49 protein-coding genes and 1 pseudogene (1 of these 50 cut by a window edge) are annotated in these 57,262 nt (G+C 68.1%); 23 read left to right on the top strand and 27 right to left on the bottom strand.

Features of this window, described 5'->3' with window-relative positions; all coding sequences use genetic code 11:
- The 4 genes from DER72_RS12890 to DER72_RS16205 form a co-directional block, all read right to left on the bottom strand.
- The coding region annotated (locus DER72_RS12890) for a transposase (RefSeq protein WP_146209062.1) crosses the window boundary (this coding region is incomplete at its 3' end): on the bottom strand, positions 1-165 show 165 of its 872 nt. 707 nt of the annotated region lie to the left of the window's left edge.
- 45 nt (positions 166-210) lie between these two features.
- A complete protein-coding gene (tnpB, locus tag DER72_RS12885) occupies positions 211-561 on the bottom strand; it encodes an IS66 family insertion sequence element accessory protein TnpB (protein WP_169958680.1) in 351 nt (116 codons plus the stop codon).
- Positions 561-869: a transposase gene (locus DER72_RS12880; RefSeq protein WP_110070390.1), complete on the bottom strand. Its 309-nt coding sequence runs from the start codon at positions 867-869 to the stop codon at positions 561-563. Before DER72_RS12880 ends, tnpB begins: the two co-directional genes overlap by 1 nt.
- 83 nt (positions 870-952) lie before the next feature.
- Positions 953-1,162 (bottom strand): hypothetical protein, encoded by a 210-nt coding sequence (locus DER72_RS16205; RefSeq protein WP_181395672.1) that lies wholly within the window; start codon positions 1,160-1,162, stop codon positions 953-955.
- A gap of 181 nt (positions 1,163-1,343) precedes the next feature.
- On the opposite strand from DER72_RS16205, the gene DER72_RS12870 reads away from it, so the two are divergent.
- On the top strand, positions 1,344-6,326 hold the full coding sequence (locus tag DER72_RS12870) for a retention module-containing protein (protein ID WP_110070389.1): 4,983 nt from the start codon (positions 1,344-1,346) through the stop codon (positions 6,324-6,326).
- 85 nt (positions 6,327-6,411) lie between these two features.
- The gene (locus DER72_RS12865) at positions 6,412-6,750 is read left to right on the top strand and encodes a tryptophan synthase subunit beta like protein (protein WP_110070388.1); all 339 of its coding nucleotides are present in this window, start codon (positions 6,412-6,414) and stop codon (positions 6,748-6,750) included.
- Between the two features lie 118 nt (positions 6,751-6,868).
- Here DER72_RS12865 and DER72_RS12860 read toward each other — a convergent pair whose 3' ends face one another.
- The 5 genes and pseudogenes from DER72_RS12860 to DER72_RS12845 form a co-directional block, all read right to left on the bottom strand.
- A complete protein-coding gene (locus DER72_RS12860; protein ID WP_219983287.1) occupies positions 6,869-8,785 on the bottom strand; it encodes an EAL domain-containing protein in 1,917 nt (638 codons plus the stop codon).
- Between the two features lie 32 nt (positions 8,786-8,817).
- Positions 8,818-9,508 (bottom strand): annotated as a pseudogene (locus tag DER72_RS16290) (transglutaminase-like cysteine peptidase).
- A gap of 100 nt (positions 9,509-9,608) precedes the next feature.
- Complete coding sequence (locus DER72_RS12855; RefSeq protein ID WP_110070386.1) at positions 9,609-10,805, bottom strand: cation diffusion facilitator family transporter; 1,197 nt, start codon at positions 10,803-10,805, stop codon at positions 9,609-9,611.
- 24 nt (positions 10,806-10,829) lie between these two features.
- Positions 10,830-12,002: a 1-acyl-sn-glycerol-3-phosphate acyltransferase gene (locus tag DER72_RS12850; protein ID WP_110070385.1), complete on the bottom strand. Its 1,173-nt coding sequence runs from the start codon at positions 12,000-12,002 to the stop codon at positions 10,830-10,832.
- 4 nt (positions 12,003-12,006) lie between these two features.
- Positions 12,007-12,933 (bottom strand): recombination-associated protein RdgC, encoded by a 927-nt coding sequence (locus DER72_RS12845; protein ID WP_110070384.1) that lies wholly within the window; start codon positions 12,931-12,933, stop codon positions 12,007-12,009.
- Between the two features lie 166 nt (positions 12,934-13,099).
- Here DER72_RS12845 and DER72_RS12840 point away from each other — a divergent pair, with 166 nt between their 5' ends.
- From DER72_RS12840 to DER72_RS12805, 8 genes are all read left to right on the top strand, one after another.
- A complete protein-coding gene (locus DER72_RS12840) occupies positions 13,100-13,519 on the top strand; it encodes a thioesterase family protein (protein WP_110070383.1) in 420 nt (139 codons plus the stop codon).
- Positions 13,520-13,641: 122 nt separating this feature from the next.
- Positions 13,642-16,326, top strand: coding sequence for a DNA gyrase subunit A (gene gyrA, locus DER72_RS12835; protein ID WP_110070382.1), 2,685 nt, complete (start codon positions 13,642-13,644; stop codon positions 16,324-16,326).
- Positions 16,327-16,348: 22 nt separating this feature from the next.
- Positions 16,349-17,434, top strand: coding sequence for a 3-phosphoserine/phosphohydroxythreonine transaminase (gene serC / locus DER72_RS12830; RefSeq protein ID WP_110070396.1), 1,086 nt, complete (start codon positions 16,349-16,351; stop codon positions 17,432-17,434).
- Between the two features lie 5 nt (positions 17,435-17,439).
- Positions 17,440-18,531 (top strand): prephenate dehydratase, encoded by a 1,092-nt coding sequence (gene pheA, locus DER72_RS12825; RefSeq protein WP_110070381.1) that lies wholly within the window; start codon positions 17,440-17,442, stop codon positions 18,529-18,531.
- Positions 18,532-18,546: 15 nt separating this feature from the next.
- On the top strand, positions 18,547-20,814 hold the full coding sequence (locus tag DER72_RS12820; RefSeq protein WP_258306300.1) for a bifunctional prephenate dehydrogenase/3-phosphoshikimate 1-carboxyvinyltransferase: 2,268 nt from the start codon (positions 18,547-18,549) through the stop codon (positions 20,812-20,814).
- Positions 20,811-21,509: a (d)CMP kinase gene (gene cmk / locus DER72_RS12815; protein ID WP_110070379.1), complete on the top strand. Its 699-nt coding sequence runs from the start codon at positions 20,811-20,813 to the stop codon at positions 21,507-21,509. Before DER72_RS12820 ends, cmk begins: the two co-directional genes overlap by 4 nt.
- A gap of 179 nt (positions 21,510-21,688) precedes the next feature.
- Complete coding sequence (rpsA, locus tag DER72_RS12810) at positions 21,689-23,365, top strand: 30S ribosomal protein S1 (RefSeq protein WP_110070378.1); 1,677 nt, start codon at positions 21,689-21,691, stop codon at positions 23,363-23,365.
- A gap of 370 nt (positions 23,366-23,735) precedes the next feature.
- The gene (locus DER72_RS12805; protein ID WP_110070377.1) at positions 23,736-24,113 is read left to right on the top strand and encodes a histone-like nucleoid-structuring protein, MvaT/MvaU family; all 378 of its coding nucleotides are present in this window, start codon (positions 23,736-23,738) and stop codon (positions 24,111-24,113) included.
- Positions 24,114-24,156: 43 nt separating this feature from the next.
- Here DER72_RS12805 and DER72_RS12800 read toward each other — a convergent pair whose 3' ends face one another.
- Positions 24,157-24,969: an AraC family transcriptional regulator gene (locus DER72_RS12800; RefSeq protein ID WP_181395671.1), complete on the bottom strand. Its 813-nt coding sequence runs from the start codon at positions 24,967-24,969 to the stop codon at positions 24,157-24,159.
- Between the two features lie 351 nt (positions 24,970-25,320).
- Between DER72_RS12800 and DER72_RS12795 the strand changes: the two genes are divergently transcribed.
- Positions 25,321-25,656 (top strand): hypothetical protein, encoded by a 336-nt coding sequence (locus DER72_RS12795; RefSeq protein ID WP_258306299.1) that lies wholly within the window; start codon positions 25,321-25,323, stop codon positions 25,654-25,656.
- A gap of 76 nt (positions 25,657-25,732) precedes the next feature.
- Here the strand turns inward: DER72_RS12795 and DER72_RS12790 are convergent, their stop codons facing one another.
- The 4 genes from DER72_RS12790 to queC are packed head-to-tail and all read right to left on the bottom strand — an operon-like array spanning position 25,733 to position 28,294.
- Positions 25,733-26,029, bottom strand: a complete 297-nt coding sequence (locus DER72_RS12790) for a YkgJ family cysteine cluster protein (protein WP_110070375.1) — start codon at positions 26,027-26,029, stop codon at positions 25,733-25,735.
- Entirely contained in the window at positions 26,026-26,871 is an 846-nt protein-coding gene (locus DER72_RS12785; RefSeq protein ID WP_110070374.1) for a 6-carboxytetrahydropterin synthase, read from the bottom strand. The genes DER72_RS12790 and DER72_RS12785 overlap by 4 nt, the downstream gene beginning before the upstream one ends.
- Complete coding sequence (gene queE, locus DER72_RS12780; RefSeq protein ID WP_110070373.1) at positions 26,871-27,563, bottom strand: 7-carboxy-7-deazaguanine synthase; 693 nt, start codon at positions 27,561-27,563, stop codon at positions 26,871-26,873. The genes DER72_RS12785 and queE overlap by 1 nt, the downstream gene beginning before the upstream one ends.
- Positions 27,563-28,294, bottom strand: coding sequence for a 7-cyano-7-deazaguanine synthase QueC (gene queC / locus DER72_RS12775; protein ID WP_110070372.1), 732 nt, complete (start codon positions 28,292-28,294; stop codon positions 27,563-27,565). The genes queE and queC overlap by 1 nt, the downstream gene beginning before the upstream one ends.
- A gap of 198 nt (positions 28,295-28,492) precedes the next feature.
- Between queC and yegQ the strand changes: the two genes are divergently transcribed.
- Both yegQ and DER72_RS12765 read left to right on the top strand, forming a co-directional pair.
- Positions 28,493-29,935: a tRNA 5-hydroxyuridine modification protein YegQ gene (yegQ, locus tag DER72_RS12770; RefSeq protein WP_110070371.1), complete on the top strand. Its 1,443-nt coding sequence runs from the start codon at positions 28,493-28,495 to the stop codon at positions 29,933-29,935.
- Between the two features lie 203 nt (positions 29,936-30,138).
- Entirely contained in the window at positions 30,139-30,819 is a 681-nt protein-coding gene (locus DER72_RS12765) for a TVP38/TMEM64 family protein (protein WP_110070370.1), read from the top strand.
- Positions 30,820-30,834: 15 nt separating this feature from the next.
- Here DER72_RS12765 and DER72_RS12760 read toward each other — a convergent pair whose 3' ends face one another.
- The 6 genes from DER72_RS12760 to DER72_RS12735 all read right to left on the bottom strand — a co-directional run bounded on the left by DER72_RS12760 (position 30,835) and on the right by DER72_RS12735 (position 37,929).
- On the bottom strand, positions 30,835-31,071 hold the full coding sequence (locus DER72_RS12760) for a DUF2789 domain-containing protein (RefSeq protein ID WP_110070369.1): 237 nt from the start codon (positions 31,069-31,071) through the stop codon (positions 30,835-30,837).
- 92 nt (positions 31,072-31,163) lie between these two features.
- Positions 31,164-32,222 carry an asparaginase gene (locus tag DER72_RS12755; protein WP_110070368.1) on the bottom strand — a complete coding sequence of 353 codons (1,059 nt, stop codon included), beginning with the start codon at positions 32,220-32,222 and terminating at the stop codon, positions 31,164-31,166.
- 61 nt (positions 32,223-32,283) lie between these two features.
- Positions 32,284-33,492: an efflux RND transporter periplasmic adaptor subunit gene (locus DER72_RS12750; RefSeq protein WP_258306298.1), complete on the bottom strand. Its 1,209-nt coding sequence runs from the start codon at positions 33,490-33,492 to the stop codon at positions 32,284-32,286.
- A 16-nt stretch (positions 33,493-33,508) separates the two neighbouring features.
- Positions 33,509-35,872, bottom strand: a complete 2,364-nt coding sequence (locus DER72_RS12745) for an ABC transporter permease (RefSeq protein ID WP_110070367.1) — start codon at positions 35,870-35,872, stop codon at positions 33,509-33,511.
- 7 nt (positions 35,873-35,879) lie between these two features.
- The gene (locus tag DER72_RS12740; RefSeq protein WP_110070366.1) at positions 35,880-36,611 is read right to left on the bottom strand and encodes an ABC transporter ATP-binding protein; all 732 of its coding nucleotides are present in this window, start codon (positions 36,609-36,611) and stop codon (positions 35,880-35,882) included.
- Between the two features lie 91 nt (positions 36,612-36,702).
- Entirely contained in the window at positions 36,703-37,929 is a 1,227-nt protein-coding gene (locus DER72_RS12735; protein ID WP_258306301.1) for an MFS transporter, read from the bottom strand.
- A gap of 144 nt (positions 37,930-38,073) precedes the next feature.
- Here DER72_RS12735 and DER72_RS12730 point away from each other — a divergent pair, with 144 nt between their 5' ends.
- Entirely contained in the window at positions 38,074-38,955 is an 882-nt protein-coding gene (locus DER72_RS12730) for a DMT family transporter (RefSeq protein ID WP_110070365.1), read from the top strand.
- 93 nt (positions 38,956-39,048) lie between these two features.
- Here the strand turns inward: DER72_RS12730 and DER72_RS12725 are convergent, their stop codons facing one another.
- The 6 genes from DER72_RS12725 to DER72_RS12700 all read right to left on the bottom strand — a co-directional run bounded on the left by DER72_RS12725 (position 39,049) and on the right by DER72_RS12700 (position 45,431).
- Entirely contained in the window at positions 39,049-39,591 is a 543-nt protein-coding gene (locus tag DER72_RS12725) for a hypothetical protein (RefSeq protein ID WP_110070364.1), read from the bottom strand.
- An 81-nt stretch (positions 39,592-39,672) separates the two neighbouring features.
- Positions 39,673-40,986 carry a DEAD/DEAH box helicase gene (locus tag DER72_RS12720; RefSeq protein ID WP_110070363.1) on the bottom strand — a complete coding sequence of 438 codons (1,314 nt, stop codon included), beginning with the start codon at positions 40,984-40,986 and terminating at the stop codon, positions 39,673-39,675.
- Positions 40,987-41,135: 149 nt separating this feature from the next.
- The gene (locus DER72_RS12715; protein ID WP_110070362.1) at positions 41,136-41,654 is read right to left on the bottom strand and encodes a helix-hairpin-helix domain-containing protein; all 519 of its coding nucleotides are present in this window, start codon (positions 41,652-41,654) and stop codon (positions 41,136-41,138) included.
- A gap of 81 nt (positions 41,655-41,735) precedes the next feature.
- Positions 41,736-42,326, bottom strand: a complete 591-nt coding sequence (locus DER72_RS12710) for a membrane integrity-associated transporter subunit PqiC (protein WP_258306297.1) — start codon at positions 42,324-42,326, stop codon at positions 41,736-41,738.
- Between the two features lie 61 nt (positions 42,327-42,387).
- Entirely contained in the window at positions 42,388-44,061 is a 1,674-nt protein-coding gene (gene pqiB / locus DER72_RS12705; protein WP_110070360.1) for an intermembrane transport protein PqiB, read from the bottom strand.
- A 14-nt stretch (positions 44,062-44,075) separates the two neighbouring features.
- The gene (locus DER72_RS12700) at positions 44,076-45,431 is read right to left on the bottom strand and encodes a paraquat-inducible protein A (RefSeq protein ID WP_110070392.1); all 1,356 of its coding nucleotides are present in this window, start codon (positions 45,429-45,431) and stop codon (positions 44,076-44,078) included.
- A gap of 200 nt (positions 45,432-45,631) precedes the next feature.
- On the opposite strand from DER72_RS12700, the gene DER72_RS12695 reads away from it, so the two are divergent.
- From DER72_RS12695 to DER72_RS12670, 6 genes are all read left to right on the top strand, one after another.
- Positions 45,632-46,615 (top strand): calcium/sodium antiporter, encoded by a 984-nt coding sequence (locus DER72_RS12695; RefSeq protein ID WP_110070359.1) that lies wholly within the window; start codon positions 45,632-45,634, stop codon positions 46,613-46,615.
- A gap of 295 nt (positions 46,616-46,910) precedes the next feature.
- Positions 46,911-48,323 carry a cytochrome ubiquinol oxidase subunit I gene (locus DER72_RS12690; protein ID WP_110070358.1) on the top strand — a complete coding sequence of 471 codons (1,413 nt, stop codon included), beginning with the start codon at positions 46,911-46,913 and terminating at the stop codon, positions 48,321-48,323.
- A 3-nt stretch (positions 48,324-48,326) separates the two neighbouring features.
- Positions 48,327-49,328 (top strand): cytochrome d ubiquinol oxidase subunit II, encoded by a 1,002-nt coding sequence (cydB, locus tag DER72_RS12685; protein WP_110070357.1) that lies wholly within the window; start codon positions 48,327-48,329, stop codon positions 49,326-49,328.
- Between the two features lie 3 nt (positions 49,329-49,331).
- Positions 49,332-51,017: a thiol reductant ABC exporter subunit CydD gene (gene cydD, locus DER72_RS12680; RefSeq protein WP_110070356.1), complete on the top strand. Its 1,686-nt coding sequence runs from the start codon at positions 49,332-49,334 to the stop codon at positions 51,015-51,017.
- On the top strand, positions 51,010-52,782 hold the full coding sequence (gene cydC, locus DER72_RS12675) for a thiol reductant ABC exporter subunit CydC (RefSeq protein ID WP_110070355.1): 1,773 nt from the start codon (positions 51,010-51,012) through the stop codon (positions 52,780-52,782). Before cydD ends, cydC begins: the two co-directional genes overlap by 8 nt.
- Positions 52,783-52,860: 78 nt before the next feature.
- A complete protein-coding gene (locus DER72_RS12670; protein ID WP_110070354.1) occupies positions 52,861-53,856 on the top strand; it encodes an adenosine deaminase in 996 nt (331 codons plus the stop codon).
- A gap of 81 nt (positions 53,857-53,937) precedes the next feature.
- On the opposite strand, the gene DER72_RS12665 is transcribed toward DER72_RS12670, so the two are convergent.
- The gene (locus DER72_RS12665; protein WP_110070353.1) at positions 53,938-54,927 is read right to left on the bottom strand and encodes a cytochrome-c peroxidase; all 990 of its coding nucleotides are present in this window, start codon (positions 54,925-54,927) and stop codon (positions 53,938-53,940) included.
- A 235-nt stretch (positions 54,928-55,162) separates the two neighbouring features.
- Between DER72_RS12665 and msrP the strand changes: the two genes are divergently transcribed.
- From msrP to DER72_RS12650, 3 genes are read left to right on the top strand one after another with little or no spacing between them, the layout of a single operon-like run.
- Positions 55,163-56,140 (top strand): protein-methionine-sulfoxide reductase catalytic subunit MsrP, encoded by a 978-nt coding sequence (msrP, locus tag DER72_RS12660; RefSeq protein WP_110070352.1) that lies wholly within the window; start codon positions 55,163-55,165, stop codon positions 56,138-56,140.
- 15 nt (positions 56,141-56,155) lie between these two features.
- Positions 56,156-56,761, top strand: coding sequence for a sulfite oxidase heme-binding subunit YedZ (locus DER72_RS12655; protein ID WP_110070351.1), 606 nt, complete (start codon positions 56,156-56,158; stop codon positions 56,759-56,761).
- Complete coding sequence (locus DER72_RS12650) at positions 56,758-57,102, top strand: c-type cytochrome (RefSeq protein WP_169958447.1); 345 nt, start codon at positions 56,758-56,760, stop codon at positions 57,100-57,102. Before DER72_RS12655 ends, DER72_RS12650 begins: the two co-directional genes overlap by 4 nt.
- Positions 57,103-57,262 lie beyond the last annotated feature (160 nt).

Here is a 57,262-nt window from a genome sequence, read left to right as displayed (position 1 = left end):
CTGCTGCACGGCGGGATCGATCGCCAGCAGGCGCTCCGACGTGCGACCGAACAGCTGCCGCTTGAACCAGTCAAGCTGGCGTTGGAGCGACGCATTCTCTTCCCTGAGGACCGAGTTTTCGGCCAGGGATTGCTGGTATTTCTGTTCCAGAGAAGGCGCCGTCACGAGGTGATAATTCCTGATGAATCAGGCCATTATTTTACCATGTCATCAGGCCGCTGACACCTTGGGATGCCAGCGTTTGCGGCGTTTCGTGACCACCAGATCGAGTCCCTCGATCAGCGCTTCGAACTCGGCGTGGCTGAGCGTGATCGCCTGGCCTGCGGGGGCCGACAAGGCGGCGAATCGCCCGCGCTCCAGGCGCTTGCTCCACACGCAGTAGCCGCCGGCCTGGAAGTACAGGCACTTGAGCTGGGTGCGCCGGCGGTTGATGAAGATGAAACCGTGGCCGCTCAGCGGATTCTGGCCCAGCTGTCGGCGAACCAGGGCGGCCAGGCCATCATACGAGCAACGCATGTCGGTGGGCTGGGTGCACAGCCAGAGCGTGATCGGCGGGCGCATCATGCCCCCCGGCGAAAGCGCAGACAGACACCATCGCCCAGGTCGAGCTCGATCTCCCAGCCGCGAGGCGCATCATCGACGGCATCCTCCTCCGGTACTGACACGGGTGCGAAGAGCGCCGGCTCGGCAGCCCTGTGATAAGGCATTGGCGCCTCGCCGGCCAGTCGCCGCTTCCAGAGCTTGAAGGAACTGGCGGGGATCCCTGCCTGCCGGCAGAAGGCCTGCTGGGAGAGCCCACTGTGGGCTTGCTCGTCAATCCAGGCCTGCCATTGCGAGGCAGGATAGCGAGAGTGACGTCGCTTCGACATGGGGACTGATGCTCCGTCGGTGAATGACGGGATCAGCGTAAGAGATCAGGCCACCTCGGGATACAACGCGCCAGAACGGCCGCTTACCTCTGAGCGACTATCTCCTTGCGTCTGCCAGCGAGGAGGGAGAGACGCTCCTGCATATCAGTGTCGAGGGTGGTTTCGCCGGTGGCGACCTGACCCTCGCCGATGAAGTTTTCCTCCTCGAAGGTGTCGCCTACCACGCCGATATCCTCCAGCAGCTGCTCGAGGATGACGCGCTCGACATCGAGTGAACCGCGCCCTGCCGGCACCCCACGTGCCGACGGGAGGCTCTGGCTAGCTCCCTTCCTTATTGACCCAGGTCAACCTGCTTACTGACCTGTCCATCGGTCCAATACTTTTACCTGACCGCTGCGCCTAACTTGAATCCATGAGTTGGCGCTGCGTCGTCGCGCCCGATAACACGAATATGATCATGCAGGGAGTCCTACCATGGCCATCGCAACCGTCATTTCCATCTCCGGGCAAGCCTGGGCGCGCGACGCCGACGGCAACCTCCGCGAACTTCGCGTGGGTGACACCCTGCATGAGGGCGAGACGCTCGTCACTGCCGACAACGCTATAGTCCAGCTGGACTTTGGTGATGGGCTCGGCCCCACTCTGATCGAAGGCGGCCAGCAGGTCGCCATGACACCGGAGCTGGACTCAAGCCAGTCTGCCGAGCCCTCCGAGTTCAGCGCCCTGGATGAGGACCTCGAGGCCCTGCTCGCCGCCATTGACGAAGGCGAAGGCGATCTGCTCGACGCGCTCGATGCGACTGCGGCCGGCGCCGGCCCGGGTGGTGGCGCGGACGGCGGCCACAGCTTCGTGATGCTGGGGCGCATTGCCGAGGATGTGAATCCGCTTGCATTTAACTTTGAGGGCGGACAGCTCGCCGGGATCGGCTTCCCGGAGGCTGAGCCGGAGCTACTTGCTGAGGAAGAAGTGGCTGAGCCTGAGGAGTTAGCACCCGGCTCAATCGGAGTGACGCTGGTTGATGTTAATAGCCTCAATGAAGGCGCTGTGCCTGTTGCAGGGACAACAACTAATGTTCCTGTGGGCTCCACGGTTTCCATCGTCGTCACCGATGCCCTCGGAAACTCAGCGACTGCTACTGCTGTGACCGGTGCCGATGGCAGTTACTCGACAGAGATTGATCTGTCAGGTCTTCAAGACGGTGATTTGAGAGTCGAAGCTGTCGTTACCGATCAGACTGGCTCCCCGGTTGATGCGGGCTATGACGCTGTTAAGGACACCACTGCCGAAGCCATGATCACGATCGACACTATTACCGGCGACGACGTGATCAACAGCGAGGAGGCCACCCAGACCATCACCATCACCGGTAGCGTGGGCGGCGACGCCGGCGAGGGTGACACCGTCACCCTGACCGTCGGCGGACAAGAGTTCACCGGCCTGGTGGGCGAAGACCTGACCTACGCCATCGACGTGCCGGGCTCGCTGCTAGCCGAGAATGACAGCGTCACCGCGGAAGTCACTGGCGCCGACGAGGCTGGTAACCCCTTCAGTGCGGACACCGAACGCGGCTACGACGTCGACGCCACCGCGCCGACGGTCAGCGTGGCACTCGAAGACGCATCCGGTGATATCTACAGCGCCGAGGAGATCGAAGGCGGCGTGAACGCCACCGTCACCCTGGGCAGCAGCACCGAAGTGGGCGACACCCTGGTGGTCACCGACGGCAAGGGCAATGAGCTGTTCAACGGCCTGGTGACCCAGGAGATGCTGGACGACGGCCTGATGGTCACCATCACCGACCTGGATGACACGGATACCGAGATCAGCGTTACCGCCACGGTGACCGACCCGGCGGGCAACAGCGCCACTGACAGCGATAACGGCGTGATCGACGCGGTGTCCCCGGCGGTCAGCGTGGAGCTGGAAGCGGCGACGGGCGACATCTACAGCGCCGAGGAGATCGAAGGCGGCGTGAACGCCACCGTCACCCTGGGCAGCAGCACCGAAGTGGGCGACACCCTGGTGGTCACCGACGGCAAGGGCAACGAGCTGTTCAACGGCGACGTCACCCAGGAGATGCTGGACAACGGCCTGACCGTCACCATCACCGACCTGGATGACACGGATACCGAGATCAGCGTTACCGCCACGGTGACCGACCCGGCGGGCAACAGCGCCACTGACAGCGATAACGGCGTGATCGACGCGGTGTCCCCGGCGGTCAGCGTGGAGCTGGAAGCGGCGACGGGCGACATCTACAGCGCCGAGGAGATCGAAGGCGGCGTGAACGCCACCGTCACCCTGGGCAGCAGCACCGAAGTGGGCGACACCCTGGTGGTGGTGGACGGCAAGGACAACGAGCTGTTCAACGGCGACGTCACCCAGGAGATGCTGGACAACGGCCTGACCGTCACCATCACCGACCTGGACGGCACCGACACCGCGGTCAGCGTCACCGCCACGGTCACCGACCCGGCGGGCAATAGCGCCAGCGCCACGGATGACGGCGTGATCGACGCCACCGCCCCGACGGTCAGCGTGGCGCTCGAAGACGCCACGGGCGACATCTACAGCGCCGAGGAGATCGCCGATGGCGTCAACGCCACCGTCACTCTGGGTGGCAGCACCGAAATCGGCGACACCCTGGTGGTGGTGGATGGCAAAGGCAACGAGCTGTTCAACGGCGCCGTCACCCAGGCGATGCTGGACGACGGCCAGACCGTCACCATTACCGATCTGGACGGCACCGACACCGCGGTCAGCGTCACCGCCACGGTCACCGACCCGGCGGGCAATAGCGCCAGCGCCACGGATGACGGCGTGATCGACGCCACCGCCCCGACGGTCAGCGTCACCCTGGGCGACGAAGGTGCGCCGCTCGCCGAAGGCGAGGAGACCTCGATTCGGATCGACTTCAGCGAAGAGGCCTACGGCGTGGAGAGCGGCGAGCCGCTGACCGGCGAGCAGGTCGCCGAGCTGCTTGAGCTGGAAGGCCTGACGCTTAACGACGCCGGCCTGACGCAGGACCCCACTGATCCTACGGTGTGGACCGGCACGGTGGTGGCCGAGTCTGGCTTCAATGGTGACGCCAGTGCCACCATTCCCGACCAGAGTTACGCCGACGCAGCGGGCAACCTGGGCAGTGAGGGCGCCGACCGCATTTCGCTGGAACCGGCACCGGATCCTCTGCCGATTCCAGAAGCCACCGTGGACGTGGATCGGGAGATCGACTTCGAGACCGTGACGGTGCCGGGCAGTTTCGAGAATCTCGGTTCTGAGCAACCGGTAGGTGGCTCCGGTGACAACAACATTGACTCGTCAAACCCGGGCGTGGATAGCGGCTTCGCAACGCTCGATTTCGGTGCCGCCAAGGCCGGGCAGATCGTCACCATTAGTTGGACTCACCAGGCTTTCGGTGGGTGGGAAGACGGTCAAACCGGCCGTGGAGGTACCGAGGACAAGTTCGAGGTCTTTGCCAACGGCGCTCTGCTGGAGAAGTTCAACTATTACGATCCGCTCAACAGCGATAACACGGTGTTCGATCCGGAGTCACCGAGCTTCGACGTGGTGCTGGACGAAAACGGCCAGGTGATTCTCGAGTTCCGCGTGACCTCCACGCATAAGGGCGAGATCGTCAACGTCTCGGACATCTCGGCCAGCCTGGTGGCCGCGTCATTTGTCTATCCGGTGACGCTCTCAGGCTCCATTGACGAGGGCTCCATCGAGATCTTCCTTGTGGAGGTGGAAGGCGGCACGCTGGTGCAGAACGGCAACCCGCTGACACCGAATGCCGACGGCTTCTACGAGCTCGACGGCGATAACATCGCCTACCTTCAGGTTCGTCCCTCGGACGGCGCCGAGTCGATTACCGTGAATGCGTTGGCAATCTCCGATCAGGGCATGCAAAGCGCCTGGACTTCCGGCAGCGTAGATGTCGAGAACCTCGCGGCCTCCGACAACAGCTCCGAGGCCAGCATCACGTTGACCGAGGTGGAGCAGGAGCCTGTGGATGCAACGCCGGATGATGCGGCGTTTGGGATTTCTGGATCTGGTTTTTTACTATCAGGGTCGAGCAGCGATTCTGTCAGCATTGCCCTGCAGGTAGCGGAAAATGGGACTGGTACGCTAAGCTTCACCGCGGTGACGTCTATTTCATCTGGGTTTTTATGGGGCTCGTCAACTGCGGTGTTGACCTGGGACCTTCTGGATGAAAGCGGCGCCAGCGTTGTCGGTGGGCCGACCACTATCAGTGGCAACTCATCTGAGCCGGTGACCATTGAAGACCTACCGGCCGGTGATTACACATTGACGGTCACGGCTGACATTAACTGGGCTGGCTTAGGCGGATCCGCCAGCGCCTCCATCACTGATCTGGAGCTGATCACTACTCTGCCGCCGGAGCTGGTGCCTGAAGCGCAGTCGGTGACCGGCAACGTGATCAACGACCTGGGCGTGGACGGCAACCCGGACGTGCGGCCGGCCGGTACAATGCTGCTAGTGGATGACGGTGGCACTTTCGTCGAGGTTCCCCTCGGCGAGGCGCGGACGGTTCAGGGCCAGTTTGGCACGTTGACGCTTTCGGGCAACGGTGATTACACCTATCAGCCGGATGCGAATCTTGACAATATCGGTCAGCAGGACGTCTTCACTTACCAGTTGAAGACGCCGGATGGTGCCTCCGCCGAAGCTAGCCTGACCATCAGCCTGTTGGGCGATGAATCATTGGAGAGCATGGAAGCCTCGGCATTCTTTGCTACCGATGACTTGTCGGCTTTTGCTGCCTTGCTGGAAGATCCAGAGGAAATCGAAACGGATAATGAGGCGGTTTCCGACGAATCTGACGAGAGTGCCAATTCAACCGAGGAAGATACAGACGGCGAGTCCAGCAAGGGCTCAGAGGAGCAGGAGGAATCGGGCTCTGACGATAAGGATGATAATATCCTGGAGGATGAGGCTGAGACCGCGTCTGAGGATGTTGTTGAAAATGACGAGGGCGACGCAGGCAGCTCTGAAGCCACTGGCGCGGAAGATACCAGCTCGGAAGATACCAGCCCGGAAGACACCGGTTTGGAAGATTCCGGCTTGGAAGATACCGGCTTGGAAGATACCGGCTTGGTAGATACTAGTTCGGAAGACACCGGCTCGGAAGACACCGGCTCGGAAGAAACCGACTTGGAAGATACTAGTTCGGAAGACAACAGTTATGAAGAAGATGAGCAGGTTACCGAGTTTACGAGTGATGATAAAGGCGATAAGGATGAACTTGTCGAAGAGGGCGAGAAGGAAGATGTTATCAAGTTCGAGGATGTCGTTAGCGATGACGATGAACTTCTGAAAGACGATGATTCGTCTATGGACAAGATGCCGAAGTCGGTGAATGGCGGTGACGATCCTTCTGTGGGCTATTCCTCCGGCCCCGACGAGTTGGATACCACGACCAACACCACCGATCAGTAACCTTTAACTGTGTTGAGTTGGCCCCGCCCGGTTCGCCGGGCGGGGCTTTTTGCTAAGCTTCAGAAAACTCACATGGGAGCGAGTCATGTACATCAAGCGCGCCAATGATGGTCGCATCGAGCTGGTCAGCCGCGAGGCGACGCCGGACTGCCGGGAGTTCCTGGCGGCGGATTCGCCGGAGCTGCTGGCCTTCCTGAGCGAGGGGGAGGTCAAGGCGGGGCAGGCGCACTTCCAGGCCTCGGATCTGGCCTTTGTGCGGGTGTTGGAGGACGTGATCGAGCTGCTGATGGACAAGGGGGTGATCAGCTTCACCGAGCTGCCCGAGGCGGCCCAGCAGAAGGTGATGGAGCGTCAGACGCTGCGTCGGCGGCTGAGCGGCCTTAGCCTGGTCGGCAGCGACGATGAGGAGAGCGGGGTGATCTGATCGGTCTGGCGCCTCGGGGTTGTCTCGGCGGGCTGTGCTCTATCTCCGACCTTCTATCCCCAATTCACAGGCCCAATACACCAGCGCCCCGCAAATGCGGGGCGCTGGCGTTGGCAGGTCAGGCGGGCTTGTCGTGCTGCCGGACGCCGGGGCCGGTGACGCCGTCCATGCCCAGTTCGTAGAGCAGCTCGCCCTCCTGCAGGCTGTCGACGCCCTCGGCGATGGCGAGGATGCCGATGGAGTGGCACAGCGTCGCCATGCCGCGCAGGATGGTCTGCTGCTCGGGGCTGCGGTCGACCCCCTTGACCAGCGAGGCGTCGATCTTGAGGTAGCTGAGCCCCAGGTCCTGCAGGTCCGAGATGCGCCGGAACTCGCGCCCGACGTGCTCGAGGCCGACCTTGCAGCCGAAGGGCTGCAGCTCTCGGCACAGGCTGCGGAAGCTCTCCAGGTCATGGATGACCATGGATTCCGGGACTTCCAGCCAGAGCTTTTCGGCGGAGTCGCGCTGTGATTGGAGCAGGTTGCGCAGGTCCAGCACGAAGCGGGCGTTGCGCACCGAGGCGGGGGAGAGATTGATGCCGAGCGGCTTGCCGTGGCGGGCGATCTCCTTGATGGTCTCGCGTGCCACGGCCATGTCCAGGGCGGTGTCCAGCTCCAGGCGCGAGATCCAGGGCATGAAGACGCCGGCGGGGCGCCACTCGCCCTTCAGGCGCAGCCGCGAAGGGCACTCCAGGTGGAGCAGCTTGCCGTTGGCGTCCAGCACCGGGAAGCGGCCCAGGTAGACGCCGGCCTGCAGGGCCTCCTGCAGCGCCTTTCGCCAGTCGGCGTGGCTGTTGAAGAGCGGCAGGCGCTGGGGGCCCTCGGCGATCAGCTGCGCGAGGTCGCCGCGGTTCTCGGCGGTGGCGAGCGCCCCGTCGAGGCTTGCCAGCAGGGACGCGGGCCGATCCTCCTGGGAGTAGGCGATCAGGGCGGAGGGCAGACCAAGCTTGATGCGCTCCTCCTGCTGCTGAAGCGGCTGAAGGCGCTGGGTAAGCTCCTGCCCGAAGGCTTGAAGATCGACCGCGCCGGGCAGCAGCAGGGCGAAGTCCCCGCCGCCCAGGCGCCCGGCGATACCGCCACCGCGCAGCGTGCCGAGCTGTTCCAGTGTTTGGCCGAGTGACCTGAGCAGGTCGTCGGTGTCGGCGTGGCCCAGCTGTTCGCTGACCTCGCCGAGCCGTGCCAGACGCACCAGGGCGAGGCTGCCGCTGGCCCGGGCACCGCTGCTCTCCATCATGACCTTGAGCTGGCCGAGGAAGGCCTCGCGATTGAGCACGCCGGTGACGGTGTCATGCTGCAGGCGCTGCCTGAGCACGTCGAGCCGTTCGCTCTCGCGGCCCAGCATGTCGCGCACGGAGCCTGAGAGCTGGTTCATGGCCTGCACCACCTCCTTGAGCTCGCGGGTGCGCGGCTCGGGGGAGGTGGTGAAGCGGCGGTTGCCGATGTCGCGGGCCTGGGCGACCACGGCTCGCAGCGGGCGGCGGATGGTGCGCACGATCCAGGCCGCCAGCGCCAGACTGATGGCGCCGGCCAGGGCGAACCAGCCGAACAGCTCCAGGGTGCTGCGCCAAAGCGACTGGTAGGCGAAGCTATGGTGGGTGGCGACGGTCAGGGTGCCGTATTGGCGCCAGCCGTCCTGGACCACGGCCCGGCCGGGAGGTACGTCGAAGCGCACCAGGTCGACGAACCAGTCCGGGGCACCCACCACCGTCTCTTCGCTGGTACGCAGGTCGATCACTTGGCCTTCCGGGTCGCGCAGCTCGATCAGGCGGTAGTGGCCGGTGTCGAACTGGGCCGCGATCAGCAGGCCGATGGTCACCGGGTCCTTGTCGAGCTGGCTCAGGGTCAGCGCCAGGGCGTTGGCGTTGTCGGCGTTCTTGATCTGCACTTCCTGCTGCATGTAGTGGCGGCTGCTGGTCACACCGATGAACAGGCTGCCGCCAAAGGCCAGCAACAGCAGTACCACGATGGTCAGCCAGAGCTGCTTGATAAGCGACATGTCGTTGTGCTCCCCACGGGTCTTTGCCCGACTCAGATGAATCCCTGCTCGCGCATGCGATCGATCACGTTGCGCCAGCGGGTCGGCCCGCGACTCCGTGCCGCCGCCGGCCCAGAGTCCCTGGCTGTTGAAGCTGAACAGCGGGTCGAGGTCGGTGCGCTGGGCGGCCGGCGTGATCGAGGGCACCAGATTGTCCAGGATCAGCGGCTCCGCCGCCGGCGTCTCGTACCAGCCCAGCACCATGTGGGCCTGGGTGATCTGGCTGCGGCCGATCCGCGCCCGTACATAGATCATGCGCAGCTGGTCGCCCGGTACCCCGAGCTGCTTCAGGGTGACGTACTTGGCGATGGAGTAGTCCTCGCAGTCGCCCTGGCCGCGCCCCATGGTCTCCAGCGGCGTGGCCCAGAAATCCTCGCGGCCCCAGTTGTCGATGTCATCGACCCAGCGCACCCGGCGGTTGAAGAAGTCATTGACCTCGCGCAGCTGGGTCTGGAGGGGGACGCCGCGCAGGCGCTCGAGCAGCGAGAACCAGGCCTCCAGGGCGTTGAGCCCCTGCTGGCCATAGAGGCGCTGCATGCTCTGGCGCAGCCGCGAGGGGTCGAGGCTCGCCGTGGCCGGGCCCGGACGCAGCCCCAGCCCGGTCGCCAGCAGCAGGGCACCGAGCCCCGCCACGAAGCGGCGACGGCCCGGCGACTGCAGGGGGCGCGGGGAGGAGGGTGGCATGGCGGGGCTCGGATAGATCGGCGTTTGCTGAAGTCTAGGCGCAGGCGAGGCCTAATGCGAGTGCCCTATTGGGCTCATACCCTGACGCAGGGTGTCGCGCTCACCCCTTGCCGGGGCCCTGCCAGACCCGCAGCCGGCCGATCCAGCCGAGCTCGCGGCAGGCGGCGCGCAGCTCGTCGGCGGCCTGCTCCAGGCTCTGGTCCTCCGGCAGGGCGTTGATGAAGATCGAGACATCCACCTGGTTGTCCAGATAGTGCAGGTCCAGGGCGACCCTTGCGTGCCAGACGCGCACGTGGCGCCAGGTCTCGTCGAGCATGCCCTCCACGTCGCCGCGTAGCGGTAGGCCGGGGCGCAGGCTGTGCTCGGTCTCGCCGGCATCGTCCTCCGGGTCGATGTGGAAGGTGACGTCGGCCAGTACCGGGAAGGCCTCGCGCAGGCGTCGGGTCACGGCGTTGCCGATCTCGTGGGCCTCGGAGACGGTGACCCGCGGTGGTACCACGATATGCAGGTCGAGCAGCGCCTGGCTGCCCAGGGTGCGGGTGCGCAGGTCGTGGACGCCGCGCACGCCCGGCACCTGCTCGGCCACCGCCTGCATCTCCTGGCGCTCCTTCTCGGGCAGGGCGGTGTCGATCAGCTCCTGGCTCGACTCCCACAGCAGCCGGCCGCCCACCTGGCCGACCATCACGCCGACGATGACCGCGGCCACCGCATCCATCCAGCCAGCGCCGAACTGGGCCGCGATCAGCCCCACCAGCACCACCACGGTAGAGAGTGCATCGGAGCGCGAGTGCCAGGCGTTGGCCTCGAGCAGCCGCGAGTTGACGCGCTTGGCGACGCGCATGGTGTAGCGGTAGATCCACTCCTTGGCCCCCAGGGCGATCACCGCGATGCCGATGGCCCAGAGGCCGGGGGCGGGAATCGGCTCGCCGGCGACCAGGCGGGTCACGCTGGCCCAGGCGATGCCGCCGGCCACGAAGATCAGCACGCTGCCCAGCCACAGGGTGGCCAGGGTCTCGATGCGGCCGTGGCCATAGGGGTGGTTGCTGTCCGGCTCCTGGCGGCCGAAGTGGGTGGCGCCCAGCACGAAGACATCGGTGAGGATGTCCGAGAAGGAGTGGATGCCGTCGGCCACCAGGGCCGCCGAGCCCACCATGAAGCCGGTGACCATCTTGGCCACACCCACCACGAAATCGATCACCGCGCCGATCAGGGTGACCTTGTGGGCCTCGCGGGTCTGGGCGCCGCGGTCGGGAGGCACGGCATGGTGATGGTGGTGATGGCCGTGGGCGTGTGCCATGGCGTCCTCGCGGTCAGGGGGCGGTCAGGGAGAGATGAGTCCGGCCTTGTTGCGTACCGGGTTGGCGTACTGCGCCAGCCACCAGCTGCGCAGCTCGGCGGGGACCTGCTGCAGGCGGGCCTGGAAGCGGGCGCGGTCGGCGTCGCTGATGGCCGCGTGGTCGATCAGCTCCGGGGCGTCGCCCAGCGCCTCCAGGGCCAGGTAGTGGCTGGGGTAGAGATGGTAGCCCGCCAGCACCTGGCGGTCTATCTCCGCGGCCACGGCCTCGGGGCTTGCGAAGTCATCGGAGAGCGGCGTGCCGACGCAGAGCCGCACCCGGCCCTTGTGGCCGGTGATTCCGGCGACGATGGACTGGATGTCCTCGAACTGGCCCTTCTCATAGTTGCCGCTGGTGTGCAGGGCGTGGAGTTCGCGGGCCTTCTGCACGTCGCAGGGGTCGTACTCGTAGCTGATCGAGACCGGCACCAGGCGCAGCTCGGCGACCGCCTCGCCGATGGAGACGCCGCGCTGCTCGGCTCGCCGAGCCATGGTGATCATCTTGATGATCGCGGGGTCGGTGCGGTCGATGCCGTCCTTGGCGCGCCCCTCGCGCTGCGCCATCCAGATGGAGTGGTTGTCCACCGTGATGGAGTGGCGGATATAGGCGGAGAGCTGCTGGTAGGCGGCCAGCATGGCGCGCTTGCCGCGGGCGCTGCGCGGCACGATGAAGCTCTTGTTGAGCCGCATCAGGTCGGTGACATAGGGCTTCTTGAGCAGGTTGTCGCCGATGGCGATGCGCACCGTGTCACGCCCGGCCAGGTAGAGCGCATAGTTGACGAAGGCCGGATCCAGGGAGATGTCGCGGTGGTTGCCGATGAACAGGTAGGCGGTGTCGTTATCCAGGGCGTCGAGCCCCTCGACCTGGAAGTCATCGGTGGTGGTGCGGATCATGCGCTCCATGTAGGAGGCGATGCGCATCTGGAAGTCGTTGACGCTGGTCACGCCGCGCACCTCGCGGCGAATGGCCAGGCTCGCCAGGGTGCTGGAGAGGCGCGGCATGACGCGCGACAGCCGCGGCAGCCGGAAGCGGGTCAGGGCGGTGAGCAGCTCCGGGTCGTAGGCGAGGCGGGCGAGGACCTCGGCCACCTCGTCGTCACGGTAGGGGCGAATCTCGGCCCAGGGATCGGCGGGCGAGGTGTCGGGGCGTTGGTCGGTCATGGCGTCACACTTCACGGTTCGCGGTGCTCGCCTCGCCGCCCAGCCAGGCGATCAGGCGTTCGATGTTCTCGCCCAGGGCCTGGGCCATCAGCAGGAAGTCGGTCTCGAGGCGCACCAGGGCATCGTCGCCGTCATCGGCGGCGTTGGCCTCGTCGATCAGGGCGTCACCGAAGCGCAGCGACTTCAGCGCCAGGTCGTCGTGCAGCACGAAGCTGACTCGGCCCTCGATCTCGAGGGCCAGCTTGCTGGCCTGGCGGCCGCCCTCAAGCAACTGCTGGATCTCGTCGCTGTCCAGCTCCACCTGGCGGGCGCGCAGCACGCCGTCGTCGCCCTTGGCCTTGAGTTCCACCTGGTCGCCCAGCACCAGGTCGGCGGGACGCGAGGCGGGGTCGGTCAGCCACTGGGTCATGGCGCGCATGGGCAGGGTCTGGCTGGCCAGCGGGGTCACCTTGAGGCTGCCCAGGGTCTCGCGCAACAGGTCGAGCAGCTCCTCGGCGCGGGTGCGCGAGCTGGCATTGATGCCGATCAGCCCGCGGCGAGTGTCCCACCACAGGTCGATCTTCTGGCTGCGCACGAAGGCCCGCGGCAGCAGCTCCTCGACCACCTGTTCCTTGAGGGCGATCTTCTCCTGGCGGCGCAGCTTGCGCCCCTCCCGGGCCTCGACCTCCGCGGCACGCTCCTCGGTCTCCTCACGCACCACGCCGGCGGGCAGCAGCCGCTCCTGGCGCAGGGCGCTGAGCAGGCGCTGGCCCTGCAGCTCGTGCAGGCGCGCGGTGCCCGCGCGGCCGGCCGGGGCGGTCCAGCCCAGTCGGCGAGGATCCTGGCCGCCCAGCGGCCTGGCGGCGTGCTCGGTGAGGGCCTCCTCGAGGGTGGCGGCATCCAGCGTCGGCGCATCGTGCAGGCGATAAAGGTGCAAGTGCTTGAACCACATGAAGCATTTCCCGGGGTAAAAAGGACGGCCATTATCCCTGAAGGGGGGCGGGGGTGCCAGCGGGTCTCCGGGCGGCGTCCGGCTTGAAACGACTGTTTGAAATTCGCCGGCGGCATTGCCAGAATCGCCGGGCCTGCCATCACGGCCATTATCAAGGAGCAATGCCATGGATTCTCGTGTCTCGACCACCCGCCTGAGGGTGCGCGGCTATCACCTGGACGGCTACGGCCATGTCAACAACGCCCGCTACCTGGAGTTCCTGGAGGAGGGGCGCTGGGGCTACTTCGACGATCGACCGGGCCTCGCCCGGCGCCTGATGGGGGGCGAGCTCGCCTTCGTGGCGGTGAACCTCAATATCGACTACCGCCAGGCGGCGGTGGCGGGGGACGACCTGGAGATTCTCACGCGCCTCTCGGCCGTCGGCGGGCGCAGCGCGAAGATGAGTCAGGAGATCCGCCGGGTGCGCGACGGCGCCCTGGTGAGTGCGGCGACCTTGACCTTTGTGCTGCTCGACGTGGCGGCCAACCAGGCGGTGCCCATCGAGGGCGAGATTCGCGAGCTGCTCGAGCCCCTGGTGATGGAGTAGCCCCTCGCATAGCCGGCTGCCTTTGCTCTGCCCGCGGTGGTATGATGTAGCGCTATCATGGCGCCCGCGGCAACGCCGGCGAGGGCGGCCAACCTCTTGCAGTGCAAAGGATTCGACGACCCATGGGTGACATCGCCAGAGAGATTCTGCCAGTCAATATCGAGGACGAGCTCAAGCAGTCGTACCTCGATTACGCGATGAGCGTGATCATCGGCCGGGCACTGCCCGATGTGCGCGATGGCCTGAAGCCGGTACACCGGCGCGTGCTGTTCGCCATGCACGAGCTCGGCAATGACTGGAACAAGCCATACAAGAAGTCGGCCCGCGTGGTGGGCGATGTCATCGGTAAGTACCACCCCCACGGTGACAGCGCCGTCTACGACACCATCGTGCGCATGGCCCAGCACTTCTCCATGCGCCACGTGCTGGTGGATGGCCAGGGCAACTTCGGCTCCATCGACGGCGACAGCGCCGCCGCCATGCGTTACACCGAGGTGCGCATGGCGAAGCTGGCCCACGAGCTGCTGGCCGATCTCGAGAAGGACACCGTCGACTGGGTCGACAACTACGACGGCACCGAGCGCATCCCCGAGGTGCTCCCCACCAAGGTGCCCAACCTGCTGATCAACGGCTCCTCCGGCATCGCCGTGGGCATGGCCACCAATATCCCGCCCCACAACATGGGCGAGGTCATCAGCGCCTGCCTGGCGCTGATCGACGACTACACCCTGACCGTCGACGACCTGATGGAGCATGTGCCGGGCCCGGACTTCCCCACCGGGGCCATCATCAACGGCCGGGCCGGCATCCTCGAGGCCTATCGCACCGGCCGCGGGCGCATCTATGTGCGTGCCTGCCACACCATCGAGCATGACGACAAGAGCGGCCGAGACCACATCATCATCAGCGAGTTGCCCTACCGGGTGAACAAGGCGCGGCTGATCGAGAAGATCGCCGAGCTGGTCAAGGACAAGAAGATCGAGGGCATCGCCGAGCTGCGCGACGAGTCCGACAAGGACGGCCTGCGCGTGGTGATCGAGACCAAGCGCGGCGAGTCCGGCGAGGTGGTGGTCAACAACCTCTTCGCCCAGACCCAGCTGCAGACGGTCTTCGGCATCAACATGGTGGCCATCGAGGATGGCCAGCCGAAGATCATGAACCTCAAGGAGATCCTCGAGGCGTTCATTCGTCATCGCCGCGAGGTGGTGACCCGTCGCACCTTGTTCGAGCTGAAGAAGGCCCGCGAGCGTGGCCACATCCTCGAAGGCCTGACCGTCGCGATCTCCAACATCGACGAGGTGATCGAGCTGATCAAGGCCTCGCCGAACGCCGCTGAGGCCAAGGAGAAGCTGCTCGCGCGCAACTGGCCGCCGGGGCAGGTCACGCCCATGCTGGAGCGTGCCGGGGCCACCTCCTGCAAGCCCGAGGAGCTGGAGGAGGGCTTCGGCCTCAACCCCTCGGCCACCGAGTACCGCCTGTCGCCGGCCCAGGCCCAGGCCATCCTCGAGCTGCGCCTGCACCGCCTGACCGGCCTCGAGACCGAGAAGCTGCTCGACGAGTACCTCAATATCCTCGAGAAGATCGCCGAGCTGATGGCGATCCTCGCCTCCAGCGAGCGCCTGCTCGAGGTGATTCGCGAGGAGCTGAACGCCGTGCGCGACCAGTTCGGCGACCCGCGTCGCACCGAGATCCAGGCCAGCCATCTCGACCTCTCCATGGAGGACCTGATCGCCGAGGAGGACATGGTGGTCACGGTCTCCCGCTCCGGCTACGCCAAGACCCAGCCGCTCTCCGACTACCAGGCCCAGCGCCGCGGCGGGCGCGGCAAGTCCGCCACCGCCATGAAGGACGAGGACGTCATCGAGCATCTGCTGGTGGCCTCGACCCACGACACCGTGCTGCTCTTCTCCAACCGCGGCAAGGTCTACTGGCTCAAGGTCTACGAGATGCCGGCGGCCAGCCGCGGCTCGCGGGGCAAGCCGCTGGTCAACATGCTGCCCCTCGACGAGGGCGAGGCGATCAACGCCATCCTGCCGGTGCGCGACTACGACCCGAACCACTACATCTTCTTCGCCACCGCCAAGGGCACGGTGAAGCGCACCAGTCTCGAGCAGTTTTCGCGGCCGCGCAGCGTGGGCCTGATCGCCATCGACCTCGAGGAAGACGATCGCCTGATCGGGGCGGCCATCACCTCGGGTAGCGACCACGTCATGCTGCTGTCGTCCAACGGCAAGGCGATCCGCTTTGAAGAGGGCAACGTCCGCGCCATGGGGCGTACTGCCCGCGGCGTGCGCGGCATGCGCCTCGCCGATGGCGCCGAGGTAATCAGCCTGATCATCCCCCAGAGCCAGCTGATCGACGTCGAGGCCGACCTGGAGGGAGAGGGCGAAGCCGAGGCGGAGGCGGGCGTCAACGTCGAGGCCGGCAACGGCGGCCAGATCTATATCCTGACCGCCTCCGAGAACGGCTACGGCAAGCGCACTCGTCTCGAGGAGTTCCCACTGCGCGGCCGCGGCGGCCAGGGCGTGATCGCCATGCAGACCAGCGAGCGTAACGGCGCCCTGGTGGCCGCCATGCAGGTCTACTCCACCGACGAGATGATGCTGATCACCGACCGCGGCACTCTGGTACGCACCCGGGTCGACGAGGTCTCCATCACCTCCCGCAACACCCAGGGCGTGATGCTGATCCGCCTGGGCAACGACGAGAAGCTGGTCAAGACGGTACGGATCGACGAGCCGGAAGAGGCCGGGGCAGGCCCCGATTTCGACGGTGACGATGAGCAAGGGGAAGACGATGGGGAATAACGGCAATGGGGGGCTGCCCCCCATTCATCGCCACTACAACTTCTGCGCCGGTCCGGCCGCGCTGCCCACGGCGGTGCTCGAGCGGGCCCGCGACGAGCTGCTCGACTACCAGGGGCGTGGCCTCTCGGTCATGGAGATGAGTCACCGCAGCGATGAGTTCGTGGCCATCGCCGAGAAGGCCGAGGCCGACCTGCGCGAGCTGTTGGCCATTCCGGCCAACTACCGGGTGCTCTTCACCCAGGGTGGGGCCACTCAGCAGTTCGCCGCCGTACCCTACAACTTGCTCGGCCCGGGCGGGCGAGCCAACTTCGTCAACACCGGTATCTGGAGCAAGAAAGCGATCGCCGAGGCGCGCCACCTGTTCGGCGATGTTCACGTGGCGGCCACCAGCGAGGCCAGCGGCCACCTGGCGGTGCCGCGTCCGGAGGAGATCCTGCTCTCCAACGATGCGGCCTACCTGCACTACACCGCCAATGAGACCATCGGTGGGCTCGCCTTCGACTATATCCCCGAGGCACCGGTGCCGGTGGTGTGCGACATGTCCTCCAGCATTCTCTCGGGCCCCCTGGATGTCTCGCGCTTCGGGGTGATCTACGCCGGTGCCCAGAAGAACATCGGGCCCGCGGGCCTGGTGGTGGTGATCGTGCGCGATGACCTGCTCGACCGCGCCCGTGCCGACATGCCATCGCTCTTCGGCTACCGTGCGCTGGCAGATGCCGGCTCCATGATCAACACTCCGGCGACCTACAGCTGGTACCTGGCCGGGCTGGTGTTCGAGTGGCTCAAGGACGAGGTAGGGGGGCTGGCCGCCATGGAGGCGATCAACGCCCGCAAGGCCGCCAGACTCTATGCGGCCATCGACGCGAGCGAGCTCTACTCCAACCCCATCGCGGTGGCCAACCGCTCGCGGATGAACGTGCCCTTCGTGCTGGCCGATGCTCGCCTGGATGAGGCGTTCCTGGCCGAGGCCGAGGCAGCGGGGCTGCTCAACCTTCAGGGCCACCGCAGCGTGGGTGGTATGCGTGCCAGCCTCTACAACGCCGTGCCCGAGGCCGCGGTGGAGGCGCTGGTGGAGTTCATGGCCGATTTCGAGAAGAGAAGGGGCTGACGAGCATGAGTGATACCCCCATCGATCTGGAGGCGCTGCGCCAGCGCATCGACGCCCTGGACGCCGACATCCTTCGCCTGATCAGCGAGCGCGCCGAATGCGCCCAGCAGGTGGCCCAGGTCAAGACCGCCGAGGATCCCGACACGGTCTTCTACAGGCCCGAGCGCGAGGCCCAGGTGCTGCGCCGGATCATGGCGCTCAACAAGGGCCCGCTGGACAGCGAGGAGGTCGCCCGGCTGTTCCGCGAGATCATGTCCGCCTGCCTGGCGCTGGAGCAGCCCATCAAGGTGGCCTATCTGGGCCCCGAGGGCACCTTCACCCAGCAGGCGGCCCTCAAGCATTTCGGCGAGAGCGCCATCAGCCTGCCCATGGCGGCCATCGACGAGGTGTTCCGCGAGGTGGAGGCCGGCGCGGTCAACTACGGCGTGGTGCCGGTAGAGAACTCCACCGAAGGGGTGATCAACCACACCTTGGACTCCTTCATGGATTCCAGCCTGCGCATCTGCGGCGAGGTGGTGCTGCGCATCCACCACCACCTGCTGGTGGGCGAGACCACCCGCCAGGACAAGGTCTCGCGCATTTACTCCCACCCGCAGTCCTTTGCCCAGTGCCGCAAGTGGCTCGACGCCCACTACCCCCAGGCGGAGCGGGTGCCGGTCTCCTCCAACGCCGAGGCGGCGCGCCTGGTCAAGACCGAGTGGCACAGCGCGGCGATCGCCGGCGACATGGCCGCCAAGCTCTATGGCCTCACCCGCCTGGCCGAGAAGATCGAGGACCGCCCGGACAACTCCACGCGCTTCTTGATCATCGGCCACCTGGACGTGCCCATGTCCGGCGAGGACAAGACCTCCATCGTGGTGGCCATGCGCAACCAGCCGGGTGCGCTGCACGACCTGTTGGAGCCCTTCCATCGCCACCAGATCGACATGACCCGCCTGGAGACCCGCCCCTCACGCAGCGGGGTGTGGAACTACGTCTTCTTCATCGACTTCAAGGGACACCGCGACGAGCCCCGGGTCGCCGCGGTGCTCGAGGAAGTGCGCCTGCGCGCCGCCGAGGTGAAGGTGCTGGGCTCCTACCCGATCGGCGTGCTCTGAGACATGGCGTCAACGGTGCAAGCGTCGGTCGATGAAGACCGCATCCTGATCGTCGGCCTGGGGCTGATCGGCGGCTCCCTGGCCGCGGCGCTAAGATCCTCGGGTTTTCGGGGCGCGATCCACTCATGCGACCCCAACCCCGACGAGATCTCCCGCGGCATCGAGATGGGGCTGATCGACGGCGGCGACACCCGCCTCGAGGCGGTCATCGACGGCGCCACCCTGGTGGTGCTGGCGGTGCCGGTCCTGGCCATGGAGTCGGTGATGACGGTGCTTTCCCAGGTGATCCATCGCACCGCTCCCGGGGTGGTGATCACCGACGTGGGCAGCACCAAGGCCGCCATCCGCGACGTGGCCCGTCGGGCCTTCGGTCGGGTGCCGCCCCATCTGGTGCTTGGCCACCCCATCGCCGGGTCCGAGAAGAGCGGCGTGGCGGCGGCCAACCCCGAGCTCTACCTGCGCCACAAGGTGATCCTCACCCCGGAGCCCGATACCGACCCGGTGGCGCTTTCCCGGGTGCGCGCCCTGTGGGAAGCGTGCGGGGCCGAGGTGCTGGAGATGGACGTGGTGCGCCACGACCAGGTGCTGGCCCGCACCAGCCACCTGCCGCACCTGCTGGCCTTCTCCCTGGTGGACACCCTGGCGCGCCAGGACGAGAGGTTGGAGATCTTCCGCTATGCCGCCGGGGGCTTTCGCGACTTCACCCGCATCGCCGGCAGCGACCCGGTGATGTGGCGCGACATCTTCGTCGCCAACCGCGAGGCGGTGCTGGCCTCCCTGGATGACTTCGAGGCCGGCCTGGCGCGGATTCGCCAGGCCATCGAACATGGCGACAGCGATGCCATGCTCGCCACCTTCGATCGCGCCCGTCACGCGCGCCACTACTTCGAATCCCTGCTCAACAAGACCAGTTATCAGGCGGAATATCAGATGCAACAGCAAGGCAAGCTGCGCTACCGGGTCGCCCCGGGCGGCACCGTGACCGGCCGCATTCGCGTGCCCGGCGACAAGTCGATCTCCCACCGCTCCATCATGCTCGGGGCGCTGGCCGAGGGGGTCACCGAGGTCAAGGGCTTTCTGGAGGGAGAGGACAGCCTGGCCACCCTGCAGGCGTTCCGCGAGATGGGCGTGGCCATCGAGGGCCCCCACCAGGGGCGCGTGACCATCCACGGCGTCGGCATGCACGGCCTCAAGGCGCCGTCGGGGCCGCTCTACGTGGGTAATGCCGGCACTGCCATGCGCCTGTTTGCCGGGCTTTTGGCCGGCCAGGCCTTCGACACCGAGCTCACCGGCGATACCTCCCTGACCAAGCGCCCCATGGGCCGGGTGGCCGACCCGCTGCGCCTGATGGGGGCGGTGATCGATACCGCTGAGGGCGGTCGTCCACCGCTGCATATCCATGGCGGCCGCGCGCTCAAGGGCATCACCTATGACATGCCGATGGCCAGCGCCCAGGTGAAGTCCTGCCTGCTGCTGGCCGGGCTCTATGCCGAGGGCGAGACCCGGGTGCGTGAGCCGGCGCCGACCCGCGACCACACCGAGCGCATGCTGGCCGGCTTCGGCTACGAGGTGCACCGCGAGGGAGACACCTGCTGGCTTCAGGGCGGCGGCAAGCTGATCGCCGCGCCTATCGATGTGCCGTCGGACATCTCCTCGGCCACCTTCTTCCTGGTGGCGGCGGCCATCACCCCGGGCTCCGATCTGGTGCTGGAACACGTCGGCATCAACCCGACCCGCATCGGCGTGATCAATATCCTCAGGCTGATGGGCGCCGACCTGCGCCTCGAGAACGAGCGCGAGGTGGGCGGCGAGCCAGTGGCCGATCTGCATATCCGCCATGCCCCGCTCAAGGGCATCGACATTCCCCTCGACCAGGTGCCGCTGGCCATCGACGAATTCCCGGCGCTCTTTATCGCCGCGGCCAATGCCGAAGGGGTGACCCGCCTGCGTGGGGCCGAGGAACTTCGCGTCAAGGAGTCCGACCGCCTGCAGGCCATGGCCGACGGCCTGGCCGCTATCGGCGTCGAGCACACGCTGGTCGCCGACGGTATCGACATCGTCGGTGGTGGCAAGGCCGAAGGCCCCAACTATGGCGGCGGGCGCATCGACAGCCTCGAGGATCACCGCATCGCCATGTCCTTTGCCATCGCCGCCCTGCGCGCCGGTGACGAGATCATCATTGACGACTGCGCCAACGTGGCCACCTCCTTCCCTGGCTTCAGTGAACTGGCGCGCAAGGTGGGGCTCGCCCTCGAGGAGGAAGCGGCCGAGGAGGGCGCATGACCGTCGCCGAGACTGCCGTGCCGGTACTGACCATCGACGGCCCCGGCGGGGCCGGCAAGGGCACCATCAGCCGCCTGGTCGCCGAGCGCCTGGGCTGGCACCTGCTTGACTCCGGTGCCCTCTACCGCCTCACCGCACTGGCCGCCGGCAAGCACGGCGTGGCGCTGGATGACGAGGCCGGGCTTGCCCGGGTGGCGGCGGGGCTCGACGTGGTGTTCGTTGCCGAGGCCGAGGCCACCCGGGTGCTGCTGGAGGGCGACGACGTCACCGCCACCATCCGCACCGAACAGGTCGGCGATGCCGCCTCGCGGATCGCCGCCCTGCCGGCGGTGCGCGAGGCGCTGCTGGGCCGCCAGCGCGACTTTCGCAAGCCGCCGGGCCTCGTCGCCGACGGCCGCGACATGGGCACGGTGGTGTTCACGCAGGCCCCGCTGAAGATCTTCCTCACCGCCAGCGCCGAGGAGAGGGCGCGACGCCGCCAGCTCCAGTTGCGGGAAGTGGGCGTGGATGCTAGTCTATCGAGTCTTTTGAAGGAGATTCAGGCGCGCGATGCACGCGATATGCAACGCAGCGTGGCCCCGCTCAAGCCGGCAGATGATGCCATCACGCTTGACACCACGCGCCTGACGATACCGGAAGTGGTGGATCGGCTGACGGAACTGCTGACCGAGCGAGGTCTGGCATCCGCCACCTGAAACTCCCTTGCGGCGCCTCCGGCAGCATGTGATGACGTGGCTGGGTAGCGATTCCCGATAGCCGAGCCAGGTCGAACCAGCGCCAACATCTCCGGGGGGTTGGTAAATAAGGCCCGCACTCGCTGGTGGTGCGGAGGAAGCGGCATGACCGCACTTAACGTTGATCACGTAGGAACATCATGAGCGAAAGCTTTGCTGAACTGTTTGAACAATCTCTCCAAGACATCAACATGGAGCCGGGCGCCATCGTCCAGGCTACCGTTGTCGACATCGAGGGTGACTGGGTCACCGTCAATGCCGGCCTGAAGTCCGAAGGTCAGATCCCCGCGGCCCAGTTCCGCGACGAGAACGGTGAACTGAACATTGCCATCGGCGACGAGGTTCACGTCGCTCTGGAAGCCGTCGAGGACGGTTTCGGTGAGACCCGCCTCTCCCGCGAGAAGGCCAAGCGCGCCGAAGCGTGGAAGGTCCTGGAAGCCGCCTTCGAGAAGGACGAGATCGTCAAGGGCGTGATCAACGGTAAGGTCAAGGGCGGCTTCACCGTCGATGTCGACTCCATCCGTGCCTTCCTCCCGGGTTCCCTGGTCGACGTGCGTCCGGTGCGCGACACCACGCACCTCGAGAACAAGGAGCTCGACTTCAAGGTCATCAAGCTTGACCCGAAGCGTAACAACGTCGTCGTCTCCCGCCGTGCCGTGCTCGAGGCCGAGAACAGCGCCGAGCGTGAGGCCCTGCTCGCCACCCTGCAGGAAGGCCAGCAGATCGTGGGTATCGTCAAGAACCTGACCGACTACGGCGCCTTCGTCGACCTCGGTGGCGTCGACGGCCTGCTGCACATCACCGACATGGCCTGGAAGCGCATCAAGCATCCGAGCGAGATCGTCGCCGTGGGTGACGAGATCACCGTCAAGGTGCTCAAGTTCGATCGCGAGCGCAACCGCGTCTCCCTGGGTCTCAAGCAGCTGGGCGAAGATCCCTGGGTCAACATCAAGGATCGTTACCCGGAAGGCACCAAGGTACGTGCCGTCGTCACCAACCTCACCGACTACGGCTGCTTCGCCGAGCTGGAAGAGGGTGTCGAAGGCCTGGTCCACGTTTCCGAGATGGACTGGACCAACAAGAACATCCATCCGTCCAAGGTTGTCCAGGTGGGCGACGAAGTGGACGTCATGGTGCTGGATATCGACGAGGAGCGTCGTCGTATCTCCCTGGGCATCAAGCAGTGCACCGCCAACCCGTGGGAGACCTTCAGCTCCCAGTTCAACAAGGGTGACCGCGTCTCCGGCACCATCAAGTCCATCACCGACTTCGGCATCTTCATCGGCCTGGAAGGCGGCATCGATGGTCTGGTGCACCTCTCCGATATCTCCTGGACCGAGACCGGCGAAGAGGCCGTGCGCCAGTTCAAGAAGGGCGACGAGGCCGAGGCCGTGATCCTCTCCATCGACCCGGAGCGTGAGCGCATCTCCCTGGGTATCAAGCAGCTGGATACCGACCCGGTCGCCGAGTACCTGGCCGTCAACGACAAGGGCTCCATCGTCACCGGCCGTGTGGTCGAGGTCGATGCCAAACAGGCCCAGGTCGAGCTGGCTACCGATGTCGTTGCCGTGCTCAAGGCGTCCGAGATCAGCGCCGACCGCGTCGAGGATGCTCGCAACGTCCTGAACGAAGGCGACACCGTCGAGGCCCGCATCATCGGTGTCGATCGCAAGAACCGTCAGATCGCCCTGTCCATCAAGGCCAAGGACCAGGACGAGACGCGTCAGAACCTCAAGAAGCTGCGCGAAGAGAACGTCGAAGTTGGTGGCCCGACCACCATCGGCGACCTCATCAAGCAGCAGATGGGTCAGGACTGATCGGGAAGCCAGTTCCCGTCGGACCAGAGACCGCCGCCCTTCGGGGCGGCGGTTTTTTTAGCGCTGGTACTCGGTGTATCGGCCGAGTTCGGAGCGCACTTGCGTTCTTCTCGAGTCGCCGGTCAAGAGAGTCTCGCGCTCGACGCTTGCAGTGATGCCTTGCTTGATTTCATGAAACCTGGCTGTTGTACTTCATGGCGAAAGATAATGTCTCGTCGAGTCGCTGCTTGAAGTTTTTTGTCACACAGAACCGACAATACTCGAGTTGCGTTGAGTGCTGTTATCATCCAGACTGTTGCAAGTTATAACTCTGTTGTCAGATAATCGTTCACCCGTTGCACCTATCATTTCGAAAGAAGGAAGTCGGATCATGTCCCTGATCAACGAATACATGCAGATGGAGCAGCAGTTGAAACAGCTCCAGGCCAATATGGAGAAGCTGCAGAACGACAAGCGCCTGCAGTCGGAACTCGAGTTCAAGGAGCGCCTCGAGTCGCTGATGCGAGAGTTCGACAAGAGCGCCGCGGATGTGATCGAGCTGCTCAACCCGAAGCCCGCAGCGGCAGCACCCAAGGCTGCTTCCACGCCGGCAGGAGCGCGTCGCAAGCGCAAGCTGAAGATCTACAAGAACCCCACTACCGGAGAGGTCGTGGAGACTCGCGGCGGCAACCACAAGACCCTGAAGGCGTGGAAGGACGAGCACGGCAGCGAAACCGTGGAGTCCTGGCTGGTGCGCGTGGAGGAGTAAGGCGGCGCGACCGCTATGACGCTTCGGCCTTTCGACGGCGCCCTCAGGGCGCCGTCGTCGTATTGGGTGGCGGCATCAGCGGCAGCTGGAGCTCGAGGGCGTCTCCGTCGGCGATCAGGCGGATCGCTTCTCCACTGTAGTGCTCGCCCAGCGTGGGCAGGGCGTCGGTAAGCAGACTCTCCAGGGCTGTGTTGACGTCGTCGACCGCGGTCAATGACAGGCTGGCCGTGCGCACGCTTGGCAGCGTCACCACCCTCAGTGAGGGCGGCATGGCCAGGCTGTCGGCCAGCCCCGGCGCCAGGACCACCCCCAGGTCGAGCTTGGGCAGCGAGCATGCCTGGCAGGGGTCATGCAGCAGGGCAAGGGACGGCGCGTCCATCGGAATGCCTGACGGCGGCTCTTCCCCCCACAGCATCCGTGGCCATGTCTCGGGCGGCGTCAGCTGTTCCGTGCCGACATAGCAGCGGGTAACCACGGCGGTGCGCGGGGGGAGGGTGTGGAGAGTGGGCTCTAACGTCAGCGCAGGCGGGCGAGAGGCCCTGAGCGCCCTGTGCCGGTTGAGCCGAAACTCCCGGGGGGTCTGGCGATAGCGGCGCTGGAAGGCCGAGTGGTTGGTATAGCCGCAGCGCCCGGCGATCTCGCGCACGCCCCGCGGCGTGAAGGTGAGCAGCCGAGCGGCCTTCTCCAGGCGCAGGCTCTCCCGGTAGGCGCTCGGCGATAGCCCGAAGCACTGACGGAATCGGCGGCGTACCTGAGAGCTGGAGTAGCCCAGGCGCGCGGCCAGTTCCTCGAGGCTCTCTCCACTGGCGAGCGTCTCCTGCAGCCAGATCTCTGCTCGCATCATTTCGTTGAACATGGTCTGGCCCCTTCCTTGCGCGATGGTTCCCGGTGCGGGGCGTCCGTTCATTTTCAGCCTGGCGACGTCTGCAGTCGCTGCGAAAATGATCAGCGCCCTGACGGCCTGGTTACTTTATGCGGCCTAAGGGTTGGCAAAGGCAAGTTTGGCTAGGCTGTATGCGCGATGGTGCACAGTCGCGATATCCTGTTGCCGGTCGGGGCGTGGCGCCATCATGGTCCCGGCCCTTCGCCGGGCAGTACGTTGGCGGTATAATAATGACTCGGGACATCGCGCTTATAAGTGGCTGGTTAACGCCCGCCTGATGCGATGTTCATCTCCTCAGCCGTCCCCATGAACGACCGGAAACTGATGAAACAGCAGACCCAGCGCAAACCGATGGACGAGCGTGAGAAACTGCGCAAGTTCCGTGAACTCGATGATGCCTTTGCCGAAGCGCTTCGCGAACTCGATAACCCCGATGGACGGTCAGGGATGCCCCATGCGCCTTCCGAGGTAGAGGTAACCGCGCCTCCACTGGAGGAGCATGAAGCGCCCCGCCAGAAGAGCGTCGAGGATAGCCTCGACAAGAACGTCGAGCAGAGCTTCGAGGAGCGACTTCGGGCGCTGATGCAGGAGTATCAGAAGCCCGCCGAGCAGGTGGCCGAGCTGCTGGTGCAGCTTAAGGCGATGGGCCGAATCGTCTGAGACTCTGCCCGAAAACTGGCTGCGCTCACCGCCTTTTCAGGCAGCGCCTGGCGGGCTTAGCCAGCTAGCTGGCCAGCTAGCTGGTGGCGCTCTCCAGGGCGGCGATGCGCTCCAGCGCCTGCTCACGGCGTTCGCCGCATAGCGCTGCATCGAAGCTGAAGCGCTCGCATACCGCCGGGCGGCGCGGGTCGCCGAACAGCCGGCAGAGATTGCCCTCATCCAGCTGCACGCAGCGCACGCCGCTCGGCTTGCCGTCCGGCATGCCGGGAATCGGCGTGCTGATCGAGGGGGCGATGCAGCAGGCGCCGCATCCCGGCCGGCAGGCCGCTGCGCTTGCCGGCGCGTCGTCGGCGGGCGTGGCACCTGCCGTCATGGCAAGGCCTGGGCGATGGCGCCCTTGTCGATCCCCTCGAAGGCCTGCACCCGGGTGGCGCGCCCTGTCTCGCCGGCGATCTGCCGGGCCAGCCAGTCGGCGATCCACTCCACCGTGGTGGGCGTCGGCAGCACCTCACAGCGCTCTCTGGGCAGGCGCAGGAAGAACTGCCCCTGGGCCGTGCGATAGCGGCTGGTCAGCATCTGCTTCCAGGCCGGCTCCTCGTCCATGACGATATCGGCCTGGTCGACCAGGTAGCGATCCGCGAGCCGCTCTGCCCACTTTCGCTCCAGCACGGGAGCGCGCTTGCCGCCCTGCCAGATATGTAGCCGCGAGCGGTGGCCATGGGCGATGCGCTGGCAGTTGCCGGCGTGGCGCCGCAGGCCATGGCTGTAGGTGTAGGCCGCTCCCTCGATCTCCTCTTCCCGCAGGCGCAGGCGGATATCGCTGACCCGCGGCGGCGGCCGGCGCATCAGCTCCGCCGCCAGGTGGTCGGCCAGGCGCTCGGCGCGGATCTCCCGCCAGGGCAGCAGGGTCAGCGCCTGGCGTGGGGCGCGCAGCTCCATGGCCCAGGGCAGGGTGGTACGCACGCAGAGCCCCTCTCGGCAGTCGTGGAGCTCCAGGCCGGGGGCCCGGGTGGGCACCAGCAGGGTATGGTCGGCACCGGCATCCAGGCGCTGCTTGATCCACGGCTTCACCTCGCCGAAGTCGAACAGCATGCCGTCCTCGCCAAGCTCCCCGTCGAGCTCCACGTCCACCTGCCAGCTGGCGCCGACCAGGCCACGGGTCGGGCACCACCAGGAGACGTCGAGCTGGGTCAGGCGGTTGACGAATAGCGTCATCAGTCGATCCCCGTGATCTTGTGGGTTTGCAGCGACAGGCGCCACTGCGGGTGGGCGAGACAGTAGGCGACGCTGGCGGCGATGGTGTCGGTCGTCGCGACGGCGATGGCGTCGTTCACCGGGGTGGCAGGTCGCCCGCCGGTCCCGGTGTCCATGGGCTGCAGGAAGAAGTGGTCGAAGTCGAGCCGGGCGAAGCGCGCCGGGGGCGCCTCCGGCTGGGGGTAGACCAGCTTCAGCTCGTTGCCCGCGGTGATGGCGAGCTCCGTCGCCCCCTTGGGGCTGACGCAGAGCCAGTCGATGCCGGCGGGGGCGGGCAGGGTGCCGTTGGTCTCCACGGCGACCTCGAAGCCCTGCTCATGCATGGCCTGGATCAGCGCCTCATCGAGCTGCAGCAGCGGCTCTCCCCCGGTGAAGACCACATAGGGCGTGGCGCCGCTCATGCTCGGGCCGTCCTGCGCTGGCCAGAGCGCCGTCAGGTGCGCGGCGAGCGTCGCGGCATCCGCGAAGCGCCCGCCGTTCTGGCCGTCGGTGCCGATGAAGTCGGTATCGCAGAAGGTACAGGCGGCACTCGCCCGGTCCGACTCCCGGCCGGACCAGAGGTTGCAGCCGGTGAAGCGGCAGAAGACGCTGGCGCGACCGGCCTGTCCGCCCTCGCCTTGCAGGGTATAGAAGGCCTCCTTGACGTGGTACATCAGGCCTCCTGATCGGGCTGCGGTGAGGCGTCGGTGGCGGACCGATCGGAATAGCCCAGGGGGTCGATCGCCCCGTTGGCGGCAAAGGCCGCCAGGCGCTCGCGGCAGCTGCCGCAGCGCCCGCAGGCAAGCCGCCCACCCCGATAGCAGGTCCAGGTCTGGCCGTAGTCGAGCCCCATGGCCAGGCCGTCGGCGAGGATCTCGGCCTTGCTGGCGCGCAGGTAGGGGGCGTGGATCACGACGGGGTCGAAGTTGGCGATGCCGGCCACGGCGTTCATGCGCTCCACGAACTCGGGGCGGCAGTCGGGGTAGAGCACGTGATCCCCGCCGTGGGCGCCGTAGTCGACCCGGACGGCGCCGATGTTCACCGCCTTGGCGATGGCGAGCGAGAGCAGGATCATGTTGCGGTTGGGCACCACCGTGGCGGCGAGGTTGTCCTCGGCGTAGTCGCCCTCGGGCAGCGCTCGGTCGGCATCGGTCAGCGCGGAGTTGTCGATCAGCCCGTGGATGGCGCGGATGTCCACCACCTGGTGGGGGACGCCGAGCCCGCGGCAGACGCGCGCCGCCACCTCCAGCTCCCGGGCGTGGCGCTGGCCGTAGTCGAAGGAGAGGGCGTGGACGTCGCGCCCCTCGCGCAGGGCGCGGTGCAGCACGGTGTAGGAGTCCATGCCGCCGGAGTAGATCACCACGGTGGCGCGGCTCGCCGCCGTGGGGGAAGCAGGAAGAGTCATGGGTCAGCTCTGGTCGGAGAATTTGTGGGGCCGTGGGTGCGGCATTCCGGGGTCCGGTCCGGTGGCGTGCAGTGTACGCAAATCGTCACTTTCTGGCCAGATTCCGCGGCAATTGCTAGACTTTCGCGCCTTCCCATCCCCCTGCACGCCGGAGCGCCTCTGCCCCGGCTGCCATCGTCCTGACAACGGTGACCTCACATGCAAGCCCCCGAACTGCTCTCCCCCGCGGGAACGTTCAAGAACATGCGCTACGCCTTCGCGTATGGCGCCGATGCCGTCTATGCCGGCCAGCCACGCTACTCACTGCGCGTGCGCAACAACGACTTCAAGATCGACAACCTGCACAAGGGCATCGCCTACGCCCATGAGCGGGGCAAGCAGTTCTACGTGGCCTCCAACATCGCGCCCCACAACAGTAAGCTGAAGACCTACCTGCGCGACATGGAGCCGGTGATCGAGGCCGGCCCCGATGCGCTGATCATGTCCGACCCGGGGCTGATCATGATGGTGCGCGAGCGCTGGCCCGACCAGGTGATCCACCTCTCGGTGCAGTCCAACGTGGTCAACTGGGCGGCGGCAAGGTTCTGGCAGCGCCAGGGCATCAGCCGCATCATCCTGTCGCGGGAGCTGTCCCTTGAGGAGATCGGTGAGATCCGCACCGAGTGCCCCGACCTCGAGATCGAGACCTTCGTTCACGGCGCGCTGTGCATCGCCTACTCCGGGCGCTGCCTGCTCTCCGGCTACTTCAACCACCGCGACCCCAACCAGGGCACCTGCACCAACGCCTGCCGCTGGAAGTACAACACCGTGGCCGCCGCCCAGGACGAGACCGGCGACCTGGTGCCGGCCAACTCGGCGGCCGCCCATGCGGCCAGCGGCGTCTGGACCCCCGAGCAGGGCGGGGCGCAGGGCGGGCTGATTGCCTCCGGCGGCGGCAGCACCTCCTTCGCCGGCCTGTCCCAGACCACGGCCACCGCCGGCGGGGTGGAGGGCCAGGACGAGCTCTCGGCGCTGATCGAGGACCGCACCCGCCCGGGCGAGCTGATGCCGGTGTTCGAGGACGAGCACGGCACCTACATCATGAACTCCAAGGACCTGCGCGCCGTCCAGCACGTGCCGCGTCTGACCCAGATGGGCGTCACCTCACTGAAGATCGAGGGGCGCACCAAGTCCCACTACTACGTGGCGCGCACCGCCCAGGTCTACCGTCGCGCCATCGATGATGCCGTGGCCGGCAGGCCCTTCGACATGCGCCTGATGGACGAGCTCGACAACCTCGCCAACCGTGGCTACACGGAAGGCTTCTATCGCCGCCACGTGCACGACGAGTACCAGAACTACGAGCAGGGCAACTCGGTGGGGGTGCACCAGCAGTTCGTCGGCGAGGTGATCGGCTATGACCCCGACCGCGGCGTGCTGGAGGTGGACGTCAAGAACCGCTTCGAGGTGGGGGACGGCATGGAGCTGATGCTGCCCGGCGGCAACCGCCGCTTCGTGCTCGAGCAGATTGAGAACAAGCGCGGCGAGTCCGTGGGGGTAGCGCCGGGCTCCGGCCACGTGGTGCGCATCCCGGTGCCTGGCGAGGCGATCGCACCTGAGCGCATCGAGTTCGCGCTGCTGATGCGCGACCTCAGGGGGTAAGCCCGGCCGTCCAGAGGAGGCCCGGCATGCCGCATGCCGGGCCTCTTTGCGCTCAGGGTGTCGCCGCTGGCCGATATCAGGTGATCCGCGACGTTCTTTACTGACCCCGCGGGCTCGACCACGCCGCCGCGGCGGTTGCCATGCTGGCGTAGGATGGCTCCTGCATGGCACCATGGGCGCCTCTGCGCACCGGAAGATGATCGATGTTCAACGATAGTTCACTGCGCTGGCCCTGGCGGGTAGCGGCGGTGGGTGGCGTCGTGTTGATGGCGCTCTACCTGTGGATCTGGCACTCGCCTGACCTGGCGGATCTGCAGCGCTGGGCGGACGAGGCCTCCCACCATCCCGCCGTGATCATCAGCGTGATCCTGGTGATGGCCGTGACCCTGGCGCTGGGCCTGCCCGGCAGCATCGGGCTGTGGCTGATCGCCCCCTTCTATTCGCCCCTGGCGGCGACCCCCATGCTGATCGTGGGCAGCGTGCTGGGGGCCTTGGGCGCCTACTGGCTCTCCGCCCGCGTCGGCGATCGCTGGACGCCGAAGGGGCTCACCCGCAAGATCATGCGTCGTCTGGAACAGCGCAGCGATTTCCTGACCCAGTGCGCCCTGCGCGTGCTCCCGGGCTTCCCCCACTCGGTCGTCAACTATGCCGCCGGCCTGCTGCGCCTGCCGCTTGGCACCTTCCTGCTGGCGGCGACCATCGGTCTCGGCGTGAAGTGGGCGGTCTATGCCAGCGCCATCTATGGGGCGCTGGAGGCGGTGGACAGCGACGAGGCGCTGGGCATCGGCGTGGTGCTGCCGCTGCTGGCGCTCACGGTACTGCTGCTGGTGGGTGCCTGGGTCAGGCGGCGGGTGGAGGCCAACGGCCAGGCCGCCAACGGCTAGCCTGGCCGACGGCCATCAGGGCTTGCGTAGCGAGGCGTTCAGGTGGTCGACCACCTCGGCCCAGTCGGCGTCCGCTTCGATGGCCTCGCGCAGGAACTCGGCCTGGCCCTCGTTCCAGCAGGGGGCGTCCGGCAGGGGGATCTCCTCGGGAATGGGACCGTTGCGCTCGATGAAGCGCTTGATCGCCTCCGGGTCCGACGCGAGGCCCAGCTGCTCGAAGAGTTCGGTGAAGGGGTGGTCGGGGTGTTCCATGGTGGCTCTCCTTGCGGTGTTGGAATACCTCCCACCATAGCGGCTTGCGCCGCGCGCTGCATGACCCTCGTCAACGCTGGTGCAGGGAGCCGTCACCGCTCTCCCACCAGCGGAGTGAGGAAGCGCCGCCGTCGCTCGTCTTCCGCCAGCGGCTGGGCCAGCAGGTGGACCAGCTTGGTCAGTGCCGCCTCCGGGGTCATGGCATCGGCCGACAGCACCCCGGCCGCCTGAAGCCCCTGGCCCGCGGCGTACTGGCCGATGTCGATGCCGCCATGGGGGCACTGGCTGATCGCCGCCAGCAGCTTGCCCCGACCGCTGGCCTCGGCGAGCACGCCGAGCAGCTCGGGATCCTCCGGCACGTTGCCGCCTCCCCACACCTCCAGCAGGGCCCCCTTGAGCGTCGGCTCCTCGAGCCAGGCCGCCACCTGGCGGGCGGTGATGCCCGGCCACAGCACGATGCGCGCCACCCCACCTTCCGCGAGGGGGCCATAGTCGGGTAGCTCGAAGCGTGGGGCGCCACGCTGCTGCTGTGCCAGGCCTCGTCCGGGATAGAGCACGGCGTCGTTGCCGACCCGCTCGCCGAGCAGCGGATAGTTGGGACTGACGAAGGCGTCGGCGTCCCGCGTCTGCCACTTGCGCGCCCGCACGCCACGCAGCAGCCTGCCGCCGAAGGCGATGGCCACCTCCTGAAGCGCTGGGTTGATCGCAAAACGCAGCGCCAGCTCGACGTTGTCGGCCGCGTCGCTGTTCTCGGCTTCCAGCGGTTGCATGGCGCCGGTCACCACCACCGGGCGGTCCAGGCCCTGAAGCTGATAGGCGAGGCTCGAGGCCGTCCAGGCCAGGGTATCGGTGCCGTGCAGCACCACGATGCCGGCGTGGTCCCGGAAGCGCGTGGCGATCTCGTCGGCCAGTCGCTGCCACTCCCGCGGGGTGGCGGCACTGGAGTCGATGGGGGCGGGTAAGGCCAGCACCTCATGGTCCGGCAGTGCCGCGCGGCGCTGGGCGGGCAGGCCGTCCAGGGCGCGAGCCAGGCGCGCCTCGATGTCACCGCCGGGGACGAGGCCGTGCTCGCCTGCCACCATGCCCAGGGTTCCCCCGGTGTAGATGACCAGCACAGGGCGCGGGGACGAGAAGGTAGCGTCGATGGACATGGGGGCTCCGGGGCAGGCATGAGCCGACCATGATACGAAGGGGCGGGCCCAGTCGCCAGGCTCACTCGTCGATGCGCACCCGCACGCCCTCGGCGACCCGCTCGCCCGGGTGGGTGATGATCAGGTCGCCGGCCTCCACCCCCTCGAGCACCTGGGTGACGAGGCCGCTGCGCCGCCCCGGGGTGACCGCCACCCGGCGGGCGCGGGCTTCCTCCACGCGGAACACCGCCCACTCCCCGTCGGCGCGGAACAGGGCGCTGGTAGGCAGCTGCAGTACCTCATCGGCCTGCCAGACCAGGAACTCGGCGTCGACCCGGAAACCGCTGCCCAGGCCCAGGGCGGCGGGGTCGACCTCCTCGGCGAAGTCGACGATCACCGGCACCCGCTGCTCGTCGACGCCCAGCGCCGAGACCCGGGTGAAGCCGGCGGGTTCGATGCGCCGCACCACGCCCGCGAGCGCCTCCTCGCCGCCCCAGCCGGTCAGGCGCACCGCCATGCCGGGGCGGACCCGCACGGCATCCATGGAGAGCAGGTCCACCTGGATCTCCAGATCCGCGAGGCTGCCGAGCTCGAGGATGCGCTCGCCGGCGGCCACACTGCCCTCGCAGCAGCGGTAGCGGGTCAGCACCGTGCCGCTGATGGGGGCGCGAACCGCCAGGGCGGGGTGCTCGGCATCGTCGCGCTGGCCGCTGGCCACCGCCAGCACGGCCCGGGCGCTCTCCACCTCGAAGCGAGCCGCCTCGACGCTTGCGGCCGCCGCGCTCTCGATGGCGCGCTGGCGGTCGCGCTGGCTGCGGCGCTGGTCGAGGTCGGCGGTGGAGACCAGGTTGCGCTGGTGCAGGGTGCGGTAGCGCTCGAACTCGGCCTCGGCGAAGCGCCGCTCGGCGCGGGTGGTCTCCAGATTGGCTCGGGCGGCCGCGAGGCGCGCCTCGGCCGCTTGCAGCGCGTCCTTGGCCTGCTGACGGGAGCGGGGATCCAGGGCCGGCGCGGGGCTGGGTTCGAGGAGGAACAGGGGCTGGCCCTGCTCCACCTCGTCACCGACTTCCAGCATCACCCGCTGCAGGTAGCCGGCGATGGGCACCGAGACATTCCAGGTGTCGCGCAGCCGGGTGCGTCCCTCCTCGATCACCGAGTCGACGAAGGGGGCGGCCGTGACCCGGGCCACGCTGACCGGCACCGGCGCCGGGCGCAGCGCCAAGGCCAGCAGGGCCAGCATGGCCAGGGCGGCCAGGCTCCAGAAGAGGCGTCTCTGCCAGGGGCGAAGTGTCACGGTCGGTCTCCTTGTACTATTCCACGGCCTTGAGGACGCGCAGCTTGTCCAGGCGGCCCAGGCGTCGCACCACCAGTAGGGCCACCACCAGCGAGGCGGCTAGCACGCCGCTGGCGGCGATGCCGAAGGCCTGGGGAGTGAGCACCAGCGGAATGCGGAACAGGTCGCTGCTGAAGGCCTGGTTGAGCAGGCGGCTGAAGACGATGCCGATGGCCCAGCCCGGCGGCAGGGCGGCGAGCGTCAGCAGGGCGATCTCGCCGAGCAGGATGCGCGACACCTCGGCACGGCTGTAGCCCAGCACCTGCAGGGTGGCGAGCTCCCGGGCGCGCTCGGCGAAGGTGACGCGAGCGTTGTTGTAGACCACGCCGAAGCTGATCGAGGTGGCGATGGCCACGAAGATCACCGCGAACAGCAGGATCGTCTCGTCGAGGTAGTCGCGGATGCCCCGCTCGGCCTGGTCGAGCCGCCCGATGGCGGCCACCCCGGGCATCTCCCAGAGGGCGGCGTTGAGCGCCTCGCGGTGGTTGTCATCCACCAGCAGCCAGGCACCGCTGATCGCCGGCCCCTCGCCCATCAGCGCATTGAGCCGGGGGCGGGTGAGATAGGCGCCTACGCCGAGGGGTTCGTCTACCAGGGCGGCCAGCGGCAGCATCACCTGGCGCCGCCGCCCCTCCATGATCGCCACCTCCAGCTCGTCCCCCACCCGGGCATCGAGGGAGTCGGCCAGGTGGCGGGTCAGCATCAGGCCCTCCTCGGGCAGGCGCTGGGGACGGCCCTGGCCATCCAACACCTGGCGCAGCTGCGGCTCGGGCTCCATGCCCAGCAGGCTGGTGCGCTCCTCGCGATGGCCGTGAATCAGGGTGACCGGCACCCGGCGCCAGGTCTCCACGGCGAGCACCCCGGGCAGGTGGCGCAGCTCGCCGGCGGCCCGGGCCGGGGTCGCCTCGGCGAAGGTGAGCTCCATGTCCATGCGCAGCACTTGGCGATACTGCTGGTCGATCATCGCCTCCACGGCGTCGAGCTGGTAGGCGCCCATCATCAGCAGGCCCGCGGAGAGGGCGATGCCGGCCACCGAGAGGCCGGCCTTGGCCGGGTGTCGGGCGAGGTGGCGCAGGATCATGCGCCCCTCCTGCCCCAGCAAGGCAGCGGGCAGCAGGCGCTCCAGCCAGCTGCGGCGAAAGCGCAGCGGGGCCGGCGGGCGCATCGCCTCGGCGGGCGGTCGGCTGACCGCCTGCCAGACCGCTCGCCAGGTGCCGAGCAGGGTCGCCAGGGCCACCACCGACAGCGACAGCGCCAGCGCCCAGAGCGGCACCCGGAAGGGCATCTCGGGGAAACGGAAGTACTCCCGATAGAGGCTGGCCATGCCGCTGGCCGCCCAGGCCCCCAGGGCCACGCCCAGCGCCCAGCCGAGCAGCACGATCATCCCGGCCAGCAGGCCGAAATGGCGGGCCAGCTCCCCGTCGCGGTAGCCGAAGGCCTTGAGCACGGCGACCTGCTCGCGCTGGGTCTGGATCAGGCGGCCCATCACCACGTGGAGCAGGAAGGCGGAGACCGAGAGGAAGATCGCCGGCAGCACCGTGGCCTGGATGCGCTGCTGGTTGAGCTCCTCGTCGAGGAAGCGGTGGGAGGGCTGGTCGTCGCGGGTCCAGGCGCCAGTGCCACCGTAGCGGGCCAGCGCCAGGTCGAGGGCGTCGATCACCGCCTCGCGTTGCGCCCCGGCCTGCAGGGTCAGGGTCAGCTGGTTGAAGGCGCCCTCCATGCCGTAGGCGTTGGCGAGGGTTCGCTGGTTCATCCAAAGCACGGCGTAGCGGCGGTAGTCGGGCATCAGGTCGGTGGGGGCGACCTGATAGAGGAACTCCGGGCTCAGGGCGATGCCCGCGAGCTGCAGCCGCACCCGGCGGCCGTCGATGATCGCCTCCAGGCTGTCGCCCGGGACCAGCCCATGGGCCTCGGCGAAGGCATCGGAGACCACCGCCTGGTCGTCGCGGCCCGCCTCGGGCAGGCCGCCGGCCACCAGGTGCAGGCGGTTGAGTATCGGCTGACGCCCATCGGGGATCGACTGGGCCAGCCCGCGGATGGGGTCGTCGAAGCCCGACACCGAGAGGCGCATGGCGGCCTGCACCCGGGGCTCGATCAGGTTGACCCCTTCGATCTCCTGCAGCCGGTTCACCACCCCCAGCGGCGCGCGCTTGACGTCGGCGAACACCTCGGCGAAGTGGTGGCTGGCGTAGAAGCGCTCCCGGGCCCCGGAGAGCGCCTCCAGGGTGGTCACCGAGAGGATCAGGGTCATCACCCCGCCGGCGATCACCACGGCGATGGCCAGCGCCTGGCCCTTGAGGCGCCAAACGTCGCGGGCGAGCTTGCGGTCGAGGGCCCTCATGGCGGACTCACCAGCGCAGCTCGCGGGCGGGGCGCCGGCTGGCGTTGACGTGGATCTCGTCGACCCGGCCGTCGCGCAGGCGGATCACCCGGTCGGCCATCTCGCCGATCACCTCGTTGTGGGTGATGATCGCCACCGTGGTGGCGGTCTCGCGGTTGACGGTCTCGAGCACCTCGAGCACGCGGATGCCGGTGCGGAAGTCCAGGGCGCCGGTGGGTTCGTCGCAGAGCAGCAGGTCGGGTTGCTTGGCCACCGCCCGGGCGATGGCCACCCGCTGCTGCTCGCCGCCGGAGAGCTGGGAGGGAAAGTGGTCGAGGCGCTCGCCGAGGCCGACCATGGCCAGCGCCGACTCCGGGCTCATCGGGCGGCGCGCGATCTCGGTGACGATGGCCACGTTCTCCCGGGCGGTGAGGCTGGCGATCAGGTTGTAGAACTGGAACACGAAGCCGACGTGGTGGCGGCGAAAGCGGGTGAGTTCGCGCTGGCTGGCGCGGGTCAGGTCGCGGCTCTGGCCGCGGTGGTCGACGTAGCGCACCTCACCGCCGCTGGCACTGTCGAGGCCGCCGAGGATATTGAGCAGGGTGGACTTGCCGGAGCCCGAGGCGCCCAGCATCACCAGCAGCTCTCCGCGGTAGAGGGCCAGGTCCACGCCGCGCAGGGCCTGGATGGTCACCTCGCCCATCGGGTAGCTGCGCGTCAGCCCGCGGGCCTCGAGGGCCACCGCCTTGTCATCGCCCATGCGCCACCGCTGCCGGAAGGGTTTGCCATGAGTCTAACCGCGGCCGTGGAGGGCCGCCATTGATCGCGGACAAGCCTGGCGGTCCGCGTTGTCAGCGGGTGACCAGGCGCCCCTCGGCATCGATCTCCAGGCGTCGGTTGCGGCCGGCGAACAGGGCGAACAGGCCAGCCAGGGCGCAGACCGACATCAGCACGATGGTGATGGTGGCAAGGCCCAGATCGAGCTGCAGCATGACCCCTACACCCAGCGGCCCCAGGGCGGCCAGAGTATAGCCGCCGCCCTGGGCCAGGCCGGAGAGCTTGCCGGCCAGCCGGGAGTTGCCTGAGCGCAGCACGATCAGCGTGAGCGCCATGCTGAAGCCGCCTCCCTGGCCGAAGCCCAGCAGCACCACGCCGAGCCAGCGCAGCGCCACCGGCCCCTGCAGCAGCAGCCAGAAGCCCGCGGCAATCAGGGCCAGCACGGTGAGCAGCGCTGGGCGCTGGTCGCGCCCCAGTCGGGCCAGCCAGGGGGCGGCCAGGGCCGCCGGTAGCTGCGCCATCACCGAAGCGCCCATCATCCAGCCGGCCTCGGCCTCGCCGTAGCCTCGGGCGACCAGCAGGGTCGGCAGCCAGCCGAAGACGATATAGGCCAGTGATGACTGCAGCCCCATGAAGAGCATCACCTGCCAGGCCAGGGGCTGGCCGAGCACGGCGCGCATGGAGCCGCTGCCTCCGGGCAGGGCGGTTTCATCCCGGCGTGGCGCCAGCAGCAGCCAGGCCGCCAGGGCCAGAACGGCGAGCGCCGCCCAGCTGGCCAGACCCAGGTGCCAGCCGCCCAGCCACTCGGTTAACGGAATGGCGAGCCCCGCGCCCAGGGCGCCCCCCAGGCACAGCGCCATGGTGTAGACGCCGGTCATCAGGTCGGCGCCGGCGGGCAGCTCGCGCTTGACCAGGGCGGGCAGCAGGGTGCCGGCCACGCCGATGGCGGCGCCCACCATCAGGGTGCCGAGGAAGAGGGTCGCGATCAGGGGAATGCCGCGCAGCGCGAGCCCGCCGGCCAGCAGCGCGAGGCCGGCGGCCAGGGCCCGCTCCGGGCCCAGCCGCTTGGCCAGCCAGGGGGCCAGGGGTGCGAAGAGCCCCAGGCAGAGCACCGGCAGGGTGGTGAGCGCGCCGATGGCGAGCGGCGAGAGGCCGGTATCCTGCTGGATGCGGGTGAGCACCGGGGCGAGGCTTGAGAGGGCGGGGCGCAGGTTGAGCCCCACCAGCACCATCAGGCCGATGAAGACCAGCAGCAGGCGGCGGTTCGGTCGGGGGGAATGGGGATCCGTGGGCTCCGGCATCGCGGACATCGGCGTTGACTCGTCGGGTGAAGGGCCAAATAGATTAGCATGGTAAGCTCCATGGCCCCATGTCGGTAGGCCGCTCCCTCGGCTACCCCTCCCGGCCACCCTGACCTCGCACGGACTGTCACACGGAACCCTGCCATGACGCGCCCCCTGAGCCACTGGCTACTGCTGGTCACCCTCTCCCTGCTGTGGGGCAGCTCCTTTGCCCTGACCCGGATCGCGGTGGCCGAGCTGGACCCGGCCATGCTGGTGGTGGGGCGCAACCTGCTGGCCAGCCTGGTGCTGCTCGGGTTGGTGCTGCTGCTGGGGCGCGCCTGGCCCCGCGGCGGGCGGCTGTGGGGCTTCATGCTGGCCATCGCCGTGGTGGGCAACATGACCCCCTTCCTGCTGATCAGTTGGGGTCAGCAGCGCATCGACAGCGGGCTGGCCGGCATCCTGATGGCGATCATGCCGCTCATGACCCTGGTGCTGGCGCACTGCCTGGTGGCGGGGGAGCGCATGACCTCCGCCCGGCTCACGGGCTTCGTGATCGGCTTCGCCGGCATCCTGGCGCTGGTGGGGCCCGCCGCGCTGCGTGAGCTGGGCGGACAGGGCGAGACCCTGCTGGCGCAGCTGGCGGTGCTGCTGGCCGCCTGCTGCTACGCGATCAACACCATCATCGCTCGCCACAAGCCGGCCAGCGACGCCTGGTCGACCTCGGCACTGGTGCTGGGGATGGCCTGCCTGCTCACCCTGCCGCTGGCCCTCTTGCCTGCAGAGTCCGCCTGGCCCATGGGGCTCTCCAGCGGTGCGCTGTGGGCCGTGGTGGTGCTGGGCGTACTCTGCACGGCGCTGGGCAGCGTGGTCTACTTCACCCTGGTGGCGGCCGCGGGCCCCACCTTCCTTTCGCTGATCAACTACCTGATCCCGCTCTGGGCGGTGGCCATCGGCCTGCTCTTCCTGGGGGAGCGCCCCGAGTGGAACCACCTGCTGGCGCTGGGGATGATCCTGCTGGGCGTGGGCGTTTCCCAGCGCCGCTAGGGGAGGGGGCTCGGCATTAGACGAAAACGACACGACCGCCTTGCGGCGGCCGTGTCGTGAGTCGGGCGTTCGGTGTTCCGGGGCGGGCAGGGATCAGTCGCGGTCGCGGCGCCATTCGCGCCCGGCCTTCGGGCGCATGCCATCCTTGCGGTCGTGCTCCCGCCCTGCCAGCAGGGGGTGATCCTCGTTGGCATTCTCGGGCCGGAACACCACCTGGCCCGGCGGCTGGTGCGTCCCCTGGGCGACCCGCTGGCGAATACCGGAGACGTCCTCGGCGCTGATCAGGGCGCCGGTGGGGTCCGGTTGGGCGACGAGAGGGCCCTGGTAGGTCCAGCAGCGCTGGGGCACCTGGGCCAGTCCCCAGTCTCGCCCCTGCCAGCGGGCCTGGCTGTCCGGGAGCAGCTCGAGCTGCTCCACGGGCACCAGTGCCTGGAAGAGCCTGGCGTTGAGTACCATGCCGCCGGTCGCCATCTTCACGGCGCCGGCGTAGTGGCCCTCCTCGAGGGTCGCCAGCACCGCCTTGCGGCTGGGTTTGGCCTCTAGGGTGGCGCGGCCACACAGGTGGAGCAGGTCGGCATCGAGCTGCTTGATCACCCAGACCTCGATGGGCGTCTTGCCCAACAGTCGCTTCAGCATGGTCGTCAGGTTTCAGGGATCCAAAGGGAGCCTACACTCGCATATTCAAATCGACTATTCCAGCAGCCCCGACAAGCCCTCTCAGGCCTGCCGGCGACCGCTGCCACCGCCGCCACCGCGACGCCGGCGCGGCGCCTGGGACTGCTCGTCGCGGCCGCGCTGGCCCTGGCCGTTGCCACGCCCCTGACCGTTGCCGCGGCCCTGGCCGCGACCGCCGCCGCCACGATTGCGACCGTTCTCGATCGGCTCGGGCTTGGCGTTGGGGTCGGGCTCGAAGCCGGGCTCGATGCGCTTCTCGAGATCGCGCTTGATCAGGCGCTCGATGCCCTTGAGCAGGCCGTGCTCGTCGACGCAGACCAGCGAAACCGCCTGGCCCTCGCTGCCGGCGCGCCCGGTGCGGCCGATGCGGTGCACATAGTCCTCGGCCACGTTGGGCAGCTCGAAGTTGACCACGTGGGGCAGCTCGCTGATGTCGAGGCCGCGGGCGGCGATATCGGTGGCCACCAGCACCTGCAGGTCGCCGCTCTTGAAGGCGGAGAGCGCCTTGGTGCGCGCCGACTGGCTCTTGTTGCCATGGATCGCCATGGCCGGGATCTCCTGCTTGGAGAGCTGCTCGGCCAGGCGGTTGGCGCCGTGCTTGGTGCGGGTGAAGACCAGTACCTGGTGCCAGTTGTGCTGGCTGATCAGGTGGGCCAGCAGCTCGCGCTTCTTCTCTCGGTCCACGCGGTAGATCGCCTGATCGACGGTCTCGGCGGTGGTGTTGCGACGCGCCACCTCGATCATCGCCGGGCGGTCCAGCAGCTTGTTGGCGAGCGCCTGGATCTCGTCGGAGAAGGTGGCCGAGAAGAGCAGGTTCTGGCGCTTCGGGGGCAGCACTTTCAGGATCTTCTTGATGTCGTGGATGAAGCCCATGTCGAGCATGCGGTCGGCTTCATCGAGCACCAGGATCTCCACCTTGGTGAGGTCCACGTGCTTCTGCTGCTGGAGGTCGAGCAGGCGACCCGGGGTGGCGACGAGGACATCGAGCCCGGGGCGGATGGCATCCACCTGGGGCTGCTGGCCCACGCCACCGAAGATCACGTGGCTCTTGAGGGTCAGGTGGCGGCCGTAGTCGGCCACGCTCTCGCCCACCTGGGCGGCCAGCTCGCGGGTCGGGGTGAGCACCAGGGCGCGCACCTCGCGGCGGCCGGGGCGCGGGCCATCGGCCAGGCGCTGGAGCATCGGCAGGGTGAAGCCGGCGGTCTTGCCAGTACCGGTCTGGGCGCTGGCCAGCAGGTCGCCGCCCTCGAGTACGGCAGGAATCGCCTGGCGCTGGATCGGGGTCGGAACGGTGTAGCCCTGTGCCTCTACGGCACGCAGCAGTTCGGCACGCAGGCCGAGGTCGGAAAAGGTCATGCGGTCTCCGCAGAAACGCCTCGGCCGCGCCACGCAACGTCGCGTGGCCAGTCCCGGGCCGGGGCGTGAGAAATTCGGGTAGGCGCGGCAGGAGGGACTCGATGGTTGCCGCGTGGCCGCATTATGCCAGATCGAAGCGGCCGGCGCAGCTACTTCCCGTCCGCGTCCGCTGCGAGGCTTGTGCGGATGCGGGCCAGGGTGGCGGCGTTGAGGCCGGTGATCTCGTCGAGGCCCTCGGCGCCGAGCTCGCGCAGCTGGTCGAGGTCGCTGATGCCGTGGGCGAACAGGCGCCGGGCCGTGACCGGGCCGATGCCGTCCAGGGCGGTCAGCCCGCGGGCATGGCGGTTGAGGAAGGCCTCGTGGGCGTCCTCGTCGAGGCCGTCGCAGGCGCCATCCTGGTAGAGCTGACACGCCAGGCGGTCGACCCCGCGCCGCACGTCGGCAAGCATCGGCAGCGCCACGAAGTCATGCTGTGCGGCCAGGGCGTCGAGCTCGGCCAGCGCCCGGTCGGCGACCCCGAGCTCCGCCAGGGCCTCCTGGCCGTGGGTGTCGCTGGCCAGGGCGATCAGCAGGGCGCGGCGGGCGCGCCGGGCCATATCGCGCAGCTCGAGGGCGATGGCATGGCGGAACTCGCGTTCGGCGAGCTCCCGGGTCAGGTCGTCGTGCATGGTGTCGTCCCTGTCGGTGAAAAATGCCCCTGAGGGCCTCAGATGACCATAGCCCAGCGCCGGGCGCTCTGCCTGCGGCACTCAGCGTGCGCGGCGCACCGCCTCGGCGAGCTGGTCGGCCGCGCTGTCCCAGCCGCGGCCCAGGGCGCGGACCAGTGCCGGGTAGCCGTCGTCGTCGAGCTCGGTCTCCACCTGCAGGGGCGCCATGGCCAGCAGGCGCCCCTCGGCGTCGCGCAGCTGCCACTGGCCGCCGATCACCGCCAGGCCGTCGTGGCGACCCTGGAAGCGGTCGAGCTCCAGGCGCAGGCTGAGGGCGCCGGGTTCGCGCACGCCGGCCTCGTCCAGCATCACCCGGGTATCGGGCAGCCGGGCGGCCAGGCGCAGGCGCAGGCGGCGCTCGAGCTGGCGGCCCAGGGCCTCGGCCCACTGATGGCCGCGGGCCTCCACCAGGGTAATGTCATCCACCTGCATCACCAGGCCGTCCACGTCCAGATAGTGGGCCAGACGCGGCGGGCGCAGCAGCAGCAGGTGAGTCGCCTCGGCGCCGGCCGCCGAGCCTGCCGCCTCGGGCAGGGTATAGCGCGCAGGCTGGGGGCTCGAGCTGGCGCAGCCGGCGAGCCCCGCCGTCACCGTAAGGGCCGCCAGGGCGGCCAGCATCCATCGCCTCGTCATCGTCTCGTCTCCTTGTCGAGGGGCGTCTTGTGCCGACAGTCGCCGTCAGTCGCCATCGCTGTCACCGCGGGGCCCGAGGCATGGGGTCCTCGGTCTCCAGGCTGTCGAAGAGCAGGGCGCGGGGGTTGTCGGAGAGGGTGCGTGCCACCGGTTGGAGGTCCCGCATCAGTCGCTCCAGGCGCTCCACGGCGCCGGTCAGCTCCTGATAGGCGCTGGAGCCAGGCGACACCCCCTGCAGGGTCTCGCGCAGCTCCACCAGGGTGGCGTTGAGGTTGGCCGGTACCTCCCGGGTGCCCGGATCCGCCAGCAGGGCGTTGAGCGAGGCGGAGAGCTCGCGCACCTCGCCCAGCATCGCCTCGGAGGCGGCCAGGTTGCGGTCGAGGCCGGCCAGCAGCGGTTCCACCTCCAGGTCGTTGAGCTTGGCCAGCAGCTCGGTGACCTGCGCCTCGATCAGCGCAAAGCCGCCGGCGACCGTGGGGAAGACCGTCTTGTCGGCGAAGGTCTCGGCCACGTGCTGACCGGCCAGGTCGCTGTTGAAGTTGAGGTCGACGAACAGCGCCCCGGTGAGCAGGTTGCCGCTCTTCAGGCTGGCGCGCAGCCCCACGCCGAACAGGCGGTCGAAGCGTTCGCGCCATTCGGAGAGCACGACGTCCTGATTCTCGATGCCCAGTCGCTGCGGCTCGATGCGGATCAGCACCGGAATGGAGAAGCCGGTGCGGCCCTCGGGCTGGGGGGCGTTGAAGTTCCAGGGGACCGCCGCCACGGTGCCGACCCGCACGCCGCGGAACTCCACGGGGGCACCGCGGGTGAGGCCGCGCACCGAGTCGTCCACCAGCAGCACGTACTCCAGGTAGCGGTTGAAGGTGCCCTGGCGGGCGCTGTCCTCGTCGGGGTAGAGGTTGAAGGTGACGTCGGGTTCCACCGGGCCGCCCAGCGGCAGGTCCTCGGGCACGCCGAAGGTGACGCCGCCGCCCAGCAGTGTCTCGAAGGACTCCACGTTGACCCGGAAGCCCTCGGAGTCGAGGCGCAGGTCGATGCCGCTGGCCGACCAGAAGCGGGTGCTGTCGGTGACCAGGGTGTCGTAGGGCGCCTCGATAAACACTCGGTGCTGCATGCGCCGGGTCTGGGCATCGAAGAGGGCGTCCTCAACGCGGCCCACGGTATAGCCCTGGTAGGTGACCGGGTCCCCGACCCGGAGCGAGTTGCCGAGCTGGCTGACCAGGTTGATGCGCAGGCCGGCCGCCCCCGCCGGGGCCACCGGCGGCTGGTCGCTGACCTGGAACTCCCGGGAGGCGGTCTCGCTGCTGCCCGGCTCGAGCTGGATGAAGGCGCCGGAGAGCACCGTGCCCAGGCCGCTGATCCCCTCGCGGCCCACCCGGGGCTTGACCACCCAGAAGCGACTGTCCTCGACCAGCATGGCGTCGGTGTCGGGGCTCATGCGGGCGGTGATCACCGCCGTCGACAGGTCCTCGGAGAGCTGCACCCGCTCCACGCGGCCCACCTGGACGTTGCGGGTCTTGATCAGGGTGCTGCCGGCCTCGATCCCCTCGGCGTTGGCCATCACCAGGGTCACCTGAGGGCCGCGGCTGCGGTAGTTGTCATAGACCAGCCACAGGCCGATCAGGATGGCCACGATGGGCACGATCCAGATCGGTGAGAAGCGGGCCTGGGGAGAGGGCTTGGCCCGATGCAGGTCCTGGTCCGGCGCGGCCTCGCCGCTGGGGGTATCGCTCATCCGGTGTTTCCTTGTTAATCCTGGCGGGTAACGGGGGGCGCCGGCTGCCTGCCCTCTGGAAGTCGCCGGCGGTCATCGCGGGGCAGCGGGGCATCCCAGAGCAGCCGCGGGTCGAAGGTCATGGCCGCCAGCATGGTGATCACCACCACGGCACCGAAGGCCAGGGCGGCGGGCCCCGGGGTGATCGACATCAGCGATCCGGCACGGATCAGCGCCACCAGGATCGCCACCACGAAGATATCGATCATCGACCAGCGGCCGATGAACTCGGTGAGCCGGTAGAGCCGGGTACGCACGGCGGCATTGAGCTCGCTGCTGCGGCTCACCACCAGGCAGAGCCAGGCCAGCGCCACCAGCTTACCCACCGGCACGATGACGCTGGCGATGAAGATCACCGCGGCCACCGGCCAGGAGCCTAACTGGACCAGCTCCACCACGCCGCCGATGATGGTCGAGGGGCTCGTGTGGCCGAGGCTGGTGGTGGTCATGATCGGGTAGACGTTGGCGGGAATGTACATCACCGTGGCGGCGGCGAGCAGGGCCCAGGTGCGCTGCAGGCTGTGGGGCAGCCGGGCGCGCAGGCGGTCGCCGCAGCGTCGGCAGCGACCGCGCCCTCGTTCATCCAGGCGACCGATCAGGCCGCAGGTGTTGCAGCCGGCCAGTCCCTGGGGAGCCGCGGTCTCGCCGGTGCGGGTGCCCTCCGGGGCCCGGGGCTCGCCGGCCAGGGAGAACCACATCCAGTCGGCGTCGATGGACTGGGTGGTGAAGAGCAGCAGCAGGGCGAAGGCGCAGAAGGCCCAGAAGGAGACCCCCAGCTCGATCTGGGCCATGCCGGCGACCTTGATCAGACTGACCAGGGCACCAATGATGAAGACATCGGCCATCATCCAGGGGTTGAGCTGGGCCAGCGAGCGGGCGATGGCGCGGCTGGCGGGCAGCGGGGCGTCGCGCAGCAGACCGAGCTGCAGCCAGATCACCCCCAGCAGGTAGACCGCCGGCAGCACGATGATGGTGAGGATCACCGCGCCGGCCACTACCGGCTGATGAAAGCCGATCAGGGTGGTGGCGGTCTGGGAGAGCTCGATGCGGTTGCCCACGCCGCCCACGCTGAAGCTGATGAAGGGGAACGAGAGTGCCATGGCTAGCGCCAGCAGGGACGCGAGCGCCAGCGCCATGCTGCGCTGGGCCGGGCGCAGGTGGCGCTTGACCAGGGTGTGGCCGCAGCGCGGGCAGTCGGCCTGCTCGCCGCCGCGCAGCGGGGGGAGGGCAACCACCCAGTCGCACTCCTGACAGGCGCGCAGGCGTCGTCGCGCCCGGGATTCGGGCGGCATGCGATCGACCCTCGGGGCCTCGGCGGGCAGCGAGGGCATGCGCTCCAGAAGGCGGAAGGGGCGCTGGGCCAAGGGCGTGGTCACTCCTGGGGGCGGCACGGTGCCGGGGGCTTCACCCGGGGCGGTAGGTGGCCTACACTCTCGGCCCGGGGCGATGGGTCTCGGACAAAAGTGTGACACGTTGACGCAATGCGTACCATAGAGAAACATGCACTCCTGAATGTGGCTGAGGCAACACGATGATCCTTCCTGCAGTAGCGGTGGTGGCAGGCCTGGTCCTGCTGGTGTGGAGCGCCGAGCGCTTCGTCGACGGAGCGGCGGCATCCTCCGCCCGTTTCGGTGTCTCGCCGCTGCTGATCGGCATGCTGGTGATCGGCTTCGGCACCTCGGCGCCCGAGCTCGTGGTCTCGGCGCTGGCGGCGGGCCAGGGCAATCCCGGCCTGGCGCTGGGCAACGCCTACGGCTCCAATATCGCCAACATCGGCCTGATCCTCGGTCTGGTGGCGTTGATCTCGCCCCTGGCGGTGCATTCCACCGTGGTGCGTCGCGAGCTGCCCATTCTGGGCGCGGCGACCCTGCTCTCGGCGCTGCTCATGTGGGGCGGCGTGGTGGGGCGCCTGGAGGGCGCGCTTCTGCTGGCGCTGCTGGCGCTCTTCATCGGCGCCAGCATCTTCCGTGCGCGCCGCGATGGCGCCGACCCCCTGGGTGCCGATACCGAGGAGAGCCTGGCGGAACACCCGATGTCGCTTCGCGCCGGCCTCGTCTGGACCGGCATCGGCCTGGTGCTGCTGGTGGTCAGCTCGCGGATCCTGGTGTGGGGAGCGGTGTCCATCGCCCAGGGCCTGGGCGTCAGTGACCTGATCATTGGCCTGACCGTGGTAGCGGTGGGCACCTCCCTGCCCGAGCTTGCCTCCTCCATCAGCGCCCTGCGGCGTCGCGAGCACGACCTGGTGCTCGGCAACGTGGTGGGCTCGAACCTCTTCAACACCCTGGGGGTGGTGGGGCTCGCCGCGGTGATCCACCCCATCCAGGTCGGTGCCGAGGTGCTGCTGCGCGACTGGAGCCTGATGGCGGCCATGACCGTGCTGATGGCGGTCTTCGCCCTCGGCTGGCGCGGCCGGGCGGGGCGCATCAACCGTCTGGAAGGCGGGGTGCTGCTGGCCATGTTCCTCACCTACACGGCCTGGCTGGTGCGTCTGGTGCTGGGCGGAGGGGGGAGCTGAGCGGCGTCTGCGACACTAAGACACACTGACTGGCGTCAACTTTCCGCCCCGTGGCGAGTCCTTAATAGTAGGATAATAACAATGGCGGAATAAGCTTAGTTTTAAAGGTTATCTTCGGCGTTCTCCTGAGGCCGTGCGATACCCCTGCTGCTAGGCTGAAGTCGTCACTGGTGTCCAGGTGGAATGCGTCACGGCGGGCCTGTCAGGGGCGCGCCGGAAGCACAATACGCACCGGAGCGTGCATCCGCATCCCTTGAGACGACTCTGCGTCCATCGCTGTCATGAGGCTTGCGACATGGAACTGGATCCTCTCCTGCTATCACGATTGCAATTCGCCTTCGTGGTCTCCTTCCACGCCATCTTCCCGGTGTTCACCATCGGGCTGGCGTCCTATATTGCGCTACTCAATGGTCTCTTCTACAAGACTCAGAATCCGGCCTGGGATCGCCTGGCCCTGTTCTGGACCAGGATCTTCGCCGTGGTCTTCGGCATGGGGGTCGTGTCGGGCATCGTGATGTCCTTCCAGTTCGGGACCAACTGGAGCAACTTCTCCCAGGCGTCCGCGAACTTCCTGGGGCCGATACTCAGCTATGAGGTGGTGACGGCCTTCTTCCTTGAGGCGGCCTTCCTTGGCGTGCTGCTGTTCGGTCGCGGCAAGGTGCCCCAGGGTGTCCATCTGTTTGCCGCCATCATGGTGGCGATCGGCACCTTCATCTCCTCGTTCTGGATCCTCTCCGCCAACAGCTGGATGCAGACTCCGGCCGGCGTTGAACTGATCGATGGCAGCTTCCATGTGACCTCCTGGATGGCGGCGATCTTCAACCCCTCCTTCTGGTACCGCTTCATGCACATGGGCATGGCGTCCTTCCTGACCGGCGGCTTCGTGGTCGCAGGCGTGAGCGCCTGGTTCCTGCTGCGCGGTCGCGACGTGGAGGCCAACCGCAAGGCGCTCTCCATGTGCCTGTGGCTGCTGCTGGTACTCGCCCCGGCTCAGGCGGTGGTAGGCGACTTCCACGGTCTCAACACCCTGGAGCATCAGCCCACCAAGGTGGCGGCCATGGAGGGCAACTGGGAGACCCGCGGCAATGTTCCGCTGCTGCTGTTCGCCCTGCCGGATCAGGAAGCGCAGACCAACCGCTTCGAGATCGGTATTCCCAGCATGGCCAGTATCATTCTCAAGCACAGCCCCTCCGGCGTGGTGCCGGGCCTCAACGAGGTGGCGCCCGAGGAGCAGCCCCCCGTCGCGCTGGTCTTCTGGGCATTTCGTATCATGGTGGGCCTGGGCTTCCTGATGATCGGTGTGGCCATTGTCGGTGCGGTACTGCGCAAGCGCGGCACCCTCTATAGCAACCCGCTGTTCCTCAAGTCCCTGGTAGGCATGATCGTCACTCCCTTCGTTGCCGTGCTGGCTGGCTGGGTCGTCACCGAGGCGGGCCGGGCGCCCTGGCTGGTCTACGGCATCATGACCCACGCCGAAGGGCTGACACCGTCGCTGACGGGTGGCATGGCGCTGTTCACGCTGATTGGCTACGTGGCGGTCTACGCCGTGGTGTTCTGGGCGGGCATCTACTACATCACCAAGGTGGTGCGTAACGGCATGCTGCCCGAGGGGGAGCAGGAAGAAGTCACCGGCGAAACCGAGCGGCCCGCGCGCCCTCTGTCCGCTGCCCATACTCCCTTTGACGATGCCGACCCGGCGAGGAGCTGACCCATGGAAATGTTTGATCTCTCGCTGATCTGGGCGCTGATCATCGGCTTCGGCGTGATCATGTACGTGATCATGGACGGCTTCGACCTGGGCCTGGGGATTCTCTATCCCTTCGCCCCGGACGAGGAGTCCCGCGATGTGATGATGAACTCCGTGGCCCCGGTATGGGACGGCAACGAGACCTGGCTGGTGCTGGGCGGTGCCGGACTGCTCGGCGCTTTCCCGCTGGTCTACTCGGTGTTCCTGCCGGCGCTCTATATCGGGGTCTTCCTGATGCTGGCCGGCCTGATCTTCAGGGGCGTGGCCTTCGAGTTCCGCTTCAAGTCGCGCAAGAACCGCCGCTGGTGGAACCGTGCCTTCTGCTGGGGCTCCGCGGTAGCCGCCTTCGCCCAGGGCGCCGTGGTGGGCGCCTACATTCAGGGCTTCGCCGTGGAGGACTTCGTCTACGTCGGCGGGGCACTGGACTGGCTGACGCCCTTCACCGTGATGACCGGTCTTGGCCTGATGTGCGGTTATGCGCTGCTTGGCGCCACCTGGCTGATCCTCAAGTCGGAAGGCCATGTGCAGGACTGGGCCTATCGCATTACGCCGATCCTGCTGGCCGCTGTGCTGGCGGTGTTCATGGCCGTGAGCCTGTGGACCCCCTTCGTCAATCCCGACGTCTGGGCACGCTGGTTCTCCAATATCCAGCTGATCTGGATCTTCCCTGCGCTGGCCTTGGCCTGTGCCTTTCTGGTGTATCGCAGCGTGCAGAAGCGCGGCGAGGCGCTGCCCTTCCTGGCCACCCTGGGCATCTTCATCTTCACCTACCTGGGGCTGATCGTCAGCAAGTGGCCAGTGATCGTGCCGCCCAACTACACCATCTGGGATGCGGCCTCGGCCCCGGAGTCGCAGCTCTTCCTGCTGATCGGGGTGCTCTTCGTGATTCCCATCGTGCTGGCCTATACCGCCTGGACCTACTGGGTCTTCCGCGGCAAGGTCAAGGTGGGTGAGGGCTACCACTGAACCATGGCCAAGTCTGAGGTCGACGGCGGCGGACGCGATGTCCGCCGCTGGCTCAATGCGCTCGCCGCCCGGGAGCGGCGCCGCCTGGGCCTGGCGGTGGCCGCCGGGGTCATCGCGACCCTGGCGACCCTGGGGCAGCTGGCCCTGCTGGCGCGGGTGATCAGCCAGCTGCTGGTGGAGCAGGCGGCCCCGGCGTCGCAGCTGCCGGCCGTGGCCGCCATGGCGGGCCTGCTGCTGCTGCGGGCCCTCGCGCTCTACGGCCAGGAGCAACTGGGCCAGGCGGCCAGCCTCGCGATCCGCTCCCGGGTGCGCGGCGAGCTGCTCGATCACCTGGCGCGGCTCGGGCCGGGCTGGCTCGCCGGGCGTCACTCCGCGGCGCTGGCCAGCCAGCTGGTGGAGCAGGTCGAGGCGCTGGATGGCTATGTCGCCCGCTTTCGTCCGGCGCTTGTGCTCTCGGTGGTGAGCCCGCTTCTTGTGCTCGCGGTGGCGCTTGCGCTGGACTGGCTGGCGGCGCTCTTTCTGCTGCTGGCGGCCCCGCTGATCCCGCTATTCATGGCGCTGGTGGGGATGGGGGCCGAGCGCCTCAATCGCGAACAGTTCGAGGCGGTGGCCCGGCTCTCGGGGCACTTCATCGACCGGGTGCGAGCCATCACCACCCTGCAGCTGTTCGGCCGGGCGCAGGGGGCGACCGCCGAGGTCCATGCCGCCGCCGACGACTACCGCCGGCGCAGCATGCGCACCCTGCGCGTCGCCTTCCTCTCCTCGGCGGTGCTGGAGTTCTTCGCCTCGGTCGCTATCGCCGTGGTGGCCATCTACGTGGGCTTCGGGCTGCTCGGGTACATCACCTACGGGCCCTCTCCCGAACTCACCCTGTTCAGCGGCTTGCTGGTGCTGCTGCTGGCGCCGGAGTTCTTCCAGCCGCTGCGCACCCTGGCCCAGCACTACCACGATCGGGCGTCCGCCCTGGGGGCCGCCGATGGCCTGCTCGCGATCCTCGAGGCGGACACTGACCCGCAGCGCGGCGTTGCGCCGCCCTTGCCGCGATCGCCCGACGCCCTGCTGGAGCTCGACGGCGCAGGCGTGATCCGACCCGGCCGTGGCCGGGTGCTTGGCCCGGTCGACCTGCGTCTGGCAGCGGGCGAGGTGGTGGCGCTGACTGGCCCCTCAGGGGCCGGCAAGTCGACCCTGCTGCAGCTGCTGGCCGGGTTCGTCGGCCCGGAGGCCGGCGCGCGGCGCCTGGCCGCCGGCACGCCCTTCGCCTGGATGGATCAGCGGCCCCTGCTGATTCAGGGCAGTTTGGCCGATAACCTCCACCTCGCCGCCCCCGGGGCCTCGAGGGAGGCGATGCAGTCGGCGCTGGCCAGGGCCGGGCTGGGGGAGCTCGTCGAGGCGTTGCCCGGGGGGCTCGACGCTCCCATCGGCGAGCGCGGTGTCGGGCTCTCCGGCGGCCAGGCCCAGCGCCTGGCGCTGGCTCGGGTGTTCCTCTCCGGTGCCCCCCTGGTGCTGCTGGATGAGCCCACGGCGAGCCTGGATACCGAGACCGAAGCCCGGGTGATCGTGGCGCTCGAGGCCCTGGCTCGGGAGGGCCGCACCCTGGTCATCGCCACCCACCACCCGGCGCTGATCGCCATGGCCAGCCGGCGCCTGGCGGTCGAGGCGGGCCGCGTCACGGAGGTATCCCATGGCTGATCCCCGACCCGCGGGCATACCGCTTTCGGCCCTGCGCCCCTGGCTCAAGCTTCTCGACCGCCGCCGCGGGCGGCTGTGGGCCGGCGCCGCCCTGATGGCGCTGACCCTGGCCTCGGCCATCGGCCTGCTGGCGCTCTCCGGCTGGTTCATCACCGCCACCGGCCTGACCGGCCTGCTGCTGGCGGCGGGCGTGGCCGCCACCCTCGAGGTCTACGTGCCCGGTGGCGGCATCCGTTTCTTCGCGGTGACCCGCACCGTGGCGCGCTATCTGGAGCGGCTCTACAACCACGACACCGTGCTGCGCCTGCTGGCCGACCTGCGCGCCCGGTTGTTCGGCGCCCTGGCGGGCCTCGACGGCCAGGCCCTGGCGCGCCGCCGGGCCAGCGACTGGCTCAACCGCCTGACGGCCGACATCGACACCCTGGACAGCCTCTACCTGCGCCTGCTCGCCCCGGCCGGCGTCGCGCTGCTGGCGATCCTCGGCCTCTCCGGCTTCCTGGCCGTGTTCGCGCCGCGGGTCGGCCTGGCCTCGGGCGCCCTGCTGCTGGTCGGTTGGCTGTGGTTGACCCTCGCCCAGGCGCGGCTGGGCCTGGCCCCGAGCCGGGCCCAGGTGAGCGAGCTGGAGGCGCTGCGCGGGCGCCTGGTCGAGCAGCTGCAGGGGATGGCGGAGCTCGAGGCCTACGGCAGCCTGACGAGCCACCGCCACGACCTTGCGGCCCTCGAGGCGAGGCTCTACCGCGGACAGCGCCGACTCGGGTTGCTGGCGGCCCTGGGCAACGCCCTGGCCAGCCTGCTGGTGGGGCTCGCCGCGCTGCTGGCGCTGTGGCTGGCCGCCCAGGCCTGGGCGGCGGGCCAGCTCTCCGGGCCGCTGATGGTGATGATGCCGCTCGCCATGCTGGCCATGAGCGAGGCGCTGGCGGCGCTTCCGGCCGCCTTCACCTGGCTGGGCGCCACCCTGGGGGCCGCCGAGCGGCTCAACGAGCTGGAGGCCCGGACAGCACTGGGGCCGCCGGCCGCCGGCGTCGATGCTCCGGCCCTGCGTCCTGTGGAGGGGGCGCCGGCGGTCGAGCTCAAGGGGGTCACCCTGCACTATCCCGATGCCCTGGCGCCGGCCCTGCAGGCGCTGACGCTGACGCTGGCCCCCGGCGAGCGGCTGGCGCTGTGCGGGGCGTCCGGGGCTGGCAAGACCAGCGTGGTGGAGCTGCTGCTGCGCCAGCTGACACCCCAGGCCGGTGCCCTGCGGCTTGGGGGCGTGGTCCTCGCGGACTGGCCAGAGGCGGCGCTGCGCCGGCGGGTCGCCGCCCTGACCCAGCGCATCGATCTGCTCGATGACAGCCTGGCCGCCAACCTGCGCCTGGCCGCCCCCGAGGCCGACGACGATGCCCTGTGGCGCGCGCTGGCCTGGGTGGGTCTCGAGGCCTGGGTCCGAGGCCTTGCCGAGGGGCTCGACACCCGGGTGGGCGAGGGCGGCCAGCGCCTCTCGGGGGGGCAGGCGCGCCGCCTGGCGCTGGCACGCCTACACCTGCGCGACCCGTCGCTGGTGATTCTCGATGAACCCTTCGCGGGCCTGGATGCCGATACCGCCACGGCACTCGCGGCACGGCTCGACGCCTGGCTTGCCGGGCGCAGCGTGCTCTACCTGGTGCACCAGCTCGACGGCGGTCCCTTCCAGCCGCCGGGCATCGATCGGACGCTGACGCTGGTCGAGGGGCAGCTGGCGAGTGAGGGCGCGGGGAGACCGCCACCGGTACCTGGGGCGGGATAGCGGGCGTGGAAACTCAGGCTTTGCGCAGAGTCGGTGTCTATATCAGGATGAGAGCAACGCCCCCGGACGAGACGAGCCATGCATGACTTCCTCAAGCGGCTGCCCAAGGTCGAGCTGCACCTGCACATCGAAGGTTCCCTGGAACCCGAGCTGATGTTCGCCCTCGCCGAGCGCAACGGCGTCGCGCTGCCCTACGCCTCGGTGGAGGAGGCCCGGGCTGCCTATGACTTCACCGACCTGCAGTCCTTCCTCGACCTCTACTACCAGGGCATGAGCGTGCTGCGCACCGCCGAGGACTTCCACGACCTGGCCATGGACTACTTCCGGCGCGCCCACGCCGAGGGGGTGGTGCATGTGGAGATGCACTTCGACCCCCAGGCCCACCGGGTGCGCGGCATCGAGCTGCCCGTGGTGATGGAAGGGCTCTCCCTGGCCCGGCGCCATGCCGAGCGGGAGCTGGGCCTCTCCACGGCGATGATCATGGCCTTCCTGCGCGACCGCGATGCCAGCGAGGCGATGGCGGTGCTGGAAGAGGCCGCCCCTTACTGGGAGATGCTCGATGCCGTGGGTCTGGACAGCGCCGAGCGCGGCAACCCGCCCTCGAAGTTCACCGAGGTGTTCGAGCGGGCGGCGCGGCTGGGGATTCCGCGAGTGGCGCATGCCGGGGAGGAGGGGCCGCCCGAGTACATCCGCGAGGCACTGGATCTGCTCGACGTCTGCCGCATCGACCACGGGGTGCGCTGCCTGGAGGACCCCGAGCTGGTGGCGCGGCTGCGCGACGAGGGCGTGGTGCTCACCGTCTGCCCGCTCTCCAACGTGCGTCTCAAGGTGGTGGAGCGACTCGAGGCGCATCCGCTGCCGCAGCTGCTGGAGGCAGGCTTGAGGATCACCCTCAACTCCGACGACCCGGCCTACTTCGGCGGCGGGATGCTCGACAACTACCTGGCCTGCCAGCGCGCCTTCGGCTGGGACGAGGCCACCTTCATCCAACTGGCGGGCACCGCCATCGAGGCCGCCTTCGTCAGCGACCAGCGCCGTCTGGCGCTCCGTCGCCGGCTCGCCGATAGCGTGTGACGCCATTCGGGGCCCACAACGAACCGCCCCCCGGCGAGCCGGGGGGCGGTGCTGTCATGCTCCTGCGGTCAGGCGCTGTGGTTACGGCAGGGCCGGTATCTCGAGGGCGGGCATCTCGCCGGTCAGGGTGTGCAGGAAGGCTGTGATGTCGGCGATGGTCTGCTCCTCGAACTCGCGACCCAACATCTCGCTGCCCATGATGGCCACGGCCTCCTCCAGGGTCTCGGTGGCGCCGTTGTTCATGTAGGGGTAGGTCACGCCCACATTGCGCAGGGTCGGGGTGCGGAAGCGGTACATGTCCGCCTCGTTGCCGGTGACCTCGTAGCGGCCCACGTCGGTAGAGCCCGGCACCTGGATGCGGTGGAAGTTGCTGTCGGTCAGCGCCGGGCCGCTGTGGCAGGCGATGCAGCCGTTGTCCACGAAGGCCACCATGCCGTCCTTCTCCTGCTGGTTCAGGGCGCCGATGTCGCCGCGCAGGTAGCGGTCGAAGGGGGAGTTCGGGGTGTTCAGGGTGCGCTGGAAGCTGGCGAGTGCCTGGGCCAGGTTGTCGGCGTTGATCGGATCATCGTCGCCCGGGAAGGCTTCGGCGAACTTCTCCTGGTAGAGGTCAAACTCGGTCAGACGCTCCAGGGCGCTGTCCAGGTCCATGGCCATCTCGACGTCGGCCTCGATGGGGCCGAGGGCCTGGCCTTCCAGATCGGGCTCGCGGCCATCCCAGAACTGGGAGCCCAGGAAGCCGGAGTTCAGCACGGTGGGGGTGTTGCGCTCACCGATCTGGCCGTCATGGCCGGTGGCGCGGGGAATGCGGTCCGCCCAGCCCAGCGCCGGGTTGTGGCAGGTGGCACAGCTGATCACGCCGCTGGAGGAGATCCGCGGCTCGAAGAACAGGAACTTGCCGAGCTCGACCTTCTCCGGAGTCAGTGAGTTAGCGGCCGGAATCGGCGGGAAGTGGGGCAGCGGTTCGAAGCGGTTGCGGTAGTCGCCGAGACCGTCGTCGGCCATGGCCGGTGCGGCGATGGCGATAGCGGAGCCCATGGCGATGGCCGAGGCCAGCAGGCGTTGTTTGATCATGGTCGTTCCCCTCGTGGTGATGAGCCGGGTCAGTCGCATTGGCTAACTTGCGCTTAACCTTCTGTAGGCACAGTGCGTTACTGCATCTCGCTAATCAACCCAGTAAAACCGTCGGAAAACGACCAACCTTGAGCCACGTCAAGTTTTGACAATGGTTCACCTTGCTGGCTGGACGCCTCCCGGCTTTTTCGGGAAGCTGTGAGCTTTCTCGACCCTGCGGAGGAGGTCACCGGCCATGACCCGCTATCGCTATCCCGCCATTCCCGAGTCCGAGGTGACGCCCCGCGAGCTCTTCGAGCGGAGGCGCCGCTTTCTCAAGGGCACGCTCCGGGGCGGGGCGGCCCTGGGCGCGGCCGCCCTGGCCCCGGGGTTGCTGTTCTCGCCTGCCGCCCACGCCTGGCGCGAGGGACTCGAAGCGCGCCTCGAGGGAGAGCTGCCGAGCCAGGCGCTCGCCGGCGATGAGTCGCTGACCGAGTTCCGCGACGCCACCACCTACAACAACTTCTACGAGTTCGGCACCCGCAAGAGCGACCCGGAGGTCTACGCCCACCGGCTTGTCACCGATCCCTGGTCGGTCACCATCGAGGGCGAGGTGGAGAAGCCCGGCACCTTCGCCCTGGAGGATATCCTCGCCGACCAGAAGCTGGAGGAGCGCATCTACCGGCTGCGCTGCGTGGAGGCCTGGTCCATGGTAATTCCCTGGATCGGCTTCCCGCTGGCCGAGCTGCTCAAGCGCCATGCGCCCACCTCGCGGGCGAAGTACGTGGTCTTCGAGTCGATCCTCGACCCCGACAACCTGCGCGGTCAGCGCCGCTCCATCATCGAGTGGCCCTACCGGGAGGCGCTGGGCATCGACGAGGCGATGCACCCGCTGACGCTGATGGCGGTGGGCATGTACGGCGAGGTGATGCCCAACCAGAACGGTGCGCCGATCCGGCTGGTGGTGCCTTGGAAGTACGGCTTCAAGAGCATCAAGTCGGTGGTGAAGATACGCCTGGTGGAGGAGCAGCCCACCACCTCCTGGATCGACCAGAACCCGGAAGAGTACGGCTTCTACGCCAATGTGAATCCCGAGGTGGACCATCCACGCTGGTCCCAGGCCCGCGAACGGCGCATCGGCGAGAGCGGTCGCCGAGAGACGCTGATGTTCAACGGTTACGCCGACGAGGTCGCCGAGCTCTACGCCGGCATGGACCTGAACAAGTACTTCTGACTCCAGGGAAACCCGATGCTGGATGCGTCACAGCGAATCCTCGCCTTCCGCCTGCTGGTGCTGGCCGTCGGTACCTTGCCCGCGGTGTGGCTGGCCTGGCAGTGGTTCTTCGGCGACCTGGGGGCGGTGCCCGCCGAGGCGGTGGTCCACTTCACCGGCCGCACCGGCCTGACCCTGCTGGTGGCGACCATCGCCTTCAGCCCGGCCTTTCGCTTCACCGGCTGGATCGGCTTCATGATCGCCCGCCGGCAGATCGGCCTGTGGGCCTTCGTCTGGCTGGTGGCTCACATGCTGGCCTGGATGGGCCTCGACCAGTACTGGGACTGGCCCTGGATCCGTCGCGAGATGGTAGAGCTGCCCTACATCCGCTATGGCGTCGCGGCGCTGTTGCTGCTGGTGCCGCTGGCCCTTACCTCCTTCCGCCGCGTGCAGAAGGCCATGGGCTACACTGCCTGGCACTGGCTCCACCGCCTGGTCTATGTCTCCGCGGCCCTGGGGGTGGTGCACCTATGGGTCCTCACCCGCGCCGACTACCGGATGGCCACCGGCTTCGCGCTGGCGGTGGCCGCCCTGGCGCTGTTCCGGGTGGTGGATGCGTTGATCGGGAGACGATCACAATGAACAGTCATAGTCGCTGGGGAGTGGGGCTTTGCTCGGTGCTGATGCTGTCCGGGGCCGCCTTCGCCGAGAAGAATGACGAGGCGATGATCGACCTGGCCTGGGAGAGCGGCTGCTTCAACTGCCACGACCTGGACAAGCCCCTGCGGGGGCCGGCCTGGCGCGACGTGGCCGAGCGCTATCGGGACGACGACGAGGCGCTCTCGCGTCTGGTGGTCACGGTGCGCGACGGCGGCAGCGGCAACTGGGGCGAGGAGCGCATGACCCCCAACCGCCGCGTCGCCGAGGAGGAGATCGAGCGCCTGGTGAGCTGGCTGCTCAGCCTCGACGCCCGCGAGGACTAGGAGCCCCGCCTCGACCCCGCCGGGAGCGGGAGCGGGGGCGAGGCCACGGCCTGTCGTGTGTCGGCCTAGCCCGGATTTCTCATAGTGCTCCAACAACCTTCGCAGACCAAGCCTGGTAGTGCCAGATCCGAGTGGTCATGGTCGAAGTTGGCGATTATTT

Origin of the sequence: Halomonas sp. A11-A (assembly GCF_003182195.1) — a bacterium.
Taxonomy (GTDB): Bacteria; Pseudomonadota; Gammaproteobacteria; order Pseudomonadales; family Halomonadaceae; genus Halomonas; species Halomonas alkalicola.
The sequence above is the reverse complement of the archived record's forward strand: the minus strand, read 5'-3'. Positions and strand labels throughout refer to the sequence as shown.

Coding starts and splice junctions, on each gene's coding strand:
- DER72_RS12790 (WP_110070375.1), bottom strand. CDS start 26,029: ATGACGGCAGGTGCCACGCCCGCCGACGACGCGCCGGCAAGCGCAGCG.
- DER72_RS12850 (WP_110070385.1), bottom strand. CDS start 12,002: ATGACCGACCAACGCCCCGACACCTCGCCCGCCGATCCCTGGGCCGAG.
- DER72_RS12650 (WP_169958447.1), top strand. CDS start 56,758: ATGAACAGTCATAGTCGCTGGGGAGTGGGGCTTTGCTCGGTGCTGATG.
- cydD (WP_110070356.1), top strand. CDS start 49,332: ATGGCCAAGTCTGAGGTCGACGGCGGCGGACGCGATGTCCGCCGCTGG.
- DER72_RS12725 (WP_110070364.1), bottom strand. CDS start 39,591: ATGCTGAAGCGACTGTTGGGCAAGACGCCCATCGAGGTCTGGGTGATC.
- DER72_RS12715 (WP_110070362.1), bottom strand. CDS start 41,654: ATGCACGACGACCTGACCCGGGAGCTCGCCGAACGCGAGTTCCGCCAT.
- queC (WP_110070372.1), bottom strand. CDS start 28,294: ATGACTCTTCCTGCTTCCCCCACGGCGGCGAGCCGCGCCACCGTGGTG.
- DER72_RS12800 (WP_181395671.1), bottom strand. CDS start 24,969: ATGTTCAACGAAATGATGCGAGCAGAGATCTGGCTGCAGGAGACGCTC.
- DER72_RS12700 (WP_110070392.1), bottom strand. CDS start 45,431: ATGCCCTCGCTGCCCGCCGAGGCCCCGAGGGTCGATCGCATGCCGCCC.
- DER72_RS12765 (WP_110070370.1), top strand. CDS start 30,139: ATGTTCAACGATAGTTCACTGCGCTGGCCCTGGCGGGTAGCGGCGGTG.
- DER72_RS12745 (WP_110070367.1), bottom strand. CDS start 35,872: ATGAGGGCCCTCGACCGCAAGCTCGCCCGCGACGTTTGGCGCCTCAAG.
- DER72_RS12870 (WP_110070389.1), top strand. CDS start 1,344: ATGGCCATCGCAACCGTCATTTCCATCTCCGGGCAAGCCTGGGCGCGC.
- pheA (WP_110070381.1), top strand. CDS start 17,440: ATGAGTGATACCCCCATCGATCTGGAGGCGCTGCGCCAGCGCATCGAC.
- DER72_RS12805 (WP_110070377.1), top strand. CDS start 23,736: ATGTCCCTGATCAACGAATACATGCAGATGGAGCAGCAGTTGAAACAG.
- DER72_RS12730 (WP_110070365.1), top strand. CDS start 38,074: ATGACGCGCCCCCTGAGCCACTGGCTACTGCTGGTCACCCTCTCCCTG.
- DER72_RS12795 (WP_258306299.1), top strand. CDS start 25,321: ATGAAACAGCAGACCCAGCGCAAACCGATGGACGAGCGTGAGAAACTG.
- DER72_RS12855 (WP_110070386.1), bottom strand. CDS start 10,805: ATGGCACACGCCCACGGCCATCACCACCATCACCATGCCGTGCCTCCC.
- DER72_RS12655 (WP_110070351.1), top strand. CDS start 56,156: ATGCTGGATGCGTCACAGCGAATCCTCGCCTTCCGCCTGCTGGTGCTG.
- DER72_RS12880 (WP_110070390.1), bottom strand. CDS start 869: ATGTCGAAGCGACGTCACTCTCGCTATCCTGCCTCGCAATGGCAGGCC.
- DER72_RS12690 (WP_110070358.1), top strand. CDS start 46,911: ATGGAACTGGATCCTCTCCTGCTATCACGATTGCAATTCGCCTTCGTG.
- DER72_RS12755 (WP_110070368.1), bottom strand. CDS start 32,222: ATGTCCATCGACGCTACCTTCTCGTCCCCGCGCCCTGTGCTGGTCATC.
- msrP (WP_110070352.1), top strand. CDS start 55,163: ATGACCCGCTATCGCTATCCCGCCATTCCCGAGTCCGAGGTGACGCCC.
- DER72_RS12665 (WP_110070353.1), bottom strand. CDS start 54,927: ATGATCAAACAACGCCTGCTGGCCTCGGCCATCGCCATGGGCTCCGCT.
- DER72_RS12735 (WP_258306301.1), bottom strand. CDS start 37,929: ATGCCGGAGCCCACGGATCCCCATTCCCCCCGACCGAACCGCCGCCTG.
- gyrA (WP_110070382.1), top strand. CDS start 13,642: ATGGGTGACATCGCCAGAGAGATTCTGCCAGTCAATATCGAGGACGAG.
- tnpB (WP_169958680.1), bottom strand. CDS start 561: ATGCGCCCGCCGATCACGCTCTGGCTGTGCACCCAGCCCACCGACATG.
- pqiB (WP_110070360.1), bottom strand. CDS start 44,061: ATGAGCGATACCCCCAGCGGCGAGGCCGCGCCGGACCAGGACCTGCAT.
- DER72_RS12695 (WP_110070359.1), top strand. CDS start 45,632: ATGATCCTTCCTGCAGTAGCGGTGGTGGCAGGCCTGGTCCTGCTGGTG.
- cydC (WP_110070355.1), top strand. CDS start 51,010: ATGGCTGATCCCCGACCCGCGGGCATACCGCTTTCGGCCCTGCGCCCC.
- DER72_RS12865 (WP_110070388.1), top strand. CDS start 6,412: ATGTACATCAAGCGCGCCAATGATGGTCGCATCGAGCTGGTCAGCCGC.
- DER72_RS12840 (WP_110070383.1), top strand. CDS start 13,100: ATGGATTCTCGTGTCTCGACCACCCGCCTGAGGGTGCGCGGCTATCAC.
- yegQ (WP_110070371.1), top strand. CDS start 28,493: ATGCAAGCCCCCGAACTGCTCTCCCCCGCGGGAACGTTCAAGAACATG.
- DER72_RS12845 (WP_110070384.1), bottom strand. CDS start 12,933: ATGTGGTTCAAGCACTTGCACCTTTATCGCCTGCACGATGCGCCGACG.
- DER72_RS12670 (WP_110070354.1), top strand. CDS start 52,861: ATGCATGACTTCCTCAAGCGGCTGCCCAAGGTCGAGCTGCACCTGCAC.
- DER72_RS12785 (WP_110070374.1), bottom strand. CDS start 26,871: ATGACGCTATTCGTCAACCGCCTGACCCAGCTCGACGTCTCCTGGTGG.
- cmk (WP_110070379.1), top strand. CDS start 20,811: ATGACCGTCGCCGAGACTGCCGTGCCGGTACTGACCATCGACGGCCCC.
- queE (WP_110070373.1), bottom strand. CDS start 27,563: ATGTACCACGTCAAGGAGGCCTTCTATACCCTGCAAGGCGAGGGCGGA.
- DER72_RS12860 (WP_219983287.1), bottom strand. CDS start 8,785: ATGTCGCTTATCAAGCAGCTCTGGCTGACCATCGTGGTACTGCTGTTG.
- DER72_RS12760 (WP_110070369.1), bottom strand. CDS start 31,071: ATGGAACACCCCGACCACCCCTTCACCGAACTCTTCGAGCAGCTGGGC.
- DER72_RS12740 (WP_110070366.1), bottom strand. CDS start 36,611: ATGGGCGATGACAAGGCGGTGGCCCTCGAGGCCCGCGGGCTGACGCGC.
- DER72_RS12710 (WP_258306297.1), bottom strand. CDS start 42,326: ATGACGAGGCGATGGATGCTGGCCGCCCTGGCGGCCCTTACGGTGACG.
- rpsA (WP_110070378.1), top strand. CDS start 21,689: ATGAGCGAAAGCTTTGCTGAACTGTTTGAACAATCTCTCCAAGACATC.
- cydB (WP_110070357.1), top strand. CDS start 48,327: ATGGAAATGTTTGATCTCTCGCTGATCTGGGCGCTGATCATCGGCTTC.
- DER72_RS12720 (WP_110070363.1), bottom strand. CDS start 40,986: ATGACCTTTTCCGACCTCGGCCTGCGTGCCGAACTGCTGCGTGCCGTA.